Origin of the sequence: Janthinobacterium sp. (assembly GCF_009923995.1) — a bacterium.
Classification (GTDB): domain Bacteria; phylum Pseudomonadota; class Gammaproteobacteria; order Burkholderiales; family Burkholderiaceae_D; genus Janthinobacterium.
In genome coordinates, this window is record NZ_RFSK01000012.1 from 1 (window position 1) to 55800 (window position 55800).

Annotated in this window: 56 protein-coding genes (1 of these 56 only partly in view); 25 read left to right on the plus strand and 31 right to left on the minus strand. The window is 64.4% G+C overall.

The features are described from left to right. Positions 1-18: 18 nt before the first annotated feature. From EBS11_RS08500 to EBS11_RS08540, 9 genes are all read right to left on the minus strand, one after another. Entirely contained in the window at positions 19-600 is a 582-nt protein-coding gene (locus tag EBS11_RS08500; protein ID WP_290602017.1) for a hypoxanthine-guanine phosphoribosyltransferase, read from the minus strand. Between the two features lie 63 nt (positions 601-663). Further along, entirely contained in the window at positions 664-1920 is a 1257-nt protein-coding gene (locus EBS11_RS08505; RefSeq protein ID WP_290602019.1) for an AMP-binding protein, read from the minus strand. Position 1921: 1 nt separating this feature from the next. Beyond that, positions 1922-2275, minus strand: coding sequence for an MmcQ/YjbR family DNA-binding protein (locus EBS11_RS08510; protein ID WP_290602020.1), 354 nt, complete (start codon positions 2273-2275; stop codon positions 1922-1924). Between the two features lie 15 nt (positions 2276-2290). Continuing rightward, positions 2291-3136, minus strand: a complete 846-nt coding sequence (locus EBS11_RS08515) for an ABC transporter ATP-binding protein (RefSeq protein ID WP_290602021.1) — start codon at positions 3134-3136, stop codon at positions 2291-2293. A gap of 71 nt (positions 3137-3207) precedes the next feature. Beyond that, the gene (locus tag EBS11_RS08520) at positions 3208-4527 is read right to left on the minus strand and encodes an ABC transporter substrate-binding protein (protein ID WP_290602022.1); all 1320 of its coding nucleotides are present in this window, start codon (positions 4525-4527) and stop codon (positions 3208-3210) included. Positions 4528-4591: 64 nt separating this feature from the next. Next, positions 4592-5650 (minus strand): branched-chain amino acid ABC transporter permease, encoded by a 1059-nt coding sequence (locus tag EBS11_RS08525; RefSeq protein WP_102292772.1) that lies wholly within the window; start codon positions 5648-5650, stop codon positions 4592-4594. 69 nt (positions 5651-5719) lie between these two features. After that, complete coding sequence (locus EBS11_RS08530; protein ID WP_290602148.1) at positions 5720-6616, minus strand: branched-chain amino acid ABC transporter permease; 897 nt, start codon at positions 6614-6616, stop codon at positions 5720-5722. A gap of 20 nt (positions 6617-6636) precedes the next feature. After that, positions 6637-7452, minus strand: a complete 816-nt coding sequence (locus EBS11_RS08535) for an ABC transporter ATP-binding protein (protein ID WP_290602024.1) — start codon at positions 7450-7452, stop codon at positions 6637-6639. A 14-nt stretch (positions 7453-7466) separates the two neighbouring features. Beyond that, the gene (locus tag EBS11_RS08540; RefSeq protein ID WP_290602026.1) at positions 7467-9398 is read right to left on the minus strand and encodes an AMP-binding protein; all 1932 of its coding nucleotides are present in this window, start codon (positions 9396-9398) and stop codon (positions 7467-7469) included. A gap of 180 nt (positions 9399-9578) precedes the next feature. On the opposite strand from EBS11_RS08540, the gene EBS11_RS08545 reads away from it, so the two are divergent. The 6 genes from EBS11_RS08545 (at position 9579) to EBS11_RS08570 (ending at position 14622) form a co-directional block, all read left to right on the plus strand. Then, entirely contained in the window at positions 9579-10277 is a 699-nt protein-coding gene (locus EBS11_RS08545; protein WP_290602027.1) for a Crp/Fnr family transcriptional regulator, read from the plus strand. Between the two features lie 83 nt (positions 10278-10360). Beyond that, the gene (locus EBS11_RS08550) at positions 10361-12172 is read left to right on the plus strand and encodes an aminopeptidase P family protein (RefSeq protein WP_290602029.1); all 1812 of its coding nucleotides are present in this window, start codon (positions 10361-10363) and stop codon (positions 12170-12172) included. After that, the gene (locus EBS11_RS08555) at positions 12172-12426 is read left to right on the plus strand and encodes a hypothetical protein (protein ID WP_290602030.1); all 255 of its coding nucleotides are present in this window, start codon (positions 12172-12174) and stop codon (positions 12424-12426) included. The genes EBS11_RS08550 and EBS11_RS08555 overlap by 1 nt, the downstream gene beginning before the upstream one ends. After that, positions 12427-13167: an MgtC/SapB family protein gene (locus EBS11_RS08560; RefSeq protein WP_290602032.1), complete on the plus strand. Its 741-nt coding sequence runs from the start codon at positions 12427-12429 to the stop codon at positions 13165-13167. Positions 13168-13182: 15 nt separating this feature from the next. Next, a complete protein-coding gene (locus tag EBS11_RS08565; RefSeq protein WP_290602034.1) occupies positions 13183-13770 on the plus strand; it encodes a DUF924 family protein in 588 nt (195 codons plus the stop codon). A 9-nt stretch (positions 13771-13779) separates the two neighbouring features. Then, positions 13780-14622, plus strand: coding sequence for a Rossmann-like and DUF2520 domain-containing protein (locus EBS11_RS08570; RefSeq protein ID WP_290602035.1), 843 nt, complete (start codon positions 13780-13782; stop codon positions 14620-14622). 6 nt (positions 14623-14628) lie between these two features. Here the strand turns inward: EBS11_RS08570 and EBS11_RS08575 are convergent, their stop codons facing one another. Next, positions 14629-16083 (minus strand): sensor domain-containing diguanylate cyclase, encoded by a 1455-nt coding sequence (locus tag EBS11_RS08575; protein ID WP_290602037.1) that lies wholly within the window; start codon positions 16081-16083, stop codon positions 14629-14631. Positions 16084-16381: 298 nt separating this feature from the next. Between EBS11_RS08575 and EBS11_RS08580 the strand changes: the two genes are divergently transcribed. Continuing rightward, positions 16382-16744 (plus strand): hypothetical protein, encoded by a 363-nt coding sequence (locus tag EBS11_RS08580; protein WP_290602038.1) that lies wholly within the window; start codon positions 16382-16384, stop codon positions 16742-16744. Between the two features lie 141 nt (positions 16745-16885). On the opposite strand, the gene EBS11_RS08585 is transcribed toward EBS11_RS08580, so the two are convergent. Then, positions 16886-17467 carry a molybdopterin-dependent oxidoreductase gene (locus tag EBS11_RS08585; RefSeq protein ID WP_290602039.1) on the minus strand — a complete coding sequence of 194 codons (582 nt, stop codon included), beginning with the start codon at positions 17465-17467 and terminating at the stop codon, positions 16886-16888. Positions 17468-17692: 225 nt separating this feature from the next. Between EBS11_RS08585 and EBS11_RS08590 the strand changes: the two genes are divergently transcribed. After that, a complete protein-coding gene (locus EBS11_RS08590) occupies positions 17693-18274 on the plus strand; it encodes a porin family protein (RefSeq protein ID WP_290602040.1) in 582 nt (193 codons plus the stop codon). 185 nt (positions 18275-18459) lie between these two features. On the opposite strand, the gene ettA is transcribed toward EBS11_RS08590, so the two are convergent. Then, positions 18460-20127: an energy-dependent translational throttle protein EttA gene (gene ettA, locus EBS11_RS08595; RefSeq protein WP_076564859.1), complete on the minus strand. Its 1668-nt coding sequence runs from the start codon at positions 20125-20127 to the stop codon at positions 18460-18462. A 94-nt stretch (positions 20128-20221) separates the two neighbouring features. After that, positions 20222-21106, minus strand: coding sequence for an EamA family transporter RarD (gene rarD, locus EBS11_RS08600; RefSeq protein WP_290602043.1), 885 nt, complete (start codon positions 21104-21106; stop codon positions 20222-20224). A 237-nt stretch (positions 21107-21343) separates the two neighbouring features. Here rarD and EBS11_RS08605 point away from each other — a divergent pair, with 237 nt between their 5' ends. Together EBS11_RS08605 and EBS11_RS08610 are read left to right on the plus strand one after the other, a co-directional pair. Then, positions 21344-23221, plus strand: coding sequence for a potassium transporter Kup (locus EBS11_RS08605; RefSeq protein WP_290602045.1), 1878 nt, complete (start codon positions 21344-21346; stop codon positions 23219-23221). A gap of 169 nt (positions 23222-23390) precedes the next feature. Then, a complete protein-coding gene (locus EBS11_RS08610; protein WP_290602047.1) occupies positions 23391-23852 on the plus strand; it encodes an FKBP-type peptidyl-prolyl cis-trans isomerase in 462 nt (153 codons plus the stop codon). A gap of 74 nt (positions 23853-23926) precedes the next feature. Here EBS11_RS08610 and EBS11_RS08615 read toward each other — a convergent pair whose 3' ends face one another. Genes EBS11_RS08615 through EBS11_RS08625 form a run of 3 tightly spaced genes read right to left on the minus strand, consistent with a single transcriptional unit; the run spans position 23927 to position 26014 of the window. Beyond that, positions 23927-24598 carry a diphthine--ammonia ligase gene (locus tag EBS11_RS08615; protein ID WP_290602048.1) on the minus strand — a complete coding sequence of 224 codons (672 nt, stop codon included), beginning with the start codon at positions 24596-24598 and terminating at the stop codon, positions 23927-23929. Continuing rightward, the gene (locus tag EBS11_RS08620; protein ID WP_290602049.1) at positions 24595-25065 is read right to left on the minus strand and encodes a GNAT family N-acetyltransferase; all 471 of its coding nucleotides are present in this window, start codon (positions 25063-25065) and stop codon (positions 24595-24597) included. The genes EBS11_RS08615 and EBS11_RS08620 overlap by 4 nt, the downstream gene beginning before the upstream one ends. Positions 25066-25105: 40 nt before the next feature. Next, positions 25106-26014, minus strand: coding sequence for a LysR family transcriptional regulator (locus EBS11_RS08625; RefSeq protein ID WP_290602051.1), 909 nt, complete (start codon positions 26012-26014; stop codon positions 25106-25108). Positions 26015-26121: 107 nt separating this feature from the next. Between EBS11_RS08625 and EBS11_RS08630 the strand changes: the two genes are divergently transcribed. Further along, complete coding sequence (locus tag EBS11_RS08630; protein WP_290602053.1) at positions 26122-26955, plus strand: type 1 glutamine amidotransferase domain-containing protein; 834 nt, start codon at positions 26122-26124, stop codon at positions 26953-26955. Between the two features lie 70 nt (positions 26956-27025). Here the strand turns inward: EBS11_RS08630 and EBS11_RS08635 are convergent, their stop codons facing one another. Next, positions 27026-27451, minus strand: coding sequence for an organic hydroperoxide resistance protein (locus EBS11_RS08635; RefSeq protein WP_290602055.1), 426 nt, complete (start codon positions 27449-27451; stop codon positions 27026-27028). Positions 27452-27735: 284 nt separating this feature from the next. Here EBS11_RS08635 and EBS11_RS08640 point away from each other — a divergent pair, with 284 nt between their 5' ends. Next, a complete protein-coding gene (locus EBS11_RS08640) occupies positions 27736-28995 on the plus strand; it encodes a histidine kinase (RefSeq protein ID WP_290602057.1) in 1260 nt (419 codons plus the stop codon). Then, positions 28988-29770, plus strand: a complete 783-nt coding sequence (locus tag EBS11_RS08645) for a LytTR family DNA-binding domain-containing protein (RefSeq protein ID WP_290602058.1) — start codon at positions 28988-28990, stop codon at positions 29768-29770. The genes EBS11_RS08640 and EBS11_RS08645 overlap by 8 nt, the downstream gene beginning before the upstream one ends. Positions 29771-29852: 82 nt before the next feature. On the opposite strand, the gene EBS11_RS08650 is transcribed toward EBS11_RS08645, so the two are convergent. The 7 genes from EBS11_RS08650 to EBS11_RS08680 all read right to left on the minus strand — a co-directional run bounded on the left by EBS11_RS08650 (position 29853) and on the right by EBS11_RS08680 (position 37467). Continuing rightward, complete coding sequence (locus tag EBS11_RS08650) at positions 29853-30896, minus strand: histone deacetylase family protein (protein WP_290602059.1); 1044 nt, start codon at positions 30894-30896, stop codon at positions 29853-29855. A gap of 25 nt (positions 30897-30921) precedes the next feature. Next, complete coding sequence (gene gshA, locus EBS11_RS08655; protein ID WP_290602061.1) at positions 30922-32523, minus strand: glutamate--cysteine ligase; 1602 nt, start codon at positions 32521-32523, stop codon at positions 30922-30924. Positions 32524-32738: 215 nt separating this feature from the next. Next, positions 32739-33569, minus strand: a complete 831-nt coding sequence (gene prmC / locus EBS11_RS08660; RefSeq protein WP_290602062.1) for a peptide chain release factor N(5)-glutamine methyltransferase — start codon at positions 33567-33569, stop codon at positions 32739-32741. A gap of 11 nt (positions 33570-33580) precedes the next feature. Further along, on the minus strand, positions 33581-34051 hold the full coding sequence (locus EBS11_RS08665) for a disulfide bond formation protein B (protein ID WP_290602063.1): 471 nt from the start codon (positions 34049-34051) through the stop codon (positions 33581-33583). A gap of 187 nt (positions 34052-34238) precedes the next feature. Then, positions 34239-35315, minus strand: coding sequence for a peptide chain release factor 1 (gene prfA / locus EBS11_RS08670; RefSeq protein ID WP_290602065.1), 1077 nt, complete (start codon positions 35313-35315; stop codon positions 34239-34241). Positions 35316-35410: 95 nt separating this feature from the next. Further along, positions 35411-36685 (minus strand): glutamyl-tRNA reductase, encoded by a 1275-nt coding sequence (gene hemA / locus EBS11_RS08675; RefSeq protein WP_290602067.1) that lies wholly within the window; start codon positions 36683-36685, stop codon positions 35411-35413. A 92-nt stretch (positions 36686-36777) separates the two neighbouring features. Continuing rightward, complete coding sequence (locus EBS11_RS08680; RefSeq protein ID WP_290602069.1) at positions 36778-37467, minus strand: response regulator transcription factor; 690 nt, start codon at positions 37465-37467, stop codon at positions 36778-36780. A gap of 168 nt (positions 37468-37635) precedes the next feature. On the opposite strand from EBS11_RS08680, the gene EBS11_RS08685 reads away from it, so the two are divergent. Continuing rightward, positions 37636-38139, plus strand: coding sequence for a hypothetical protein (locus EBS11_RS08685; RefSeq protein ID WP_290602070.1), 504 nt, complete (start codon positions 37636-37638; stop codon positions 38137-38139). Positions 38140-38183: 44 nt separating this feature from the next. Here the strand turns inward: EBS11_RS08685 and minE are convergent, their stop codons facing one another. From minE to minC, 3 genes are read right to left on the minus strand one after another with little or no spacing between them, the layout of a single operon-like run. Next, complete coding sequence (gene minE / locus EBS11_RS08690) at positions 38184-38435, minus strand: cell division topological specificity factor MinE (protein ID WP_034752886.1); 252 nt, start codon at positions 38433-38435, stop codon at positions 38184-38186. Position 38436: 1 nt separating this feature from the next. Next, positions 38437-39252 (minus strand): septum site-determining protein MinD, encoded by an 816-nt coding sequence (minD, locus tag EBS11_RS08695; RefSeq protein ID WP_071325832.1) that lies wholly within the window; start codon positions 39250-39252, stop codon positions 38437-38439. Positions 39253-39289: 37 nt separating this feature from the next. Beyond that, positions 39290-40027 carry a septum site-determining protein MinC gene (minC, locus tag EBS11_RS08700; protein ID WP_290602072.1) on the minus strand — a complete coding sequence of 246 codons (738 nt, stop codon included), beginning with the start codon at positions 40025-40027 and terminating at the stop codon, positions 39290-39292. 381 nt (positions 40028-40408) lie between these two features. On the opposite strand from minC, the gene EBS11_RS08705 reads away from it, so the two are divergent. After that, the gene (locus EBS11_RS08705; RefSeq protein ID WP_290602073.1) at positions 40409-40795 is read left to right on the plus strand and encodes a hypothetical protein; all 387 of its coding nucleotides are present in this window, start codon (positions 40409-40411) and stop codon (positions 40793-40795) included. Between the two features lie 116 nt (positions 40796-40911). On the opposite strand, the gene metE is transcribed toward EBS11_RS08705, so the two are convergent. Then, entirely contained in the window at positions 40912-43224 is a 2313-nt protein-coding gene (metE, locus tag EBS11_RS08710) for a 5-methyltetrahydropteroyltriglutamate--homocysteine S-methyltransferase (RefSeq protein ID WP_290602075.1), read from the minus strand. Positions 43225-43342: 118 nt separating this feature from the next. Here metE and EBS11_RS08715 point away from each other — a divergent pair, with 118 nt between their 5' ends. From EBS11_RS08715 to EBS11_RS08735, 5 genes are all read left to right on the plus strand, one after another. Then, positions 43343-44251: a LysR family transcriptional regulator gene (locus tag EBS11_RS08715; RefSeq protein WP_290602076.1), complete on the plus strand. Its 909-nt coding sequence runs from the start codon at positions 43343-43345 to the stop codon at positions 44249-44251. A 128-nt stretch (positions 44252-44379) separates the two neighbouring features. Beyond that, positions 44380-44865 carry a phasin family protein gene (locus EBS11_RS08720; RefSeq protein ID WP_290602077.1) on the plus strand — a complete coding sequence of 162 codons (486 nt, stop codon included), beginning with the start codon at positions 44380-44382 and terminating at the stop codon, positions 44863-44865. Positions 44866-45078: 213 nt separating this feature from the next. Further along, positions 45079-46257, plus strand: a complete 1179-nt coding sequence (locus tag EBS11_RS08725; RefSeq protein ID WP_131374678.1) for an acetyl-CoA C-acetyltransferase — start codon at positions 45079-45081, stop codon at positions 46255-46257. A gap of 211 nt (positions 46258-46468) precedes the next feature. Further along, the gene (gene phbB / locus EBS11_RS08730) at positions 46469-47209 is read left to right on the plus strand and encodes an acetoacetyl-CoA reductase (protein ID WP_071325827.1); all 741 of its coding nucleotides are present in this window, start codon (positions 46469-46471) and stop codon (positions 47207-47209) included. A 116-nt stretch (positions 47210-47325) separates the two neighbouring features. Then, positions 47326-48753 carry a hypothetical protein gene (locus EBS11_RS08735; protein ID WP_290602078.1) on the plus strand — a complete coding sequence of 476 codons (1428 nt, stop codon included), beginning with the start codon at positions 47326-47328 and terminating at the stop codon, positions 48751-48753. On the opposite strand, the gene EBS11_RS08740 is transcribed toward EBS11_RS08735, so the two are convergent. Continuing rightward, entirely contained in the window at positions 48690-49310 is a 621-nt protein-coding gene (locus tag EBS11_RS08740) for a LysE family translocator (protein ID WP_290602080.1), read from the minus strand. The two genes, EBS11_RS08735 and EBS11_RS08740, sit on opposite strands and share 64 nt — an antisense overlap. Positions 49311-49473: 163 nt before the next feature. Between EBS11_RS08740 and EBS11_RS08745 the strand changes: the two genes are divergently transcribed. From EBS11_RS08745 to EBS11_RS08760, 4 genes are all read left to right on the plus strand, one after another. Further along, complete coding sequence (locus EBS11_RS08745) at positions 49474-49956, plus strand: Lrp/AsnC family transcriptional regulator (RefSeq protein WP_034752896.1); 483 nt, start codon at positions 49474-49476, stop codon at positions 49954-49956. An 88-nt stretch (positions 49957-50044) separates the two neighbouring features. Continuing rightward, positions 50045-51001, plus strand: coding sequence for a prolyl aminopeptidase (pip, locus tag EBS11_RS08750; protein ID WP_290602081.1), 957 nt, complete (start codon positions 50045-50047; stop codon positions 50999-51001). Positions 51002-51113: 112 nt separating this feature from the next. Beyond that, entirely contained in the window at positions 51114-51554 is a 441-nt protein-coding gene (locus EBS11_RS08755) for a DUF2721 domain-containing protein (protein WP_290602082.1), read from the plus strand. Between the two features lie 43 nt (positions 51555-51597). Then, complete coding sequence (locus tag EBS11_RS08760) at positions 51598-52053, plus strand: hypothetical protein (RefSeq protein WP_290602083.1); 456 nt, start codon at positions 51598-51600, stop codon at positions 52051-52053. Between the two features lie 14 nt (positions 52054-52067). Here the strand turns inward: EBS11_RS08760 and EBS11_RS08765 are convergent, their stop codons facing one another. Further along, positions 52068-52667, minus strand: coding sequence for an SRPBCC family protein (locus EBS11_RS08765; RefSeq protein ID WP_290602085.1), 600 nt, complete (start codon positions 52665-52667; stop codon positions 52068-52070). A 164-nt stretch (positions 52668-52831) separates the two neighbouring features. On the opposite strand from EBS11_RS08765, the gene EBS11_RS08770 reads away from it, so the two are divergent. Then, complete coding sequence (locus tag EBS11_RS08770) at positions 52832-54877, plus strand: NADPH-dependent 2,4-dienoyl-CoA reductase (RefSeq protein ID WP_290602086.1); 2046 nt, start codon at positions 52832-52834, stop codon at positions 54875-54877. An 80-nt stretch (positions 54878-54957) separates the two neighbouring features. On the opposite strand, the gene ybaL is transcribed toward EBS11_RS08770, so the two are convergent. Beyond that, positions 54958-55800: the end of a YbaL family putative K(+) efflux transporter gene (ybaL, locus tag EBS11_RS08775; RefSeq protein WP_290602088.1), read on the minus strand. Its footprint extends 867 nt past the window's final position; only the last 843 of its 1710 coding nucleotides appear in the window; its start codon lies beyond the right edge, outside the window; it ends in the stop codon at positions 54958-54960.

The following is a 55800-nucleotide window of genomic DNA, read 5'->3' on the forward strand; positions in this document are numbered from 1 at the left end:
GCCATCTTGCAAGATGGCTTATTCCTGCTTCAAATCCTCGGGCTTGATGGCCCACAGGCCCGGCAGGTTGCGCCAGTAGCCATACGCGTCCATGCCGAAGCCGACGACGAAGCGGTTCGGGATGACCAAACCGACGATATCGGCTTGTACAGGTTTCTTCTTGCCGATGGCCTTGTCCGCAAACACGGCCAGGATCACTTCGGAGGCGCCCATGTCCAGCAGGCGCTGCTTGACGTGCGCCAGGGTTTCGCCTTCGTCCAAGATATCGTCGAGCACGATCACGGTGCGGCCCGATACATTCGAGCGGGGGATGACTTTCCACACCACTTCGCCGCCCTTGTCGTCGTCGCCATAGCGGCTGACGTGGATGTAGTCGAATTCGAGCGGGAAGCTCAGTTGCGGCAGCAGGTTGCCCGTAAAGACGACGGCGCCGCCCATCACGCCCAGCACCAGAGGGAACTCTTTCGAGTCGTCGGCGTTGAAGCGCGTGTTGAGCACATCGGCCATGCGCGTGATCGACGCCTGCACGGTATCTTGGTCGAACAGCAGTTCCGCGTTCTTGATCAGGTCACGGGCACGGTTGTGATGAAATTCTTGCATGGACTCTTGCATGGCGATGAATGGGGCTGATGATGAATGCGGGTATTATCCCGCAAATCGGCCTTATTTGTAATCGCGCATGTCGTCGATGATTTTCCCATCCTGCGCCAGGCTGCCCACGGCCACCAGTACGACGTCTCCCCGCAGCTTGGTCAGTTCGCGTATCGACCCGATGATGGCCTCCGTGCCGCTGGCGTCATGGGGATCGTCGACTTCGCAATGCAAAGTCATCTCGTCGTTGGCCATGCGCCCGGACACCACCAGCCGTGCCTTCCTGATCTGCGGATGGCGGCGCGCGATCTCATGTACCTGCGACGGGTGCACGAACATGGCGCGCACCTTGGTGGTCTGGTCGGCGCGCCCCATCCAGCCCTTAATGCGCGTATTCGTGCGCCCGCATGGCGAATCCGGCGCATCCGTCAGCACGGCCGACAAGTCTCCCGTGGCAAAGCGGATCAGCGGATAGTCGGCATTGAAGACGGTGACGACGACCTCGCCCACTTCGCCCGGTGCGACGGGCGTGCCGCTGCCCGGATGGACGATTTCCAGCAGCACGTTCTCGTCGATGACCATGCCCGGATTGAGCTTGCCATTACTCGCCGTTTCATAGGCGATGCTGCCGATGTCGGCTGAGGCATAGGTCTGGAACACGTGCGGCACGCCGTTCGCTGCAAACCAGCTGCGCAGGGACTCGGGCAAGGCTTCTGCGCCCATCACGGCCTTGGTGACGCTGCTGATGTCGGCGCCCATCTCGCGCGCCTTTTCGATGATCAGTTTCAGGAATGACGGCGTGCCGATATACGTGTCCGGCTTCAGATCCATCATCGCCTGCACCTGCATTTCCGTCTGGCCGATGCCGGCCGGGATGACGGTGCAGCCGATGCGTGCGGCACCGCCTTCGACCATGAAGGCGGCCGGCGTGAAGTGGTACGAAAAGCAGTTTTGCAGCAGGCCGCCGGCGCGCACGCCGGCTGCGTACATGGGCCGCGCGAAGCGCCACCAGTCGGGCCCCCGGCCTTCCGGGTCGAAGATGGGACCGGGCGAAACAAACACGCGCGACAGGGCGTTCTTCGGCGTCGTGTTCAAACCGCCGAACGGCAGGACATCGTGCTGCAATTGCTTGAGGTCGGACTTGCGCGTCACGGGCAGTTGCGCCAGCGCCGTGCGGCTGGTGATGCTGGCCGCATCGATGCCATCGAGGATGCGGGCCCAGCCCGGCGCCTGTTGCGCGCGCGCGATCAGCTGCGGCAGGGCGGCCATCAATTCGCGTTCGCGTGCGTCGGGCGCGCGCGTTTCCAGACTGTCGAGCGTATCGGTCATGTTACGGATTCTCCAATGTCAATTGCAGTTTTTTCGTCAGCCCAGCAACAATCAGGCGATATGAACGGTGCAGCAGAGCGGCCATTTCAGCGTCGTCGAGGGCGTCGGGACTGGCGACCAGCACCCACCCAGCCCGCGCTAGGTAGGGCGCCGGGCGAAAGCCGGGGCGGTCCGTCAGTTCCAGGAAGCGTTCCGCATCGACCTTGAAGCTGATGCCGCGCGTGCTGCCGGCTTCCGCGCCGCACAGGGCGAACATCTTGCCGCCGACAGAAAACGCCAGCACGTTCGTCCATTTGATGTCTTCTGTCGCGCCGGGAAAGCCGCGGCAGACTGCTTTCGCCCGCTCCAGGTCCATGTCTTGCCTCCCGCGTCAGGCCAGCCAGCGTTTGCGGCGGCGGTAGAACTTCATGTCGCGGAAGCTCTTGCGCCCGGCGCTGGACACGCCCAGGTAAAACTCCTTGACGTCTTCATTGCTGGCCAGTTCCTGGGCTTGCCCTTCCATCACGACACGCCCGTTTTCCAGGATGTAGCCGAAGTCGGCGTAGCGCAGGGCCACGTTGGTATTCTGTTCGGCCAGCAGGAACGACACGTTTTCCTTGTGGTTCAGGTCCTTGACGATGCCGAAGATCTCGTCGACGATCTGCGGCGCGATGCCCATCGACGGCTCGTCCAGTAAAATCATCGACGGCTTGGCCATCAGCGCGCGGCCGATGGCGCACATCTGCTGCTCGCCGCCCGAGGTATAGCCGGCCTGGCTGCTGCGCCGCGTTTTCAGGCGCGGAAAATAGTGGTACACCTTGTCCAGCGCCTCTTTCAATTCGCCACGCGACAGGCTGCGCGTGTAGGCGCCCGTCAGCAGGTTTTCCTCGATCGTCAGGTGGCCGAAGCAGTGGCGTCCCTCCATCACCTGTGACAGGCCCCGCTTCACCAGTTCATTCGGCGTCAATTGGTCCACGCGCTCGCCCTTGAACTGGACTTCGCCCTTGGTGACGTCGCCCCGCTCGCCGCGCAGCAGGGTCGAGATGGTTTTCAGGGTGGTCGACTTGCCGGCGCCGTTCGCGCCCAAGAGCGCCACGATCTTGCCTTGCGGCACTTGCAGCGACACGCCTTTCAGGACCAGGATCACGTGGTCGTAGATGACTTCGATATTGTTCACCGACAGGTAGGGTGGCGGTGCGTCCGCCTGGGGCGGCGATTGCGTGGCAGTGTGGGTCATGGCTGCTTCTTTAAAATGTTCAACACGGGACCGGCGCGTCGGCGCCGATCCGGTTCTTCCCGCCTACGGCATTACTTCATGCATGCCGGCGTGATCTTCTTCTCTTCCGCGTACTTGTTCGACGATTCCTCGACGAGCTTGCGCACCAGGGCCTTGTCGCCGACGATCCACTTCGGCGTGATGGCGGTCCACTTCTTGCCATCCCACTGCTGCACCTTCACGGCGCCCGAACCTTCATGGTCGTCGCAACTGGTTTTCACGGTGGGGAACATGCCCAGCGCGCCCACGGCCTTCTGGCGCGCATCGTCGACGTTCAGGTTTTCCAGGCCCCAGCGCATCTGCTCGCCCGTGATCGGTTTGCCCTTGCCGAATTTTTCCTGCGCCGTGCGGATTGCTTCCACCCACAGGATGCCGGCCGTCACGCCACGCATGTGGTAGACGGAACCGATGCGCGACTGGTCGGCCAGGTTGCCCTTGCCGGATGCGTAGAGCTTCTTGCGGATGTCGTCCAGCACGGGGTAGTTACCCGGCGTATTGAACGTCATCGCCGTGTAGCCCTTGGCCGCGTCGCCCGATGGAATCGTGTCTTCCTCGGAGCCGGCCCACCAGACGCCCAGCATTTTGTCGCGCGGGAAGCCGTTGCGCTGCGCCGTCTTGATGGCCACGGAATTCATCACGCCCCAGCCCCACAGGATCACGTGATCCGGCTTGGCCTGGCGGATCTGCAGCCATTGCGACTGCTGTTCGCTGCCTGGCGGCGCGACGGGAATTTTCACCAGTTCGAAACCGTACTGTTTCGACAGCGCTTCGAGCACGGGCAACGGCTCCTTGCCGAAGGCCGAATCGTGGTACAGGTGGACGATTTTTTTCCCTTTCAGCTTGTCCATGCCGCCATCCTTGTCGCCCAGGTACTTGATCATGGCGGCGGCCTGGCTCCAGTAGCTGGAGATCAGCGGATAGACATACGGGAAGACCTTGCCGTTGGCGGCGTCCGAGCGGCCGTAACCGATCATCGTCATGGGGATCTTGTCCTGTGCCACGCGGTCCAGGATGCCGTAGGCGACGCCCGTGGACAGGGTTTCCACCAGGGTGGCGCCGCCCTGCTTGGTTTTCAGGCGTTCGTAGCACTCCACGCCGCGCGACGGGTTGTACTCCGTTTCGCACTCTTCCCAGCTGATCTTCACGCCATTCACGCCGCCGGCCTGGTTGACCAGGTTGAAGTAGTCGATGATGCCGCCGTAGAAGCCGGAACCGCCGGCCGCGTAGGGACCCACGCGGTAGGACGGCAGGGCGATGTACTGTTCCTTGTCCTGTGCCTGCGCGCTGCCGGCCATGGTGAGTGCGGCACTGGCGATGGCGGCGGCCAGCATGAGCGATTGGATGTGTTTCATTGTGTCTCCTCTTGTTTTATTTGGTTTTCAACAGAACCGACATCTGACTGCAAGGTACAAATTCTTAATGCGGGAAAGGCCACAAACGCAGTTTTTCTTTCGCGATCTGCCACAGCCTGGCCAGGCCGTGCGGCTCGACGATCAGGAAGAAGATGATCAGCGCACCGAACACCATCAATTCCAGGTTCGAGGCCACGCTGGTGGGCAGCGCCAGGCCATGCGCGATGGTGTTCAGGAAGACGGGCAGCAGCACGATGAAGGCCGCGCCCAGGAAGGAGCCGAGGATCGAACCGACGCCGCCGATGATGATCATGAACAGGATGCGGAAGGACAGGTCCAGGTTGTACGCTTCCGGCTCCACCGTGCCCAGGTAGGCATACGCATACAGCGCGCCGGCCACGCCGCAGTAGAACGAGCTGACGGCAAACGCCAGCAGCTTGGTGCGCATCAGGCGGAAACCGATCACTTCGGCCGCCATGTCCATGTCGCGCACGGCCATCCACGAGCGGCCCACGTTCGAGCGGATCATGTTCTTGGCCAGCAGCGCCATGCCGGCCACGATGGCCAGCACCAGCAGGTATTTGCTTTGCGGCGTGTCGAACTGGTAGCCGAGGATGCTCATCTTCTGCACCGTGATCACGCCCGAGGAACTGTAGTTGGTCAGGTACGGGATCTTGGTCAGGCACCAGACGACGAAGAACTGCGTCGCCAGCGTCGACGCGGCCAGGTAGAAGCCGCGGATGCGCAGGGAAGGCAGGCCGAAGGCGATGCCCACCATGGCCGCGCACAGGCCGCCGAGGATGAATGACACGAGCAGCGGCAAGCCGGGCAGGCGCGCCATGAAGTTATACGAGGCAAAGGCGCCAACGGCCATGAAGGCGGCCGTGCCCAGCGACAGCTGGCCCGCGTAGCCCGTCAGGATGTTCAGGCCCAGCGCCGCCAGGGCGAAGATCAGGAAGGGGATCAGAATCGCCGAGAGCATGTACGGCGAGGCGAAATACGGCAGGATGAACACGGCGGCGATCAATGTCGCCGTCAATGCCAGGCGGTCTTGCCGGATCGGGAAGATCTGGTTGTCCGCCTGGTAGCTGGTCTTGAATTGTCCTGCTTCACGATAAATCATGGGGTGTCCTTTGCGGTGGAGCGATTGCGTTGTGCGCGGTATGCATGTTGCGACGACGGCGGTGCGGCGTCAGATGCGCCGGATGATGCGTTCGCCGAACAGGCCTTCCGGGCGCACCAGCAGGAACAGCAGGGCCAGCACGTACGGGAACCAGCCTTCGATGCCGCCGCCCACCATGGGACCCAGATAGACTTCGGCCAGCTTTTCCGACGCGCCGATGATCAAGCCGCCGACGATGGCGCCCGGCACGGAGGTAAAGCCGCCGAGGATCAACACGGGCAGCGCTTTCAAGGCGATGAAGGTCAGCGCGAACTGCACGCCGTTGCGCGCGCCCCACAGCAGGCCCGCCACCATGGCCACCAGCCCTGCCACGCCCCACACGACGGCCCAGATGCGCTGCAGCGGAATGCCCACGGCCAGCGCCGCCTGGTGGTCGTCGGCGACGGCGCGCAGGGCGCGGCCCACCTTGGTTTTCGAGAACAGCAGGGCCAGGCAAATCACCAGCAGGGCGCAGATGCCGGCCGCCACCACGTCGAACTGCGAGACGATGATGTTGAAATGGTCCATCAGGAAGGGCATCGGCACGTCTTCGATGGGCAGGTCCAGTTTGTGCACCTGCGAGCCCCACATCAGCTGGGCCAGGCCTTCGATGAAAAAGGTCAGGCCGATGGTGGCCATGAAGAGGGTGATCTCGGGTTGGTTGACGAGGGGCCGCAAGACCACCCGTTCGATCGCCATGCCCAGAACGATCATGGTGACCATCGTCAGCGGAATGGCCAGCCACAGCGACAGGCCGAACTTGTCCATGAAACCGACGCAGGTGAGGGCGGCGAAGAAGACCATCGCGCCCTGCGCGAAATTGAAGACGCCCGAAGCCTTGTAGATCAATACAAAGCCGATGGCCACCAGCGCGTACATGACGCCCGACAGCAGGCCGCCGATCAGCACTTCAAAGAAGAAATTGATATTCATACGGGTCCCGGGGATTAATGGCTCGTGCCAAGGTAGGCGTTGATGACATCCTGGTTGCTGCGCACCTCGTCGGGCGTGCCGTCGCCGATCTTCCTGCCGTAGTCGAGCACCACCACGCGGTCGGAGATATCCATCACCACGCCCATGTCGTGCTCGATCAGCACGATGGTCGTGCCCAGCTGGTCGTTGACGTCGAGGATGAAGCGGCACATGTCCTGTTTTTCTTCCACGTTCATGCCGGCCATCGGTTCGTCCAGCAGCAGGATCTCCGGCTCGGCCGCCAGCGCGCGGCCCAGTTCCACGCGTTTTTGCAGGCCATAGGGCAGGCGTCCCACGGGCGTTTTGCGGATGGCCTGGATTTCCAGGAAGTCGATGATTTCTTCGGCCTTCTTGCGGTGCTCGATTTCCTCGCGCCGCGCCGGGCCCCAGTACAGGGCCTGCAGCAGGAAATTCGATTTCATTTTGAGGTTCCGCCCCGTCATGATGTTGTCGAGCACCGTCATGCCCTTGAACAGGGCGATGTTCTGGAAGGTGCGCGCGATGCCGGACTTGGCGGCCGCGTAGCAATCCATGCCGCGCCGGTGTTCGCCCCGGTAGATGATTTCGCCCTGCTGCGGGCGGTACACGCCGTTGATCACGTTGAGCATCGAGCTTTTGCCGGCGCCGTTCGGGCCGATGATGGCGCGGATCTCATGTTGTTTGACGTCAAAGGAGATGTCGGTCAGCGCCTTCACGCCGCCGAACGACAGCGAGATGTTCTTCAGGTCGAGGATCACGGGGCCGGTCTTGCGGGCCGTGCCGAAATGGGCGTCGGGTTCGTTCATTTGCATCGTGCTGTGCTCCATCATGCGGCCAGGCCCAGGGCCGGATACGTTTTGCTGTCCCAGATCTGCAGGTCGGCGCTGGTCGACCCTATACGGCCATCCTCGAACTTCACCTGGGTCTCGATGTATTGCGTTGCCTTGCCCTCATACAGGGCGGAAATGAGTACCGCATATTTTTCGGCGATGAATTTGCGCCGTACCTTGCGCGTGCGCGTCAGTTCATCGTCATCGGGATCGAGTTCCTTGTGCAGTACCAGGAAGCGGTGCACCTGCGTGCGGTCCATCAGCGGGTCGGCCGCCAGTTCCGCGTTCATTTGCTCGATGCAGTCGCGGATCAGGCCATACGTTTCGGCGCGGGCGGCCAGGTCGGTGTAGCCGGAGTAGGCGATGCCGCGCCGTTCGGACCAGTTGCCCACGGCTTCGATGTCGATGTTGATGAAGGCGCACACCTGGTCGCGCGCATGGCCGAAGGCCACCACTTCCTTGATGAAGGGGAAGAACTTGAGCTTGTTTTCGATGTAGTTGGGCGCGAAGATGGCGCCGCAATTCATCTTGCCCACGTCGGCCGCGCGGTCGATGATTTTCAAATGGCCTTCGCCATCGAATACCCCGGCGTCGCCCGTATGGAAATAGCCGTCGCTGTCGATCACTTCGGCGGTGGCATCGGGGCGCTTGAAGTAGCCGCTCATGGTGGCCGGCGACTTCACCAGCACTTCGCCGTTGTGCGCCAGTTTGACTTCCACGCCCGGCGCGGGCAAGCCCACGCTGTCGAACTTGATATTGCCGTCCGGTTGCAGGCAGACGTAGGCGCAGGTTTCGGTAGAGCCGTACAGCTGCTTGAGGTTGACGCCGATGGAACGGTAGAAGCGGAACAGGTCCGGGCCGATGGCGGCACCGGCCGTGTAGGCGACGCGCACGCGCGTCAGCCCCAGCACGTTTTTCAAGGGACCGTAGACGAGGACTTCACCGAGCTTGTAGCTGAGGCGATCGGCCAGCGGCACGGGCTTGCCATCCAAGATCTGCGCGCCGCAGCGCTTGGCCACGTCCATGAAATGGCTGAACATGCGGCGCTTGATGCTGCTCGCGTCTTCCATGCGTATCATCACGCTGGTGAGCATGTTCTCGAACACGCGCGGCGGCGCAAAATAGCAGGTGGGGCCGATTTCGCGCATGTCGATCATCACCGTGTCGCCCGATTCGGGACAGTTGACGGTGAAGCCGGCCACCATGGCCTGCGCCAGCGAAAACAGGCAGTCGCCTACCCACGCCATGGGCAGGTAGGAGAGGATGTCTTCATCGTCGGTGAGCTTGTCGAAGGCGACGCAGCCTTCGCCGGCGGCCAGCAGCGCCGCGTGGCTCTGGCACACGCCCTTCGGTTTGCCCGTGGTGCCCGAGGTGTACAGGATGACGGCCGAATCGCTGCCCAGGCCAGCCTCCACGGACGCCTCAAAAAAGCCGGGGTGTTCGCGGTCGTAGCTGCGGCCCAGTGCCTGCAGGGTGGCGAAGGACAGCAGTTCCGGCTGGCGGTAGTGGCGCATACCCCGCTCGTCGTCATAGGCGATGTGGGCCACGTGCGGGTACAGCGCTTTCAGTTCGAGCAGCTTGTCGACCTGCTCCTGGTCTTCGACGATGGCGTACTGGATCTGCGCATCCTGCAGCACGTAGGCCATGTCGGCGGCCGGCGCGTCCTGGTAGAGCGGCACGGGCACGCCGCCCAGGCTTTGCGCGGCCAGCATGGCCCAGTACAGGCGGGGACGGTTATCGCCGATGATGGCTAGGTTCATGCCGCGCTGAAAGCCGATGGCGGCCAGGCCGCAGGCCAGCGCGCGCACCTCCTCGTTGACTTCGGCCCAGGTCCAGGTCTGCCAGATGCCCAGGTATTTTTCGCGAAAGGCGGGCTTGTCGGATCGTACCGTCCCGTGTTGCAATAAGCGCCGCGGAAAAGTCGGCATTGCTGCTGTGGTATGTGTCTGCACCAGTGTCTCCCTGTTGCTTGTCTCAGGCCCCACCTCGTTGGATGGCGCTCTGTGTTTTTTATGTGTAAGGCGTTTGTGCAATGATAGTAGCTTGCGTTAGTTTGCCGAGTTGTCTTTTCGGGGACATTTACCCACTTTTCGATGGTGCATCGCACAATGACCAACCCTGATATCAGTCTCAAGGATGCCGTGCGCGCGGCCCACTGGGCGCAGCTGCTCGACCCCGTTCAACTGGCGCGGGTCGAGGCGGATGTGTTTGAAACCTTCGTGCCGAAAGGCGGCTTTGTCTGCCGCAAGGGCGAGCCGGTGGACAACTGGATCGGCGTCATCAGCGGCATGGTGAAAATGAATAATTTTTCCGCCTCGGGCAAGGCCATGACCTTCATCGGCGTGCCGCCCGGCAGCTGGTTCGGCGAAGGTTCATTGCTGAAGAATGAAATCCGCAAATACGACACCATGGCCCTGCGCGACACGCGCGTGGCGCGCCTGCCCGGCGCGACCTTCCACTGGCTGCTGGAAACGAGCCTGCCATTTACGCGCTTCCTGCTGATGCAGCTCAACGAGCGTCTGGGCCAGTTCATCGGCATGGTGGAAAACGAGCGCCTGCTGGACTTGAACACGCGCGTGGCGCGCTGCCTGGCGTCGATGTTCAACTCGCACCTGTACCCGGGCGTGGACACGCTGGTGCAGCTGTCGCAGGAAGAAATCGGCCTGCTGTCCGGCTCTTCGCGCCAGCGCGCCAACCAGGCCTTGCAGGTGCTGGAAAAAAAGGGCTTGCTGCGCCTCGATTACGGCGGCATCCGCGTGCTGGACCTCGATGGCTTGCGCCGCTATGAAGCCGATGATGGCGAATGAGGCCGCGCCGCCGGAACGCCCTGCAAGCGCCGGGCTAATCGCGGTATCATAGGCGCTTCCCAGCACCGCACCTTTTCGCCGCCATGCAGACATCCGTTCAGAGTACCCCCGCCTCCCGTTTGACCGAGCTGCGCGCCGCCATGCGCGCGCAGCGGATCGATGCGCTGATCGTGCCTTCGGCCGACCCGCACCTGTCCGAATACCTGCCGGCGCGCTGGCAGGGCCGCGAGTGGCTGTCGGGCTTTACGGGTTCCGTCGGCACCCTGGTCGTCACGCAGGATTTTGCCGGCGTGTGGACCGATGGCCGCTACTGGGAGCAGGCGGAAGACGAACTGGCCGGCAGCGGCATCGTGCTGAAGAAAATCCCGTCCGGCGCCAGCGTGCTGTATATCGACTGGCTGGGCGAGACCATGCAGCCGGGGCAGACGGTGGCCGTCGACGGCGCCGTGCTGGGCCTGGCCAATGCGCGCCTGCTGCAGCAGGCGCTGGGCGCGCAAGTGACCTTGCGCACGGATACCGACGTGCTGCACGCCGTGTGGCCGGACCGTCCGGCCATGCCGGCCGCACCCGTGTACGAGCACGCGGCCGCGTATCCGGCCCTGTCGCGCACGCAGAAACTGGCGGCCCTGCGCGCCAGCATGGCGGGTCACGGCGCCAGCCACCACGTGATTTCCACGCTCGACGACATCGCATATCTGTTCAACCTGCGTGGCGCCGACGTGCATTACAACCCCGTTTTCCTCGCGCATGCGCTGGTGGGGCCAGAGCGCACTACCTTATTCGTCGCCGACGGCAAAGTGCCTGCGGCCCTGCGCGCCACCCTGGAAGAACAGGGCGTGGACGTGGCCGCGTATGACCGCGCGGCCGCCGCGCTGGCCGCCTTGCCGGCCGGCGCCACCCTGCTGCTCGACCCGCGTCGCATCACCTATGGCACGCGCCAGGCCGTGGTTGACGGCGTGCGCGTGGTGGAAGCCATCAATCCCACCACGTTTGCCAAGTCGCGCAAGACGGACAGCGAAGCGGCCCACGTGCGCGCCGCCATGGAGCAGGATGGCGCCGCCCTGTGCGAATTTTTCAGCTGGCTCGATGCCACCCTGGCCGACCCGCAGCGGGCACCGCTGACGGAAATCGGCGTCGACGAGCACCTGACGGCCGCCCGCGCGCGCCGCAGCGGCTTTGTCAGTCCCAGTTTCGGCACCATCGCCGGCTTCAATGCGCATGGCGCCATCATGCATTACCACGCCCATGCAGGCAGCGAGGCGACCATCGAGGGCGACGGCCTGCTGCTGATCGATTCCGGCGGCCAGTACCTGGGCGGCACCACGGACATCACGCGCGTGGTCCCCGTCGGCAGCATCACGGCGGAACACCGGCGCGACTTCACCCTCGTCCTGCGCAGCATGATCGCCCTGTCGCGCGCGCAGTTCCCGCGCGGCGTGAAGTCGCCCATGCTGGACTCGATCGCCCGCGCGCCCCTGTGGGCAGAGGGCATCGACTTTGGCCATGGCACGGGCCACGGCGTGGGCTTCTTCCTCAACGTCCACGAAGGTCCGCAGTCGATTTCGCAGTCCGCCATGCCGGAGCCGCAGACGGCCATGGAGCCGGGCATGATCACTTCCGTCGAGCCGGGCATCTACCGTCCGGGCCAGTGGGGCATCCGCATTGAGAACCTGGTGCTGAATGTATCGGCCGAAACGACGCCATTCGGAGAATTTCTGCGCTTCGAGACCTTGACCCTGTGCCCGATCGACACGCGCTGCGTGGAGCGCAGCCTGCTGCGCGACGACGAGGCGGCCTGGCTGAACGACTATCACGCCACTGTGCGCGCGCGCCTGGCGCCGCTGCTCTCCGGCGACGCGCTGGCGTGGCTGGAACAGCGCACGGGAGCCATCTGATGCGCTCGACCCGCGCTACCTCCGCCATCGAGCGCCTCAAGGAACGCACCGGCAACCGCCTGTACACGATGGCGCGCACGGGCGATGAACTGTTCTTCCTCACGGAAGGTCCCGGTTTGCCGCCTCTGTGCCCGCCGCTGGAGCTGGACGCCTTTGTCGCGTTCGTGAGCGGCCTGGGGCCGCAAAAGGCGCGCCGCGTCAGCAAGCTCGATGTGGCGTTTGAAAAGCAGCTGACGAAAAAGCCCCAGGACTAAATGCCGACCATCGACTTCCTGCGCGCCTACTGGTCGCCGTCCGAGCTGGCGACGAATGGCGTGATCCTGCTGAACCTGCTGGGCGCGCTGCTGCTGGGGCTCTTGGTGGGTTACGAGCGCTCGTACCATGGGCGCGCGGCCGGCATGCGTACCTACAGCCTTGTCTGCATGGCCTCGGCCGCCCTGACGGTGCTGGGCGGTTATCCCGAATTCTGGTACGGCGGCCACGGCGCCGTCGTCGGCGGCGACCCTACGCGCATCGTGCAGGGCATCGTCACCGGGGTCGGCTTCCTCGGCGCCGGCGTCATCATGCGCGAGGGGTTCAACATCAGCGGCTTGACGACGGCCGCCTCGATCTGGGCCTCTTCCGTGATCGGCATCATGGTGGGCATCGGCTTCTATCTGTCGGCCATGGGCCTGGCCTTCCTGTGCGCGATGGCGATGATTTTTCTGTCAAAATTGGAAAACTGGCTGCCATCGCGCCACGCCGTGGCCATCACCATGCGTTTCAAGCGCGACTTCATCCCCCGTGAAGATGCGCTGCGGCGCATGGCGGCCAAGCGCGGCTACGATATCGCCAGCGGTTCGCTGACCATCGGCAGCACGGACGGCATGCAGGAATGGCGCTTCGTCGCCATCGCACACGGCAAGAACACGGGCGCCAGCCTGTCGGCCATGTCGGCCGAACTGGCCGCCTTCGACGGCATCGCCGGCTTCCAGCTGTCGCATGCCCGCAATTAACCGGACGTCAACAGAATGAACATGGATGCACAGGCCCAAGACGTACTCGATTTCTGGTTTCTGCCGCCGGATCATCCCGGCCATGGCCAGGCGCGCGCGGAGTGGTTCCGCAAGGACGACGCTTTCGACGCGCAGATACGCGAGCGCTTCGGCGCGCTGATCGATGCCGCCATCGCTGGCGGCTTGCGCGCATGGGAGGCGACGCCGCCTGGCGCGCTGGCGCGCATCATCGTGCTCGATCAATTCACGCGCAATGTGTATCGCGGCACGCCGCGCGCGTTTGCCGGCGACAGCCAGGCGCTGGCGCTGGCCGTGTCCATGACGGAGCAAGGTCTTGACCGGCAACTGCCGCCGATGCTGCGCGCTTTCGTGTACCTGCCGTTCGAGCACGCGGAAGACCTGGCCATGCAGGCGCGCGCCGTCGAGCTGTTCCAGCTGCTGTCGCAGGCGCAGCCCGGTTTCGAGAGCATGCTCGACTACGCGCAGCGCCACCAGGAAGTGATCGCTCGCTTCGGCCGCTTCCCCCACCGTAACGCCATCCTGGGCCGCGCTTCCTCGCCACAAGAGGTGGAATTCCTGCGCCAGCCGGGTTCGAGTTTCTAGCGCACCGCCATGCATCTGACCTTGAATATCATCGGCGCCGGCCACGTGGGCCGCGTACTGGGACGCCTGTTCGCGCAGCTGGACGGCACGAACGGTGGCCGCATCCTGGTGCAGGACGTGCTGACGCGCTCGATGGCGTCGGCGCGCTCGGCCGTGGACTTCATCGGCGCCGGCACCCCCGTCGACAGCTATGCGGCCTTGCGCCATGCCGACGTCACCATGCTGGCCGTCTCCGATGACCAGATCGGCCCGGCCTGCGCGGCGCTGGTGGCCGAAGGACGCCAGGCGGGCGCCATCGTCTTCCACTGCAGCGGCGCGCTGGCGTCGAACGTGCTGCTGGCGGCCACGCAGGCGGGCGCCTCGGTGGCCAGTGCGCATCCGATCCGCAGCTTTGCCGACCCGGCCCAGGTGGCGGCCACGTTCGACGGCACCTTTTGCGGCATCGAAGGTGATCCGCTGGCGCTGGCCTTCCTGACACCAGCCTTGATCGCCATCGGCGCGCGCCCCGTGCCCATCGACCCGGCCGCCAAGACCCTGTATCACGCGGCGGCCGTGTTCGCCAGCAATTACCTGGTGACGGTGCTCGATGCGGCCCTGCGCGCCTACCAGGCGGCGGGCATTCCCGAGCCCGTGGCGCGCCAGTTGGCCCAGCCGCTGGTGACGGAAGCGGCGGCGAACGTGTTTCGCCTGGGCGCCGCGCCGGCCTTGAGTGGTCCCATCGCGCGCGGCGATGATGCTACCGTGCAACGCCAGTTGCAGGCGGTGCAGCAGTGGGATGCCGCCACGGGTGAACTCTACCGTGCCCTGGTGGCGCCCACGCAGGAGCTGGCCCGCCGCAAGCGCGGGCAATAAGCCCGCTCAGCCGGCATACACGCCGTTGCGGCCGCCTTGTTTCGCCTGGTACAGGGCGCTGTCGGCGCGGGAAAAGAACGCCGATTCGCTTTCGTCGGGCCGGTATTCGGCCACGCCCAGGCTGATCGTCACGGGCAGCTGCGGCTCGGGCAAGCCGAAATCGTGGCGTTCGACGGCATTGCGCAGGTTGTCCGCCACTTCCACGGCCTGCGCCAGGCTGCAGTTGTTCAGCAGCACGAGGTATTCCTCGCCGCCCCAGCGCGTGACGACGTCGCTCTCGCGCACGGTGGCGCGCGCCACGTCGGCCACGCCGCAAATGACCTTGTCGCCCCACAGATGGCCGTGGGTATCGTTCACGCGCTTGAAGAAATCGATGTCGAAGAGGATGGCCGACATGGGCTGCGCATTGCGTTTGGACAATAACATGGCGCGCTGGAACAGCAGTTCCAGCGATTGGCGGTTCAACAGGCCCGTCAGCGCATCCGTCGAGGCGATGCGCTCGATGCGGCGCTGGTAGCGGTTCACCGTCAGCAGGGTCAGCAGCAGCACCAGCAGGGTGACGCCGAAGCTGATGGCCAGGTTCAGGATGAACACGCCCTGCAGCGACTTGACCTCGTCGCTGACGTTCTGTTCGACGACGAGGTACCAGCCCAGCTCGGGAATGAAACGCGAGTTGACGAGGATTTGCGCGCGCCCCAGCTGGTAGGACAGATGCGTCGGCTCGCTTCGGTGGTTGACGATCTGGTCGGCGATGGCATTGACGCCAGGCAACTGATGGATGTTGCCGTGACCGTTGCGCATGGTCTTGCCCGATAGCACCAGGGTACCGGCGGCATCGACAAAATAAATGTTGCGGTGGAAACGCGCCTGGTAGCGGTCGATGATGCGGCTCATGGTGTCCAGGGTCAGGCCGATGCCCGTGGCGCCGATGAACTGGCCGTCGTAGTCGACCACGCGGTGGTTGATGAAAATGGTCATGCTGTCGCGGTTGGCCATGTCCACGTCGACATTCGTTTCGTAGTCGCTGTTTTCCATGGCGCGCACGCGGTAGTACCAGATGTCGCGCGTCGCCTCCGGGCTGACGGACTTCAGCGTGCCTTCCGCGTAATAATATTTGCCGCTCTTGTCCGAGACGAGAAAGCTGGTGATGGCGCCATATTTCTTCTTCACTTCGGCCAGGTAGCGCACGATCTGCGCCGGGTTGCTTTCGCCGGCGAGTATCCAGTCGCGCACGAAGGTGTCGTGCGCCATCAGCGAGGAGATGAAGACGGGACGCAGCATGTCCTTCTGGATCTCGGAATAGATGTTGTCGCCCGTCAGGGGCAAGGTCTGGTCGGCGATGCCGTGCTCGATGGCCTTGCGCGACGCCAGGTAGCTGGCCAGGCTGGTGGCCATGAAGCCCGCCCCGAGGATCAGGGTCAGGAGTATTAGCAGGCGGTACTTGATCGACAGAAGACGCATGGGGAAGAGGGTTGGCGGGCCAGGGGCGCGCGGATCCTGGCCCAGGCCGCCAAGCCGGGGACAATCTCTGCGCAAGCCAAAAGTATGCAGCAGGGTTGATATTGATGCAATGATAACTAGCTTTCCTGGCAATTTATGCTGGCGGACGCGACAAGATAACCACGACTTACCAAATAACAGCGCCGATTTGTCGACAAAGATGCAAATTAGCAATAAGATTTGACGAGGGGAATCATGGCGCATCCCCCTGTCTTGCTGCCCGTTTCCGGCGCAGGACGCCACGCGCAAGGAGTGTTGCATGTTATTTTTAAAGAGTACGTCCGTCAGCAAGGCGCCCGGCATCTATGAAGTCGATATCGCCGCCAAGCCACCCGGCAAGACCTTCGGCGTGTTCCTCGCCACCGACCCCGACCACCCGCCGCATGCCTTGCTGGGCCAGCTGAAGGCGCTCGGCTACGAGAACACCTACAGCTCGCCGTATCTGCACAAGGACCAGGGCAAGGTGCTGGACCTGCATTTCCAGAAAGACGGCACGGATATCTTCAAGGGCTGGAAGACGGACGAATGCACGCACAACCTGGCGGCCATCACGGCCCTGTTCCAGGAGCACGGCATTGCCATCGCCCCGCGCGTCATGTCGATGGCCGAAGCCTACGCCTGAGCGCCGATCACAACCTGCTGCGCGTCGGCATAGGCGGCCGGCGATGCTCGCCGCCTCGGCGGCCCCGTCAAAGCACGGTTGTGCTTCTCAGCCACCTCTCCCTTGCGCACGCTACGGTGGTATTTGGCGTTTCAAGCAGCGTCAAGCCGTTTCCACGCCGATGTGGTACAGCGCCCATGGGCAGCTGGCGAACCGTTCGGCCAGGGGCAGGGCCACGGCGGCGGCCATGCGGTCCGCATCGTAGATCGCCCATAGCGGCCCCAGGCCACCGAGCGCCATCGGCTGGCCGTCGAGGTGGGTGGCGACAATGACATGTTGCGCGCGCGCCTGTGCCACGGTCAGCGCCGCCGCATAGCCGTCCACGGCGCGCAGCAGCAGGCGCGTCGCCCCATCCTCCGGCGCGCCGGCCGCCTTCAGCACGTCTTCCAGCAACGGCCCGCGCAGCGCATGCGCCTTGCCGTCATATTCCAGGGTGGGCCGGATGGTGCGCGCCGGCAAGGCCGTCAGTGCCGCGAAGTCGAACGCCCGCGCCCGCTCAAAGCTGACCTTTTGCTTGTGCATCATCTGGTCGCGCACGGCATCGAATGGACCACGGTTGGGCTTGGCGATGCTGCCCGTGACGGTCAGCAGGGCCGGCCCGCGCAGGGCCGCCGGCGCCGCGCGGGCGATGGCCGGCAGCGTGGCCGCCGTCGCGGCAGCGGCAAGAAACTGGCGTTTGTGCATGCACTTCTCCTCGTCGGCTGACTAGCCTTAATTCTCTTAAGTCTATCTTAAGTTCGCTCAACAGGGCGCATCTTGTTGTTATTGTCAGTTTGGAATGTCGGCTTACATCTTGTCACAGTTCTTACGGAATGGAGAAAGACGTAGCTTTTTGTGGCTGTTATTGTGTAGTCATCGCACTTCGCTGAACTGCGAATCACGGCACTTCAACTAATTGAAAGAGAGAACATGATGAAAAAGAAAATCCTGTTTGCAATGATCGCTTCCGTTACCGCATTGACCGGCATGAGCGCCGCGCACGCTGAAGGCGCCTACGTGGGTGCCGGCATCACCGGCAACCGCTACAATTTTGATGTTCCTGGCGCCACCAGCGCCGATAACCACAGCGGCTACAAGGCTGGCGGCAAGGTGTTCGCCGGCTATGACTTCGACAAGACCTGGGCAGTCGAGGGCGGCTACGCCGATTTCGGCAGCAAGGATTACAGCTATGTCACCGGGGCCGGCAACGGTTCCGTGAAAAGCGATTCGCACGGCTACTATCTGGCCGGCAAGGCCACGATGCCCGTGACCGACAAGGTGGGTGTGTTCGGCAAGCTGGGCGTGGCCCGCGTCGACAATAGCCTGAGCGGCACTGGCCTGTCGACCGGCGTGACGGGCGAGAACAAGACGGGCGTGTACGCCTCCCTCGGCGCCCAGTACGCGATCAACGAGAAAGTCTCGCTGACGGCGGAAGTGGAACACTTCGGCAAGAGCGCCGACCAGGGCCACAAGGCGACCGGCATCGCGCTGGGCGCGCGCTACAACTTCTAAAAACCTACTGCCCGGCATGCTTTGCGGCCTCCGATGCTCACTATGCTATGGCACAGCTCCGCTTCTCAGGCAAATGGGGGCGCCGAGCCGCGTTGCCGCTCGCTACGGTTTTAAAAACCGGAAGTATGCTGAAAAAAAAGGCAGTCACCGCGAGGTGACTGCCTTTTTGCATTGCCGGACCTATATTACGTGGTCAGCGGCTTGTAGCGGATACGTTTTGGTTTCGCGCCTTCTTCGCCCAGGCGTTTCTTCTTGTCGGCTTCGTATTCCTGATAGTTGCCGTCAAAGAAGGTCACTTGCGAGTTGCCTTCGAAAGCGAGGATGTGCGTGGCGATACGGTCGAGGAACCAGCGGTCATGGGAAATGACCATGACGCTGCCGGCAAATTCCAGCAGGGCGTCTTCCAGCGCGCGCAGGGTTTCCACGTCCAGATCGTTCGACGGTTCATCGAGCAGCAGGACGTTGCCGCCCATCAGCAGGGTTTTCGCCAGGTGCAGGCGGCCGCGTTCACCGCCGGACAGGTTGCCCACCTGCTTCTGCTGGTCCGAACCCTTGAAGTTGAAGCGGCCCAGGTAGGCGCGCGACGGCATTTCAAAGCGGCCCACCGTCAGCATGTCGGCACCGCCGGACACGTCTTCAAAGACGGTCTTGTTGTCGGCCAGCGAATCGCGGTTCTGGTCGACGATGGACACGCGCGCCGTCTGGCCGATGGCCACTTCGCCGCTGTCCGGGGTTTCCTTGCCCGTGATCATCTTGAACAGGGTCGATTTACCGGCGCCGTTGGGGCCGATGATGCCGACGATGGCGCCGGGCGGCACGGTAAAGCTCAGGTTATCGATCAGCAAACGGTCGCCGAACGCCTTCGACACGTTCTTGAACTCGATGACTTCATTGCCCAGGCGCTCGGCCACGGGAATGAAGATCTCCTGCGTCTCGTTGCGCTTCTGGTATTCGTGCTCGGACAGCTCGTTGAAGCGGGCCAGGCGGGCCTTCGACTTGGCCTGGCGCGCCTTCGGGTTCTGGCGCGACCACTCCAGTTCCTTCTGCAGGGCCTTCTGGCGCGCCGATTCCGTCGCTTCTTCCTGCTTCAGGCGGGCTTGCTTCTGGTCCAGCCAGGTCGAGTAGTTGCCCTTCCATGGAATGCCGTGACCACGGTCCAGTTCCAGGATCCACTCTGCCGCGTTGTCGAGGAAGTAGCGGTCATGGGTGATGGCCACGACGGTGCCGGGGAAGCGCAGCAGGAATTGTTCCAGCCAGTCCACCGATTCCGCATCCAGATGGTTGGTCGGCTCGTCGAGCAGCAGCATGTCCGGTTTCGACAGCAGCAGCTTGCACAGGGCCACGCGGCGCTTTTCACCGCCGGACAGCACGCCGATCTTGGCGTCCCATGGCGGCAGGCGCAGCGCGTCGGCGGCCATTTCCAGCTGCAAATTCAGATTGCCGCCGTCGGAAGTCGAGATGATCGCTTCCAGGCGCGCCTGTTCCGTGGCCAGGGCGTCGAAATCGGCGTCTTCCTCGGCATACGCGGCATACACGGCTTCCAGCTTGGCTTGCGCTTCAAATACTTCGCCCAGGCCCGATTCCACTTCCTGGCGCACGGTCTTTTCCGGGTCCAGCTGCGGTTCCTGCGGCAGATAGCCGATGTTCAGGCCCGGCATCGGCACGGCTTCGCCCTGGATGTCGGTGTCGATGCCGGCCATGATCTTCAGCAGGGTCGATTTGCCGGAGCCGTTCAGGCCCAGCACGCCGATCTTCGCGCCTGGGAAGAAGGACAGGGAAATATCTTTCAGAATCTGGCGCTTGGGCGGGACGATTTTGCCCACGCGATTCATGGTGTAGACGTAATTTGCCATTAGAAATCTCGGGTGATATACAAAGACGGACAGGATACGGTAAACGCCCGCTTCCGGCCAGCGCTGCGCGCTGCCGGGCCGGGCAAAGAGGCGATTACGCCGCCAGGCGGGCGCGGCGGCCGTTCCACAGCCCTTCGGCCGCATACAGGGCCAGCGCCGTCCAGATGACGAGGAAGCCCAGCATGCGCTCGGGCGTGAACGATTCGTGGAAGACCCACACGCCGATCAGCAGCTGGCCCGTGGGGGCGATGTATTGCAGCAGGCCCAGCACGGCCAGCGGCAGGCGCCGCGCGCCGGCGGCGAACAGCAGCAGGGGAATGGCCGTGATGGGACCGGACGCCAGCAGCAGGGCGCGCGTGGCGGTGGAGTCCGTATTGACGAAACCGCTCTGGCCCTGCCAGCCCAGCCACAGCATGTAGGCCAGCGCCAGGGGGAACAGGATCAGGGTTTCAAACGACAGGCCTTCCAGCGCGCCCAGCGCGGCCGTCTTGCGCAGCAGGCCATAGCCGCCGAAGGTGGCCGCCAGCAGCAGGGCGATCCAGGGCACCTGCCCCGCCTGCCAGGTGAGCCAGGCCACGCCGCAGGCGGCCAGGGCGATGGCCAGCCACTGCAGGCGGCGCAGGCGCTCGTGCAGCAGCAAAAAGCCCAGCATGACGTTGATCAGGGGCGTGATGAAGTAGCCGAGGCTGGCGTCGACCACGTGGCCATTGTTGACGGCCCAGATATAGATGAACCAGTTGGCGGAGAGCAGAAATGCGCTGGCAACGAAGCTGGCCACCACTTTCGGCTGGCTCCTCAGGCTGCCCAGCCAGCTCCACTGGCGGCGCACGGTGAGCACGATACCCAGGAACAACAGCGACCAGACCATGCGGTGGGCCAGGATTTCCTGCGGTGCAATCTCGCCGATGGCATGGAAATACAGGGGAAACAGGCCCCAGCACAGGAAGGCGAGGGAGGCGTACAACATGCCTGGATTCATGATGGCGTTCGCTCCGGAGTAGACAGTCTGTCATTATCGCTGAAAACACACGGGGCTGCCCGGCGCCGCTGGCGAGGCGTAGAATGGCAACAAATCAACGGCCGCACGCGCGCGCAAGCGGGCGCCGCGGCATAAAACAACGACCTTGGGGCAGCCCGGAACCATGCAAAAATACTCTTGCTATTTGCTAATACCTATCATATTGTGCGATGCAACAAAACAAAAACGGGTGCAATCTTGACGTCGGAACACAAAAAAAGCAGCCTGGTCGGCTTGACACTGGCTGCTGTGGGCATCGTCTATGGCGATATCGGCACCAGTCCCCTGTACACCCTGAAAACGGTCTTCGACCCGACCCACGGCCTGTCCGTCACGCATAACAACCTGCTGGGCATCGTCTCGCTGATCTTCTGGGGCCTGACCCTGATCGTTTCCCTCAAGTATGTGACCCTGGTGCTGCGCGCCGACAACCGCGGCGAGGGCGGCATCATGGCCCTGATGGCGCTGGTGCTGTCGTCCGTCAGCAAGTCGTCGCGCTGGCACGTGCCGCTGATGGTGATCGGCGTCTTCGGCGCCACCCTGTTCTATGGCGACAGCGTGATCACGCCGGCCATTTCCGTGCTGTCGGCCATCGAGGGCCTGGAAGTGGCCACGCCCGCCTTCAGCCCCTACGTCGTGTGGCTGACGATCGCCGTGCTGGTGGGGCTGTATTCCGTGCAGTCGCACGGCACGGCCGGCATCGGCCGCTTCTTCGCCCCCATCATGCTGATCTGGTTTGTCGCGCTGGCCTGCATGGGCGTGGTCAACATCATCAAGTCGCCGGCCATCCTGGCCGCCGTCAATCCCCTGCACGCGGTGGCTTTCCTGCTGGAAAATGGCCGCATCGCCTTCCTGTCGCTGGGCGCCGTGGTGCTGGCGCTGACGGGCGCCGAGGCGTTGTACGCCGACATGGGCCACTTCGGCAAGAAGCCCATCCGCATGGCCTGGTTCCTGATCGCCTTTCCCGCGCTGGCCTTGAATTACCTGGGCCAGGGCGGCCTGCTGCTGGCGCATCCGGAAGCCATTTCCAATCCGTTCTACCAGCAGCTGGGCGCCTGGAGCGTGTATCCGCTGGTGATCCTGTCGACGATGGCCACCGTGATCGCCTCGCAGGCGACCATTTCCGGCACCTTCTCGATGACCAAGCAAGCCATCGCGCTGGGCTTCCTGCCGCGCATGCGCGTGCGCCACACGTCGGAAAGCGAAATCGGCCAGATCTACATTCCCGCCGTCAACTGGCTGCAGCTGGCCGTCGTGCTGATGGCCGTCGTCGGCTTCGGTTCCTCGGAAAAGCTGGCCGCCGCCTACGGCATCGCCGTCACGGCCACCATGCTGGCCACCACCATCCTCACCTTCTTCGTCATCCGCTACCGCTGGAAGATGAATTTGCTGCTGTGCTGGGCCGCCACGGGCTTCTTCCTGATCATCGACGTCAACCTGTTCTCGGCCAGCGCCCTGAAACTGTTCCACGGCGGCTGGTTCCCGCTGCTGCTGGGCGCCATCCTGTTCATCGTCATGCTGACCTGGAAACGGGGCCGCCAGCTGGTGTTCCAGAACCTGGAAAAGCATGCGATCCCGCTCGACGACTTCCTCTCGTCGCTGTTCATCGCGCCGCCGATGCGCGTGCCCGGCACGGCCATCTTCCTGCGCGGCGAAACGGATGGCGTGCCGCATGCGCTGCTGCATAACTTGCTGCACAACAAGGTGTTGCATGAAAGAGTCATTTTCCTCACCGTCTACATGCATGAAGAACCATGGGTGGCGCCGTCCGAGCGCGTGCGCGTGGTGGACCTGGGCCACCAGTGCTATCAGGTCAATGTGCACTACGGCTTCAAGGACGAACCCGACATTCCGGATGCGCTGGCGCAATGCGCGCAGCAGGGACTGGACTTCGAGATGATGGAAACGTCGTTCTTCATCGCCCGCCAGACCATCATTTCGACGCCGGGCGCCGGCATGATGCCGTGGCGCGAACACCTGTTCGTCACCATGTCGCGCAATGCGCGCACGGCGGCCGACTATTATCAGATCCCCAGCAACCGGGTCATCGAACTGGGCACGCAGGTGGAAATCTGAGCGGCGGGGCGCGGCGAAATGGTTGTTTTGTCAATGTTGTATTGATACACCATTTACCGCCGTGCTTACGTCTGCTTACAAATGGGCTGCGCGACTCCTGTTAAACTCCAGCCCGTACCGGTCCGCACCGTACGGGCCCCAGTCACACTCCAATATTTAAAGGGAAACCATGAAATCGGTATTTCAATTGATCGCCACGCTCGCCTGCGCCGTGGCACTGACCGCCTGCGGCGCCGCCGCAAACACCGAGAAGCCGGTCGTGCTCGATCCGAATACGCAGGTGAAGGAACTGACCATTACCGATACCGTAGTCGGTACCGGCGTGGCAGCGGCGGCGGGAGATACCCTGACGGTGACGTACACGGGCTGGCTGTATGACGCGAGCAAGCCGGGCAACAAGGGCACGCAGTTCGATGCGACCGCGGCGAACGTCGGCTTCACTTTCCCGCTGGGCATCGGCCGCGTCATCCTGGGCTGGGACCGCGGCCTGGTCGGCATGCAGGTTGGCGGCACGCGCACGCTGGCCATTCCCTATGACCTCGGCTATGGCACGGCGGGCAGCCTGCCGAAGATTCCCGGCTACGCCGGCTTGCTGTTCGAGGTCAAGCTGATCGGCGTGACGAAAAAGTAAGCGCGCAAGGCGGCTGACGAAAGGGCGATTCCACGGAATCGCCCTTTTTGCTTTGGGGCGACCGGGTTGCCCCTTCAGGCCGGCGCCAGTTCCTGGAAGTAATACGTCGCGCCGCCCAGGTCGGCCGGCGCGTCATATTGCAGTACCTGCGTGCGGCGCAGCGCCACGGGCGTGCTGAAGGCGGGGCCATCGTAGACGAAGGTGTGGAACTCGCCATTTTCGCCGCAGGCGTCGACGCCGGGCGGCAGGTCGGCGAGGAAGGCGGCGTCGAACTCGCGCCCGCAGAATTCACGCGGCAGGTGCCGGCCATTGATGCACACGACGATGGCCTTGAAGCCGGCGGCGAGAAATTCGTCCACCAGCGCGCGCCGCTCCCCGCCCCACAGGGGCAAATGGGCCGTCAGGCCGGCGATGCCGCAGACTTTTTCTTCCCAGTCGCGGTGCGGCTGCAGGTCGATGTCGCCAAAGATGGCGTGGCCTATGCCCTCGGCCTTCGCGGCGCGCAAGGTGGCGATGAATTGCTCCTCGTAGCTGGCCCAGCTGGCGTGATAGCGCTGCAGGCGCGCACCCAGGCTGGCGGCCTGCGCTTCGAGCAAGGCCGGCGGCACGCCGTGCGAGCGCGACTTGCGGCCGTCTTCATCCATGGCCGTGACCAGCAGCGGCACGGCCATGCCGGCGTTGCGCGCGCGCCACAGGGCCAGGCAGGAATCCTTGCCGCCGCTCCAGGAAATCAGGGCCGTCGTCATGCGGGTGTCTCCACCGCGCGCAGCATGTCGACGTGCTGTATGCCGTCTTCATCGTAGGGCGCACTGACGGTGACGAAGCCGAAGGACTGGTAGAAGCGCTCCAGATACTGCTGCGCGCCGATGCGGATGGCGTGGCCCGGGTGCTGGCGTTCCGCGCGGGCGATGCCTTCAAGCAGCAACTGCTTGCCGGCGCCCGTGCTGCGCGCCTCGGGCGCCGTCACCACGCGGCCCAGCGACATTTCCACATACTTGGCGCCCGGCGCCAGCACGCGCAAGTAGGCCGCCAGCCGACGCTGGCCGCCGGCCGTTTGCCAGCCCAGCAAGTGCATGGCGTGCTGGTCGTGTCCGTCCAGGTCGGGATACAGGCATTGCTGCTCCAGCACGAAGACGCGCTGGCGCAAGGCCAGCACCTGGTACAAGTCGTGGGGACCGAGTTCGTCGAACGTGTTCCATTGCCAGCTGATCATGGGGCATCCTTGATTGAGAGTGGCCGTGATTTTACCGGCTTCACGCCGCCGGCGTGGGATAGCGCCGCGCATACCACTGCTTCAGGTGCTCGATGCAGCGCGTCACGCGGGGCGCCACCAGCTGGCGCGACGGGTAGATGGCAAACAGCGCCAGGCTGGGGCGCCCGACGTCGGGGAACAGCTCGACCAGGGCGCCGCTGGCCAGTTCTTCGCGGCAGACGAAGGTGGGCAGGATGCCGATGCCCAGTCCCCGCAGGATCAGGCTGCGCATGAACAGCGTGTTGTTGGTGCGTACCCAGTTCGGCACTTCGATGTCGCTGTACGGCCCCGCATGGCGCAGCGGCCAGCGGCTGCCGAACAGGGCGTGGCTGTAGATGAAGCAGCGCTGGCGCGTCAGGTCCATGGGATCCTGCAGGGGGCCGTGGCGCTCCAGGTAGGCGGGCGCGCAGCAGATGTGCAGGCGGTAGTCGTGGATATGCCGTGCCACGTAGCTCGAATCCGTGAGCGCCGTCGTCACGCGGAAACCCAGGTCGTAGTTGGCGGCCGCCAGGTCCACATATTCATCCTTCAGGTCGACGTCCAGGCGCAGCGCGGGCCAGTCGGCCATGAAGTCGGCCAGGCCCTCGGCCAGCTCGCCCACGCCCAGAGACAAGGGCGCGTTGATGCGCAGGCGGCCCGTCACGTGGGCCGTGGAATGGGCCACCATGTCCTCGGCCTGCGCCAGCTCGTCGAGCAGCTTGCGGCAGTGCTCGAGGTAGGCGGCGCCCGTTTCCGTCAGGGCCAGCTGGCGCGTGGTGCGTGTCATCAGGCGCCCGCCCAGCTCCTGCTCCAGCTGGCCGACGCGCCGGCTCACGTAGGACGCCGACAGGTCCAGTTCATCGGCCGCGCGGCGAAAGCTGCCCAGCTCGGCCACACGGCGAAACAGCTGCATCGCCTGCAATTTATCCATCGCGTTCCCATTCGGTCGTATTCGGCATTAGTCAGCTGCATTATTCATCATTTTTCTGTATTTTGATTCGGAATATGCTGGTGTCCTCTCCACAGAAAGGCCACACCATGAAAAAATTACTTCTCAGCAGCCTGCTGCTGGCCGCCTTTTCCACCGCCCAGGCGGCCGACGTCCTTGTCGTGCTGTCCGACGCCAAGCACCTCGACCTGCGCGACGGCAAGGTCTTCCCGACAGGGTTTTATCTGAATGAACTGATGCAGCCCGTGAAGCAGCTGCTCGACGCGGGCCACACGGTGACGTTTGCCACGCCGCAGGGCCAGGCGCCGACCCTGGATGCCAGCTCGGATACGGACGCCTATTTTGGCGGCGACGCGGCCGCGCACGCGTTGCACAAGGCCTTGCTGGAGCGGCTGGCGCTGACGGTGCCGGGCCGCTCGCCCGTGATCAGCCTGAAACGGGTGGAACAGATCGGCTATGGCCACTACGCGGCCGTGCTGGTGCCGGGCGGCCACGCGCCCATGCAGGATCTGTTGAAGGATGCCAGCCTGGGCGCGCTGCTGCGCCAGTTCCACGCGGACGGCAAGCCGACGGCGCTGCTGTGCCACGGTCCCATCGCCCTGTTGTCGGCGCTGCCGCAGGCGGGGGCATTTGCGGCCGCGCTGGAAGCGGGCAGCACGCCGGCGGCGCCGGCGGACTGGATTTACAGCGGCTACCGCATGACGGTGATCAGCAACGAGGAAGAGCAGGCGGCGCAGGGCGCGCTGAAGGGCGGGATGATGAAGTTCTATCCTCAGTCGGGCTTGCAGGCGGCGGGTGCGCAGTATGTGCAGAACGAGGCGCCGTGGACGAGCAACGTGGTGGTCGACCGCGAACTGATCACGGGACAGAATCCCGCCTCGGCGCCGGCCCTGGCGCAACAGCTGCTGCGGGCGCTGCGTTAAAAAAATCCCCGGCGGCGCCAGGGGCGTGGCCGGGGATTCCAACGCGCGCGGTGCCGCGTCGTCTATGCCATTACACGATCGTCAGGGTGACGTCGATGTTGCCGCGCGTGGCGTTGGAGTACGGGCAGACGATGTGGGCGGCGGCGACCAGCGCTTCGGCGGCGGCGCGCTCCATGCCTGGCAGCGAGATCTTCAGTTCCACTTCGATGCCGAAGCCCGTCTCGATGGCGCCGATGCCGACATTGCCTTCGATGGACAGGTCCGCCGGCAGGGTGATCTTGTCGCGGCCTGCGACGAATTTCATGGCGCCGATGAAGCAGGCCGAGTAGCCGGCGGCGAACAGTTGTTCCGGATTGGTGCCCACGGCGCCGTTGCCGCCCAGTTCTTTCGGCGTGGTCAGTTTCACGTCCAGCACATTGTCGGACGAGACGGCACGGCCTTCGCGGCCTCCGGTGGCGGTAGCTTGAGCGCGGTACAGGACTTGTTTGATCGACATGATGGTTTTCCTCGGTGAGTTAAATAGTTAACGACTAAATAGTGTGCTACTTTTTTCATGGGCACATCGCCCCAGGAGCCCGTCTGAAGAAGCGAATCCGGCGTCCATGTGTTCAATATATATCGTGCGCTATTTAATTGCAAGCGATTTTATTTGAGGGTGGCGCCTGTTGATGCGTTATTTTCTTGTCTTTGTCGCCAGGATTGCCCTTCCGTCGCATAATGGCCCCCGCTGCCGGGGCCCATGGTTATGCTGGGTCCCACTTCACACCCAGGGAAAAAATCATGACCAGCTTCTTTTTTATTCTCCGCCTCACCTTGGCCACGATGATCACCTACATCATCGCCACCGCCATCCTGGTCGAGAACTTCCTGCGCCATGTCTTCGGACATACCGAAGGCTTTTTTGTCATCGTCGGCGCGCTGCTGGCCTGTGCCGTCATCACGAATGCGTTTTCGCACGTGCGCCGCGTGCGGCTGATCGCCGGCGCCGTCAATGCCGGCACCCTGTCGAGCCGCCAGCGGCGCCAGATCGAGATACCGTTCGAGGCGGGCGAAGCGTTCGACATGATCGACGCGGCCATCCGCGAACTGCCGGGCAGCGAAGTGGTCGAAAGCGCGCGCGACAGCCTGCAGGTGCAGGCCCGCGTGCGCCGCGCGGCGCCCTACACGGACACGGGCTTGCCGCGCATGCGCGTGCTGGGCTTCCTGGAGCCGCGGCCGAACCAGATCCTCGCCACCGTCACGCCGAATGGCGAGGCGGGCAGCGTGACCCTGATCTGCGAGCCGGCGCGCAATGCCTGGACGGACTGGTTCCTCGTCGACCATGGCAGCAACCTGGAAAATGCGGAAGCGGTGACGCGGGCGCTGACCCGCCGGGTGGCGCAGCGGCGCCGCGGCGAGCAGGCCGAGGCGCGCCAGACGGTGACGGAAAAGGAACTCACGGTGGCCAAGCTGAGCCTGCTGCATGCGCAGGTGGAGCCGCACTTCCTGTACAACACCCTGGCCAGCGCGCAGCTGCTCACGCGCAGCGACCCCGTGCGCGCCGACGAAATGCTGGGCAACCTGATCCTCTACCTGCGCCACTCGCTACCGCGCACGGAGCAGGCCATGTCGACCCTGGGCACGGAACTGGAGCGGGCGCGCGCCTACCTCGATATCCTGAAAATCCGCATGGGCGCGCGCCTGAACCTGCAGATCGAGGTGCCGCAATACCTGCGCCAGGTGGAACTGCCGCCCATGATGCTGCAAACCCTCGTGGAAAACGCCATCAAGCATGGCCTGGAGCCGAAGAGCGGCGGCGGCACCATCTGGATCATGGCGCGCAGCGGCAACGGCACCGTGATCGTCACGGTGGCCGACGACGGCAAGGGCTTCAGCGACGATGGCGCCGGCACGGGCATCGGCCTGCGCAATGTGCGCGAACGCCTGCGCCTGACCTACGGCAATGCCGCCGCGTTTGCCATCGTCGCCAACTTTCCCGATGGCGTGACGGCCACCATCACGGTGCCGGACAGCACGGCGCAGGGAGCATCGTATGGATAAGCCCGAAATGACCTGCGTCATCGCCGAAGACGAAACCCTGCTGCGCGATGCGCTGGTGGCGATGCTGGGCGAACTGTGGCCCCGCTTGCGCATCGTCGCCGCCTGCGATGACGGCGGCACGGCCCTGGAAGCCATCGCTACCCTGCGGCCCGACGTGGCCTTCCTCGATATCCGCATGCCGGGCCTGACGGGCCTGGAAGTGGCGGCCGGCGCCCTGGCCGCCAGCCCCGGCACGCAGGTGGTCTTCGTCACGGCCTACGACCAGTATGCGATCGATGCCTTCGACAAGGGCGCCGTCGATTACCTGTTGAAACCCATCGCCCGCGAGCGCCTGCACGCGACCCTGCAGCGCGTGCAGGCGCGGGCCGGCAAGGGGCTGGCGCAGGATGACGCCCTGGCCGGCCTGCTGCAACGCCTGACGAACGCCCTGCCGGCGGCGGCCAAGTCGCCGCCGCTGGTGTGGCTGACGGCCAGCAGCGGCAAGGATACGCGGCTGATCATGGTGGACGACATCGCCTATTTTCAGTCCGATACCAAGTACACGGCCGTCATGACGGCGGAAGGCGAGGCGCTGCTGCGCAAGCCGATCCGCGAACTGCTCGACGTGCTCGATCCCGCCATCTTCAAGCAGATCCACCGCTCGACCATCGTCAACATGAAGGCGGTGGCCTCGGTCACGCGCGACGAAGTGGGGCGCGGCACCCTGCGCCTGAAGACGCGCCCGGAAACCCTGGCCGTGAGCCAGCCGTTCATGGCGCTGTTCCGGAATATGTAGGGCTGCAAAAGCCGGGGTCAGACCCTCAACACCACTAACGCCAGGCTCACCGTCAACGTGGACGGGGGGTCTGACCCCAGAATTACTCCGCCGTTTCAAAACCCTCAAGCACATTGACGACATTGATGCCGATTTCTTTGACCGCATAGCCCCCTTCGAGGATGAAGGCGGTGGGCAGGTCCAGATGGGCCAGGCGTTCGCCCACGCGCAGGTAGTCGCCGCTTTGCAGGGCGAAGTGCGACAGCGGGTCGCCGACGAAGGTATCGACGCCCAGCGAAACGACCAGCGCGTCGGGCGCGTACATATTGATGCGCAGGCAGGCCGTCTCCAGCGCGGCAAACCAGCTGGCCGTGCTGCTGCCGGCCGGCAGCGGCAGGTTGACGTTGTAGCCAAGTCCCGCGCCGCTGCCCGTCTCGTCCGCGTGGCCCAGGTAGAACGGGTATTCCTTGCGCGGGTCGGCGTGGATGGAGGCGAACAGCACGTCGTCGCGTCCGTAAAAGATGCTCTGCGTGCCGTTGCCGTGGTGGTAGTCGATATCGAGGATGGCCACCTTGCGCGCGCCGTCGTCGAGCAGGTGCTGCGCGGCCAGGGCCGCGTTGTTCAGGTAGCAGTAGCCGCCAAAAAAATCGCTGCCCGCGTGGTGGCCCGGTGGCCGCGTCAGGGCGAACGTGGCCCGCTCGCCCAGGCGCAGCGCGTGGGCCGCGTTGACGGCGCAGTCGGCGCCCGTCTTGGCCGCCGTCCACGTGCCGGCCGTCAGCGGCGTGCCATTGTCCATCGAGTACAGGCCCAGCTTGGCCGTGAAGTCGTCCGGTTCGATGTCGTGGCGCAGGGTGCGCACGGGCCACACGGACGGCAGGGCATCCTTGCCCGCGTTGTCGGGATCGAGCGCCAGCCAGTCGTGCCAGGCGTGGCGCAGGAAGTGCAGGTAGCGGGGCGTGTGGATGCGTTCGAGCGACGTCAGCGGCACGCCGTGCGGCGTGACGATGCGGCCCAGGTTGCGCCGTCCCAGTTCGGCCACCACCATGTCGGCCCGTTCCGGCGTCTCGAAGCAGGGCACCATGGCGCCGCGGAACCATTCGAAGCGGCCCCGGTGCTGGCCGTGCAATTCATTGTAGAAGGTCAGCATGGGGGCGCTTTGCGCAAGGTCAGGATCAGGTGTGCGAACACAGGGTGCTGGCGCGGTAGGCGGCGACGAAATCGTCGAAGCTGCCGGCGGGCGCCGCTTCCATGGCGCGCTGTTCGGCCAGCGAGCTGGCGGCCAGCGCGTCGAAATACGCGCTCTGCTCGGGCGTGGGCGGATGCGCGCGGAAGTAGGCGGCGTGGCGCTCGCTCTGGCGCAGGCCGAAGGCGGCAAACGAGCCGCCGTTGGCGCGCAGCTCGGCCAGCACCTTGGCCGATGGCGTCGCGTCCGGGTCGGCCAGTTTCACGGCTTGCGCCGCCAGGCTGTCCGCATGCTGCGTGCCGCCCTGGCGCGCGTCGAGCAGGGCCGCCACGGGCGCGATGCGCGCCAGCAGTTCTTCGCCCCACGCTTGCAGGGTGATGTCCTGGCCGTCGCGGCGCAGGGTCAGGCCCGGCGTGCGGCCTTCCTTCACCGTGCGGGCGAAATTGTTGGTGTAGCAGGCGCTCTGCTCGGCCGAGATGGGACCGCTGTCGTCGAGCGCGCAGAACAGCAAAAAGGCGTCGAGGAAGCGGCCCGTCTCCAGGCTGATGCCCACCGGCTCGAACGGGTCGACGTCCATGCAGCGCACTTCGATGTATTGCACGCCGCGCAGGCACAGGGCCTGGATGGGGCGCTCGCCCGTGCGGATCACGCGCTTCGGACGGATGGTCGAATAGTATTCATTTTCGATCTGCAGCACGTTGGTGGACAGCTGGATCCACTCGCCATCCTTTTTTGTGCCCAGCGCTTCATACGGCGGGTATGGATCGTTGACGGCGTGCGTGAGGGCGTTGACGTAGTCGTCCAGGCTGTTCTCGTGCGGACGCAGGCCGGACTGGGCATCGTTCTGATAGCCCAGGTCGCTCATGCGCAGGCTGGTGGCGTAGGGCAGGAACAGGGTGTCCTCGGACAGGATGTCGAGCTTGTGCGCGCGGCCGCGCAGGAAGCCGCTGGACAAGGCCGGCGAGGCGCCGAACAGGTACATCAGGAGCCAGCTGTAGCGGCGGAAATTGCGGATCGTCGCCAGGTAGCTTTCCGACTGCACGTCTTTCGGGGTGGCCGTGGCGTGCGCGGGGCTGGCGCTGGTGTCCGGCTGGCTGGCCAGCACTTGCCACAGCTGCTCGTCGAGCGAATAGTTGTAGTGGATGCCGGCGATGCATTGCATGGCTTTGCCATAGCGCAAGGCCAGGCCGCGCCGGTAGACGTGCTTGAGCATGCCCATGTTCGACGTGCCGTAGTTGGCGATGGCGATGTCCGCTTCCGGCGGCAGCTGGCACGGCATCGACTGGCTCCACAGCAGTTCGTCGCCGAGGCGGCTGTAGGCGTGGCGGTGCACGGTGTCGAGCTTGTCCAGGGTGGTGGCGATGTCGGCCTCGGCCGGCGTGATGAATTCGAGCAGCGCTTCGGCGTAGTCGGTGGTGATCTCGGGGTGCGTCAGCGCCGAGCCCAGGGCGGCGGGGTGGGGCGTGGAAGCCAGATGGCCGGCGGCGTCGACGCGCAGGGTTTCACGCTCGATGCCGCGCAAGCCGCCCAGCAGCGCGCGGTTGGCATCTTCGGTCAGCAATGCCAGGCGGCGAGTCAACAGGTTGGGCAATTTGAGCTTCCTTTCTTGTGCAGCAGATAAATAATTTGTGCTGAGATTAACCGAATTTTGGCAAATGCGTCGGCGCCGGCCCAAAAAACGCCGCGTCGCCAGCGTCCGCCCCGGGGAACGGGGGCGGCGCTTCGGTCAGGAATTCGCTTGATATTTTAACAAACTGAGGGGGATCTGGCGCGTCGCTGGATCAAGCGCCGCGCACAGGAAGCGGGTCAGCCCAGGCGGGCGCCGCTGACCCGTTCGATGCCGGCCAGGTCGCGCCAGCTTTGCACCTTGGCGTAGCCGGCCTCGGCCAGCAAGGCGCGCACGCAGGCCGCTTGGTCGTAGCCGTGTTCCATCAGCAGCCAGGCGCCGGCCGCCAGGTGGCGCGCGGCGCCGGCGACGATGGTGCGCAGGGCCGACAGGCCATCCGCGTGGTCCGTCAGCGCGCCGGCCGGCTCGAAGCGCAGGTCGCCTTCGGCCAGGTGGCGGTCGCCGCTGGCGATGTAGGGGGGATTCGAGACGATCAGGTCGAACTTTTCCGTGCCCAGCGCCTCGAACCAGTCGCTGGCCATGAAGGTGATGTTGACGCCGTTGGCGCTGGCATTGCGGCGCGCCACGGCCAGGGCCGCGCTGCTCACGTCCAGGGCCGTGACGACGGCGTCGGGCCGCGTGTGCGCCAGGGCGACGGCGATGGCGCCGCTGCCCGTGCCCATGTCGAGCACGCGGCCGCCGGGCGGCAGGCGCTCGAGCGCCAGTTCCACCAGCACTTCCGTGTCGGGGCGGGGAATCAGCACGGCGTCGTTCACTTCGAAGGGCAGGCCGAAGAATTCGCGCTGGCCGACGATGTAGGCGATCGGTTCGCCCTGCAGGCGGCGCGCCAGCAAGCCTGACAGGCGCTCCGCTTCGCTGCCAGTGAGGACTCGCTCCGATTGCGTGATGAGGCCCACGCGCGACAGCCCCAGCGCGTGGCCCAGCAGGATGCGGTTGTCGAGCGGGTCGAGCAGCGGACGGATTTGCAGGGCGCCGACAGTGCTGCCGGCGGGAATCAAGGTTTCTGGCATGGTGCTTTCAATTATTTCTTACGGCGCAGCAAGGTCCACAGCAGGCCGATGGCAAAAATGGCGAACCAGGCGAATGCCCATTGCGGGATCGACAGGCCGAAGAACGGCTCGCCGGCGTTTTCGCAGGCGCCATACGATTCAAACATGAAGGGCATGAGCTCGGCCGTGAAGACCTTGTTCAGCGCCGTTTCCACGGGGTCGATGCCGCACGAGAAGCCGGGATGGGCCAGCACGTACAGGTGCTTGGCGCCCACGCCCAGGCCGCCCAGGGCGGCCAGCAGGCCGACACCGGCGCCGATGGTTGGCTTGTTCGCCGCCGCGCCCGCCAGGCAGGCGATGGCGATGGCGAGGAACAGGTAGCGCTGGATCACGCACAGCGGGCACGGCGCCATGTTCATGGCATGCTGCAAATACATGGCCACGCCCAGCATCAGGAAACACAGGACGGCGATCAACAGGAGGACGGTGCGTGAATTTTTCATGGGCGACACGGTGAGGTGGATGGAATCGAGCTACGCATTCTCGCACAAGGCCGGATTTTTGTTGCTTAGCCGCTACTTAAACCCTTGATCTGGCTGGGCGCTTTAAAAACTGTTCAGGGCAAGGCGCAGCGCCGCAGGCAGTACGAGAAGGTACGGCCAGGCGCTGCAACGCCGCCATGGACGCTTTTTAATCGCCCAGCGCTGCTAAGAGCTCCGCCTGGTGCTCTGCCGCCAAGGCATTCGTCAGTTCCGTCAAATCCCCGTCCATGATGAAGTCCAGCTTATATAACGTCAGGTTGATGCGGTGGTCCGTCAGGCGGCCCTGCGGGAAGTTATACGTGCGGATGCGCTCGCTGCGGTCGCCCGAGCCGATCAGGCTCTTGCGCGTGGCCGCTTCCTTCGACTGCTGTTCGCGCAGCTGCACGTCCTTGATGCGGGCGGCCAGCACCTTCATGGCTTGCGCCTTGTTCTTGTGCTGGCTGCGGTCATCCTGGCATTCCACCACGATGCCGGTCGGCAAGTGGGTGATGCGCACGGCCGAATCCGTCTTGTTGATGTGCTGTCCGCCCGCGCCCGAGGCGCGGTAGGTGTCGATGCGCAGGTCGGCCGGGTTGATGTTGACGTCTTCCACTTCGTCCGCTTCCGGCATCACGGCCACCGTGCAGGCCGACGTGTGGATGCGGCCCTGGGTTTCCGTGGCCGGCACGCGCTGCACGCGGTGGCCGCCCGACTCGAATTTCAGCTTCGAATACGCGCCATTGCCGACGATGCGCACGATCACTTCGCGGTAGCCGCCCAGGTCGGAGTCGGACGCGGACACCAGTTCCACCTGCCAGCGGTTGCGCTCGGCAAAGCGCGTGTACATGCGCAACAGGTCGCCGGCGAACAGGGCGGACTCGTCGCCGCCCGTGCCGGCGCGGATTTCCAGGAAGATATTGCGCTCGTCGTTGACGTCCTTCGGCAGCAGCATGGTCTGCAGCTCGCGTTCCAGCTGCGCCATCGTGGCTTTCGCCGCCTCGATTTCTTCCTGGGCGAACTCCTTCATGTCCGGGTCGGCCAGCATCTCTTGCGCTGTCGCAATATCATTGCCCGCTTCCTGGTAGGAACGGTACAGGGCCACGAGCGGGCCCAGTTCGGCATGCTCGCGCGTCATCTTGCGGTAGCTGTCCATGTTCGATGTGGCGTCCGGGTGCATCAGCAGTTCGTCGAGTTCGACCAGGCGGTTCGCCAGTTGATCGAGTTTGGCCAGCATGGATGGTTTCATAGCGATTCGTGGTAGAGAGTGTAGGGAGAGTGCGGGTCAGGCCCGCCCGGCAGGCGGGCAGGGGCGGCCGCGCGCGGGCGGCCAGCGGGGCAGCGCTAACGGCGGGGGCGGAACAGTTTCGGCAGCAGGGTGGCCAGCTGCTTGCGCTCGTCGCCTTGCGCGTGGTGCAGCGCCTGCTGCGGGCCGTGCAGGAACTTGGCCGTCAAGCCTTTCGACAGCGCTTCGAGGACGGCATCGATGTCGGCGCCCTTGGCCAGCATCTTGCGCGCCCGTTCCACTTCCATCAGGCGCAGGGCTTCGCTGCTTTCATGCAAATTCTGGATGACGGGCACCATGGCGCGGTCGTCGACCCAGCTCATGAACGATTGCACGCGCGTCTCGATGATGGATTCGGCTTGCGCCACGGCCGCCTGCCGGCTTTCCAGGCCCGTTTGCACGACCTTGCCCAGGTCGTCGACCGTGTACAGGAAGACGTCGTTCAAACGACCCACTTCCGCTTCGATGTCGCGCGGCACGGCCAGGTCGACCATGAACATGGGCTTGTGGCGGCGCGCCTTGATGGCGCGCTCGACCAGGCCCAGGCCCAGCAGCGGCAGGGATGACGCCGTGCACGAGATGACGATGTCGAAGCGGTGCAGCTGTTCCGGCAGCTCGGCCAGGCGGATGGCCTTGCCGTTGAAGCGGTGCGCCAGCTCCTCGCCGCGCTCCATGGTGCGGTTGGCAATCGTGATGCTTTTCGGATTTTGTGCGGCAAAGTGCGTGGCGCACAGCTCGATCATTTCGCCGGCGCCGATGAACAGCACGTTCTGTTCGGCGATCTTGTCGAAGATGCGCTGCGACAGGCGCACGGCGGCGGCCGCCATGGAGACGCTGTGGGCGCCGATTTCCGTGCTGCTGCGCACTTCCTTGGCGACGGAAAAGCTGCGCTGGAACAACTGGTGCAGATACGTGCCCAGGCCGCCCGCCTCGTCGGCCGTGCGGATGGCATCCTTGATCTGTCCCAGGATCTGCGTTTCGCCCAGCACCATCGAATCGAGCCCGGAGGCGACGCGGAAGGTGTGGCGCACGGCATTGTGCTGCGGCAGCATATAGAGATGGGGGCGCAGCTCGCTGTAGTTCAGCTGGTGGTAGTCGGCGAGGAAATGCGCGCCCGCGTCGAGCGGATTGGGCACGTGGCTGGCCGCATACAATTCCGTGCGGTTGCAGGTCGACAGGATGGCCGCTTCGTCGTTGTCGCGCAGGTCGATGCGCTGGAACCAGGTGCGCGCCGCCATCACCGCCTGGCCCAGATGCTCAGGCGCAAACGCCAGCTGTTCGCGGAGCGACACTGGTGCGGTGGTGTGATTGAGGCCGACGGCGAGCAGTTGCATTTCAGGGCTGTTGGGAATTCTTATGCCGACATTATAGCGCTTTGTGCCCGCTCTTTGAGCAGCTCGCCTGTTTTCCTCCTGGCGCGCGGGCGTCACCCCCCCAGTTTTTCCAGGCGATAACCATAACTGTAGACGGGCACGAGGCGGTAGCCGTGTTCCGGTTTCAGCTGCAACTTGTTGCGCACGCGCGAGACGTGGGTATCCATGGTGCGCGACGGCAGGGCCGTATCGCGCTGCCACACGGCTTCATGGATGTAGGCGCGCGACAGGGGCCGGCCCAGGTTGCGGAAGAACAGCAGCGCCAGGGCGAATTCCTTGTGCGTCACGTCCAGCACTTCGCCATCGCGCAGCAGGCGGCCGGGGCGGGTTTCAAATGTGTAATGGCCGAATTGCAACTGTTCGGCGCCGTTCTGGCTGGGATAGGCCACGCGCAGCAGCGCCTGGGTGCGCAGGGTCAGTTCGCTGCGCCGCAGGGGCTTGATCATGTAGTCGTCGGCGCCGGCCGTCATGCCCGCCACCACGTCATCCTCGCCGGAGCTGTTGGTCATAAACAACACGGGCGCCTTGGGCGCCAGTTTTTCGCGTGCGCGGCGCAGCACTTCGGCGCCATCGAGGTCGCTGACATGCCAGTCGAGGATGAGCATGTCGCAACTGTCCTTGCGCAGCTGGCCCAGCATTTCCTTGCCACTCTGAAACTCGTGGCAAGCGTGGCCGGCGGCGGTGAGCACCTGGCAGATCAGTTCTGCCTGACTATGGTCGCTATCGAGTACGGCAATTCGCATAATGGGCTGAAGTGTGTAGCAACAAACAGACGGTCTGTTCTGCTTATCGTAATGTTAAGGAATGCTCAAGTGAAATATAACAGAGATTGCAACTGTGTCCAGCGAAATCGGCGGGCACCGTCTTTACGTTACACTTGTTCATCTACCCCTACCAGCGGAGAAATGGCAATGGCAGACAAGAGCAGCACCGATTGGACCCTGATACCGGGCAGCCGTGCCGAAATCGAGCAGGTGCGCGAGCGTTGCCGGCGCCTGGTGCAGCGGCGCGCCATGATGTCGGCCGGTGCCTCGGCCATCCCCATTCCCGGCATCGACCTGATGTCGGACGTGGGCCTGTTTTCCATGCTGATCAACGATATCAACCACGAATTCGGCCTCACGCCCGAGCAGATCGAGCGCCTCAATCCGCAGTTCAAGCTGATGGCCTACCGCGCGGCGGTGGGCATGGGCGGCATGCTGGTAGGAAAATTGGTGTCGCGCGAACTGATACTCCAGCTGCTCAAGCGCAGTGGCGTCAAGATTGCCACCAAGCAGGTGGCGCGCTTCGTGCCGTTTGCCGGCCAGGCGGTGGCGGCGGCGATCGGCTATGCCGTGTTCCGGCAGATCGGCAACCAGCACGTGAATGCCTGCGCCGCGGTGGCGCAGGAGTTGCTCACGGTGCGGCCGGATTAGCCTGGAGCGCCCGTCCCGGGCGTGGCCAGGAGGGGCGAAAGGCATCAGGCGTCAGGCAAGACCACGTTGACGTCGAGTACTTCCAGGTTGCCCTGGCGGTCCAGCGAAATCTTGATGTCGTCGGCGTTGACCTTGGTGTACTTGGAAATGACGGCGATCAGTTCCTTGTGCAGGGCGGGCAGGAAATCCGGACCATCGCGTCCGCTGCGTTCGCGGGCGATGATGATCTGCAGGCGTTCCTTGGCCGCGGTGGCCGTCTTCGGCTTGGGGGGGAACAGGAAAGAAAGCAAGGCCATATCACTTCGCCCCAAAAATGCGCTGGAGTAATCCAGGCTTTTCATAGTTGGTAAAGCGCAACTCGACATCTTCGCCGAGGAAACGCGAAACCACGTCTTCATAGGCTTGCGCCACGTCCGTGCCCTTGAAATGGATGGCCGGGTTGCCCTGGTTCGAGGCGGCCAGCACTTGCTCCGATTCGGGAATGATGCCCACCAGCGGGATGCGCAGGATTTCCTGCACGTCCTGGTAGGACAGCATTTCATCCGATTCCACGCGTTTCGGCGAGTAGCGGGTGATCAGGAGGTGTTCCTTGACGGGTTCGCCGCCCGTCTGCGCGCGGCGCGACTTGGCTTGCAGGATGCCGAGGATGCGGTCCGAATCGCGTACGGACGACACTTCCGGGTTGGTGACGATGATGGCTTCGTCGGCAAACGTCAGCGCCATCAGCGCGCCATGCTCGATGCCGGCCGGCGAATCGCAGATGATGAACTCGAAACCCATGTTGATCAGGTCGTTCAACACGCGTTCCACGCCTTCTTCCGACAGGGCATCCTTGTCGCGCGTCTGCGAGGCGGGCAGGATGAACAGGTTGTCGCAGTGCTTGTCCTTGATCAAGGCCTGGTTCAGGGTGGCCTCTTTATTGATCACATTGATCAGGTCGTAGACGACGCGGCGCTCGCAACCCATGATCAGGTCGAGGTTGCGCAGGCCCACGTCGAAGTCGAGCACGGCTGTCTTGTGGCCGCGCATGGCCAGGCCAGTGGAAAAACTGGCGCTAGAGGTCGTCTTGCCGACACCGCCCTTGCCGGACGTCACAACAATAATTCTTGCCACAAATAATCCTTTTCAGATATCTCTTGAATTGTGCAGCTTAAGAGCGGTTCACGGGAGTGACCGGATTGACAGAGTGTATATCGATTCTGTCTCCAGCCAAACGAATTTGCGCGGGTCCGCGCGCCATTTCTGGGGGGAAACCATCCTCGAACGTGCGGTACACGCCGGCGATCGAGACCAGTTCCGGTTCCATGGCCAGCGCGAAGATGCGTGCCTGGGCATTGCCCGAGGCGCCGGCCAGCGCGCGGCCGTACAGCGAGGAATACACGTGGATGCTGCCGTCGGCGATGATTTCGGCGCCATTGTTGACGACGGCCGTGATGATCAGGTCGCAGCCGCGCGCATAGATGCGCTGGCCGGCCCGCACGGGCGTGTCGACCACCATCACCTGCGCTTCGGCGCCGGACTGGGCGGCGGCCGTCGGGCCATCCTTGGGCGGCGCATCGTCGCGCGTCTTGCCGCTGTCCAGGCTCAGGCCTTGCGCCAGGATGGCCTCGTGCATCTCGGCCGGCGCATTGCGCACGGCCACGGCATTCAAACGGTATTTTTTCAGCAGGGCCACCAGCGCGGCCCAGTCGACGGGCGTGCTGCCGGACGGCAGGGCGGCCACGTCCAGCACGGCCAGGTCGTCCTCGAAAAAGTCCGCTACGCCTCCTGTCATGTCGTGCAAGGCGGCATCGAGTGCCTGCGTATCGGCGCTATGCAGGATGGCGGAGACAGCGACGACGGTGGAAATCTTGATTTCAATAGGCTTCTGCGACGGGCTTTTGGACATAAACATTTAATCAAGGTGAAACTGCGGCAGGCCAGATGTTCCGTACGGCAACAATGGGAGCAGTAAATTTCTTGCATTCTACTGCAAAAAAATCGGCATCAGGGGCCTGGCGCGTGCTATTCCGCAGGGCAACACCTACTTCATGTCAAAAAAACCGGGCGGCGCCCCGAAAGCAGCCGAGAATGCGCCCTGACGGCGCTGTTCCTGGATCAAGCGGCGCGCATCTGCTGCGCCGTCTCCGCCCTGGATTGCTTGTGATAACATTAACAATGAAGCAACTGCACCTTATCTGCTGGGTGAAAGTCCCCGCAAGAAATCATCGCCTGAAATGGAAGGTTCAGCTTCCGCAGGCACAACAATAAAAATGCATGGCTTTGCACGATGAAAAAGAATAGGTTCGGGTTTTTATTTGTTTTTATTTGCATCTCCCTACTTTTACTCCAGGAGAAATATAGAGCGCCATCGACGAAGCATTTCTATCTTGCGCTCAAAATACAGGGGACATCACTGCACAAGTATATTGTTGACTGTGGAGGCGCAAGTGGCGGGGTGATTGCGGAAACGTGCCTGCTCAGTGGCGAACCGGATGTCGGCGAAATCGATGCGGCATTAAAGAATACCCAATGGCGGGATTTTTCTGACAACAGGGATGCCCTGTCTTATTACCGCGGGTGGTGCAAGGAGCATGCCCGCATATATCTCGGTCGAGGAAAGAAAGGCTGGCAAATCACCTACTTGTTTGACATGGCTTTTCAATGTCCTGACTGAAGTTGCTATATGAACAGTCTGTGCATGGGAGAAAACGGGGGCGGCTGCGGCAGTGCAGGCGCCCCCGTTTTTTCCATGGCGCTATTGGCGCAGCTGAGAGGGCGGTACTGCAGCGCTTAGCCGGCGCGCATCTGCTTTGCCGCCGCCACCATATTGCGCAAGGCCGCTTCCGTTTCCGCCCAGCCCCGCGTCTTCAGGCCGCAGTCCGGGTTGACCCATAAATGGGCGGGCGGGATGACGGCGCTGGCCTTTTGCAGCAGGCGCACCATGTCGACGGTCGTGGGTATGCGCGGCGAGTGGATGTCGTACACGCCGGGGCCGATCTCGTTCGGGTACTGGAAGTCGCCAAAGCCCGCCAGCAGCTCCATGTCCGAGCGGCTCGTCTCGATGGTGATCACGTCCGCATCCATGGCGGCGATCTGCGGCAGGATGTCGTTGAACTGCGCATAGCACATGTGCGTGTGGATCTGCGTCGTGTCGCTGACCACCGAGGCGGCGATGCGGAAGGCGCGCGTGGCCCAGTCCAGGTAGGCGTCCCACTGGCCGCGGCGCAGGGGCAAGCCTTCGCGGATGGCTGGCTCGTCGATCTGGATGATGCCGATACCGGCCGTTTCCAGGTCTTCCACCTCGTCGCGGATGGCCAGGGCCAGCTGCAGCGCCGTCCTGGCGCGGGGCTGGTCGTCGCGCACGAACGACCATTGCAGGATGGTGACGGGGCCCGTCAGCATGCCTTTCATGGGTTTGCGCGTCAGGCTTTGCGCGTGCACCGTCCAGGCGACCGTCATGGCGGCCGGGCGCTGCACGTCGCCGTAGATGATGGGCGGCTTGACGCAGCGCGAACCGTACGATTGCACCCAGCCCAGGCGGGTAAACACGAAGCCATCGAGCTGTTCGCCGAAGTATTCCACCATGTCGTTGCGCTCCGCCTCGCCATGCACGAGCACGTCCAGGCCCAGCGCTTCCTGGCGGCCCACGGCGTGGGCGATCTCGGCGCGCATCTGCCGTGCGTAGTCGGCGGTGCTGAGTTCACCCCGCTTGTGGCTGGCGCGGGCGGCGCGGATGGCCGCCGTTTGCGGGAAGGAGCCGATGGTGGTCGTGGGGAAATCGGGCAGTTGCAGGCGGGCGCGCTGCACGGCCTGGCGCTGGGGGAAGCTGGAATCGCGGCGGTCGGCGGTGGGCGACAGCGCCTGCAGGCGCTGCGCCACGGGCGCGCGATGCACGCGGGCGCTGGCGCGGCGGCCGGCGATGGCCAGGCGCGAAATAGCCAGGGCCGTCGTGTCGGGCTGGCCGGCGAGCGCACCCTTCAGCAGGGAAAGCTCTTCCAGCTTTTCCGTGGCAAACGCCAGCCAGCTCCGGATTTCCCCGTCGAGCGCCGTTTCCCCTTCCAGGCTGAACGGCACGTGCAACAGGGAGCACGACGGCGCCAGCCACAGGTGGCCGTTGCGCCTGGCCGCCAGCGGCTGCAGCACGGCCAGGGCCGCGTCGAGGTCGGTGCGCCAGACATTGCGCCCGTCGACGATGCCGATCGACAAGACTTTATGCGCAGGCAGCCAGTCCGTGACGCTGACCAGCTCGTGCGGCGCGCGGATGCCGTCCACGTGCAGGCCGGCCACGGGCAGGCGGCAAGCGAGGCTGAGGTTTTCTTCCAGCGGCGAGAAATACGTGGCCAGCAGGATATTCACGCCCACCTGGTTCAGCTGCCAGTAGGTGCTTTCAAAGGCGCTGCGCCACGCGTGGGGCAAGTCCAGGCCCAGGATGGGCTCGTCGACCTGCACCCAGGCCACGCCCTGCCGTTTCAGGCGGTCGAGCAGGGCGCCATACACGGGCAGCAATTGTTCCAGCAGGGCCAGGCGGTCGAAACCAGGCGTCTTTTCCTTGCCCAGCCACAGGAAGGTGAGGGGACCGATGAGGGCCGCCTTGACCCGGTGGCCCAGCGCCTGCGCCTCGGCCACTTCGTCGAACAGGCGCTCGCAAGCCAGCGAAAAGCGCGTCAGCGGCGACCATTCGGGCACCAGGTAATGGTAATTCGTGTCAAACCACTTGGTCATTTCCAGCGCGTGGTCGCTGGCGTCCTGCGCGGGGTGGCCGTGGCTGCAGCCGGCGTGGGCTGTGTGCGTGTCTGCGCCGCGCGCCATGGTGAAGTAGCGCGACAGCGGCGATTGCTGCGCATCAAAGTGGAAACGGGCCGGTTCGCAGCCCAGCAGCTGGATATGGCTGGCCACCTGGTCGTAAAAGGCGAAGTCGCCCACGGTGACGTAGTCGAGGCCGGCGTCGCGCTGCTGCGCCCAGTGGCGCGCGCGCAATTGCTGCCCCGCCGCTTCCAGGTCCGCCTCGGACAGGTCGCCGCGCCAGTGGCTTTCCAGCGCCGATTTCAGTTCGCGCGCGGCGCCGATGCGGGGAAAACCAAGAATATGCGTGTGGATGGTCATGATGTCATCGAGATTTAATGTGGATGCGCTAGAGTGTGCGGCAATCTGGTCTATAATCAAAACGAAACATTTTGCCGAATAACATGAAAATAATTCACGTCCATCTCCTCCTGCCCCGATGCTAGAAATCCGCCACCTGCGCACCCTGAGTGCCTTGCGTTCGTCCGGCAGCCTGGTGCGCGCCGCGCAGCTGCTCAACCTGACCCAGTCGGCGCTGTCGCACCAGATCCGCCTGCTGGAAGAGCGCTATCACGCGCCCTTGTTCGAGCGTAAGTCCATGCCCATCGCCTTCACGGCCACGGGCAGCCGCCTGCTGGAGCTGGCCGACAAGCTGCTGCCCGAGATCGAGCTGGCCGAGCGCGACGTGGCGCGCCTGTCGCAGGGCGACAAGGGGCAGTTGCGCGTGGCGCTGGAATGCCATACCTGTTTCGACTGGCTCATGCCCGTCATGGATGCGTTCCGCCAGCGCTGGCCGGAAGTGGAGATCGATCTGGTGTCCGGCTTTCACAGCGAGCCGGCGGACTTGCTGCGCTCGGGCGAGGCGGATCTCGTGATCGGCTCGCCGTACGGCCCCGATTTCACCGTGTTTCCCCTGTTCCGCTTTGAAATGCTGGTGGTGATGGCGCAGAAGCACCGGCTGCAGGCGCAGCGGCGGCTGGCGGCGGCCGACTTCACGGGCGAGACGCTGATCACCTATCCCGTGCCGGAAGAGCGCATTGACCTGATCCGCGAAGTGCTGCGCCCCGCCGGCATCGAATTCGAGCGCCGCACGGCGGAACTGACGGTGGCCGTGCTGCAGCTGGTGGCGAGCCGGCGCGGCATCGCCGCCTTGCCGAACTGGGCCATCAAGAATTACGTGGATTACGATTATGTGGTGGCGCGCCCCGTGGGCGAGCACGGCTTGTGGAGCGACCTGTATGTGTCCGTGCCCGACCATCTGCAGGACAAGGCGTATGTGCGCGATTTCGTCAGCGTGATACGGGAACAGTGCGCCGCCACGCTCGATGGTATCAAGTTGCTGTCCTGAGCCACGCGAGTCGGCAACAAACCAACAGAAAAGCTTGAGATATATCAAGGTTTAGCAAGGAACCGCCGCTTACAGTGGAGTACTGTGCGGCGCAACATGGCACCGCCTTCAAATTGGGGAGGAACGAAATGTTTTCATTTTCCGAGCAATGGGCACTGGCCGGCAAGGCCGTGGTGGAAGCGCAATGGATCAGCGCGCAAGCGTATGCGCAGGCGGCGTTCGACAGCGGCGCCAGCGTGCTCGACTTGCAGCTCGACGCGGCCCGCACGGCGCTGGCTGCCGCTACGGTAGCGGGCAATCAGCTGCTGTCGGCGAAAGACCCGCAAGCCCTGCTGCAATTGTCGCGCACGCAGTCGCAGCTGGCCATGGAGCGCATCGGTGCGTATGGCCGCCAGGCAAAGGATGTTGCCCAAGAAACCCAGGAGAAATTTGCCACCGTGACAAAGGGTGAGTTTGCTGCATCGCGTCAAAAAATGGATGAGCTGTTGCAGGTGGTAAAGCAAACCCCCGTACCCCTGATTATTCCCTTCAATAATTTTCTAAAAACCCCTTTCGGCGCTGCCGATGAAGGGTATGATAAAAATAAACACACGCGTCCGGCAAGCCGGACGTAAGCGCGTCGCGGCCCGGGCTGCGGCTATCCGCCGCGCCAGGCCGCCCGCCGCCACCGCAGGGCAGGCAGACATCGTTGCCGCCTGCGGTGCGGCGCTGGAACTGTGGCACCTGCCACGCTAGAATGAAACACAGCCCGCTGTGTCTTCGCGAATTCATTGGATTGTTTTAGCACCTTGACCTTGGCCCTCGTGGCCTGCATATCGGAGAAATAAATGGATGATGTCGTAATCGTGGCCGCCGGCCGTACCGCAGTCGGCAAATTCGGTGGCAGTCTGGCCAAGATTCCTGCGTCCGAACTGGGCGCACATGTAATCAAGGGCTTGCTGGCGCAAACCGGCATCGACCCGAACCTGATCGGCGAAGCCATCCTGGGCCAGGTGCTGACGGCCGCCGTCGGCCAGAACGCCGCGCGCCAGGCCGTCATCAAGGCCGGCTTGCCGAGCAGCATACCCGCGTTCACCATCAATAAAGTCTGCGGCAGCGGCCTGAAGGCCACGCACCTGGCGGCGCAGGCGATCAAGTGCGGCGACGCCAACATCATCATCGCCGGCGGCCAGGAAAACATGAGCGCCTCGCCGCACGCGATGAACGGTTCGCGCGACGGTTTCCGCATGGGCGACTTCAAGATGATTGACACCATGATCGTCGACGGCCTGTGGGACGTGTACAACCAGTACCACATGGGCATCACGGCGGAAAACGTCGCCAAGAAATACGAAGTGACGCGCGCCGAGCAGGATGAGTTCGCCCTGCAGTCGCAGCTGAAGGCGGAAGCGGCGCACAAGGCGGGCAAGTTCAAGGATGAAATCCTGCCGCTGGAAATCACCAGCAAGAAAGGCACCGTCGTCTTCGACAGCGATGAATACATCAAGCCCGGTTCGACCCTGGAATCGCTGGCCGGCCTGCGCCCCGCGTTCGCCAAGGACGGCACCGTCACGGCGGGCAACGCCTCCGGCCTGAACGACGGCGCCGCCGCCGTCATCATGATGTCCGCCTCGCAAGCGAAGGAACTGGGCCTCAAGCCGCTGGCACGCATCAAGGCCTACGCCTCGTCGGGCCTGGACCCGGCCGTCATGGGCATGGGTCCCGTCTCGGCCTCGCGCCTGTGCCTGAAAAAGGCCGGCTGGACGCATGAAGAACTGGACTTGATGGAAATCAACGAAGCGTTTGCCGCGCAAGCGATTGCCGTCAACAAGGAAATGGGCTGGGATACCAGCAAGATCAACGTGAACGGCGGCGCGATTGCCATCGGCCACCCGATCGGCGCCTCGGGCGCGCGCATCCTGGTCACCCTGATCCACGAAATGATACGCCGCGACGCCAAGAAAGGCCTGGCCGCACTGTGCATCGGCGGCGGCATGGGCGTGGCCCTGGCCATCGAACGCGACTAGGTAGCTGGCACCGCACCCAAGCTACTGCGCGGCGCGCTTTGCGGCCTGCGATGCTCACCGTGCTCCAGCACGGTTGCGCTTCTTGGCCACAAATCATCGTCGCTCGCTACGCTTGAGTGCGATGCGGTACGCCGCTGTCACGCGGCGGTTGTGGATTGCTTTCATTAGATTATTAACTTTTTAGCAACAGAACGACACTGAGGGGATGAAAATGGCAAGAGTTGCATTGGTAACTGGTGGCATGGGTGGTCTGGGCGAAGCGGTGTGTTTCAAGCTGGCGGCGCTCGGCTATCGCGTGGTGACCACATATTCCCCGGGCAATCCGAAGGTCGCGGAATGGCTGGCGACGACGAAGGACATGGGCTACGACTTCAAGGCGTATCCGTGCGACGTGGCCGATTACGATTCGGCAGCGGCCTGCGTGGCGGCCGTGGAAAAGGACATCGGTCCCGTGGACGTGCTGGTGAATAACGCCGGCATCACGCGCGACATGACGTTCAAGAAGATGGACAAGCCGAACTGGGACGCCGTGATGGGCACCAACCTCGATTCCGTCTTCAACATGACCAAGCCCGTCTGCGACGGCATGGTGGAACGGGGCTGGGGCCGCATCATCAACATCTCGTCCGTGAATGGCCAGAAGGGCGCCTTCGGCCAGACCAACTATTCGGCCGCGAAGGCGGGCATGCACGGCTTCACCAAGTCGCTGGCGCTGGAAGTGGCGCGCAAGAACGTCACCGTCAACACCATCTCGCCCGGCTACATCGGCACCAAGATGGTCATGGCGATTCCGCAGGAAGTGCTCGACAGCAAAATCATCCCGCAAATTCCGATGGCGCGCCTGGGCAAGCCGGAAGAAGTGGCCGGCCTCGTGGCCTACCTGGCTTCCGATGAAGCCGCGTTCGTCACGGGCGCCAACATCTCCATCAACGGCGGCCAGCACATGTCGTAAGCGTTGTTGAGGTAAAACAAAAAGACAGCTGCGGCTGTCTTTTTTTATGCCGCCAAGCAAAACGGGAAAAGCGCGTGCCATGCCGTAGAATCGGCGCTTTCCCCTTCCTTTCTGCCATGCCTCCTGTTCCCGCCCTGCGCCGCGCCAGCCTGGCCGCCGTGCTTTTCCTGGCCGCCGCCGCGGCACAGGCCAGTGTCGCGTTTCACGTCACGGTCGATACCGACAGGGTCATCAAGCCGGGCGCGAGCAGCAGCCTGCCCGCCACGGCCAGCACCGGCAGCGACGTCGTGCTGGGGCCGCACGGCATCCGCGTGCGCGAAGGCCGGCGCCTGTCCGTGCTCGACATTGCCGCGCGCCGGCGCTACGTCATCGACACGGCGGCGGCGACCTATGACGCCTATTCCCTGTTCGACACGGTCGGCTTCCGCGCTGCCGAGCTGCGGCAGCGGCAAGGCATCGCCGGCGCCCTGCAGGCCGGCGGCGTGGCGCTGCAGGCGACGCCGCCCGTGTACGAGGAACAGGCATTATCCGTGGCGGCCGGCCGGCGGCGCGGCCCGCTGCAGCCGAGCGTGCTCGATGGCGCCGTGCTGTGGTCGCTGGACAAGCAGCCCCTGCTGCGCCTCGGCATCGCCGGCACGCCCGTCAGCGACGACGACGCGCGGGCCTTTGCCCAGTTCCTGCGCTACACCTGGGGCGGCCATCCGCTGGTGCTGGCCATGCTGGCCGGCGGCAAGCAGATTCCAGCCGACTTCACCCTGCATTATCAGGATGTGGCCGGCAGTGTCACGCGCCGCTTCCGCGTGAGCCAGGTGCGCACCGATGCGCCTGACGACTTTTCCCTCGCCGCCTATCGGCCGCGCCCCGTGGCGGCCGGCGCCCCCGAACTGGAGCGCGTGCTGGCGCAGGCGGCCCGTCTGGCGCCGCTCGATGCGCAGCTGCACCTGGCGCTGCGGGCGGAAGCGGAGCGGCTTTTTGCCGCGCAGCAACCGTTCCAGGCCTTCTTGCTGATGCTGGAAGATAACCTGTCCACGGGGGCGCTGGTGGACCAGCTGTCGCGCGAACAGCGGCTGGCGCTGGAAACGTGCGAACCCGCGCACCAGCTGCTGCGCGCGCTGTCGGCCAAGGACCAGGACGCCATCGGGGCGGGGCTGGCGAGCGTGCAAGCGCTGCGCGCCCAGGCGGACGGGCAGCAGCCCGTGCTGCAAGTGTTCGAGGCCAACCTGCGCGGCAAGCTGGGACAGTGGCCCGCAGCGACGGCCCTGTACCTGCAGGTGCTGCAGGCCCGGCCCCGCCTGACGGGAGCGTACAAGGATCTGGGCGACGCCCTGTATGCGCAATTCGACATGCCCAACGCCTGGCGCAGCTGGGACGCGGGCCGGGCGCTGGTGCCCGCGCACCGCCTGTTTGCCGGCGTGAACCGGCTGGAACAGGGCTTGCTGCGCGACTATCCGGCCTTCTTCGACGGCGGCGAGGCCGCTGCTCAGCCCAGCACCAGCCGTCCGGCCAGCAGCACGAAGACGGTGGGCAGCACGAACTTGCCGTAAGGCGAGGGTTTGCCGCGCAGGCGGCGCGCCAGGCGGGCCGCGGCGATGGCGTACACGGCATCGAACAGCAGGCCCACCAGCACGAGGACGGCGCCCAAGCGCAGGTATTGCAGGCCGACGCTGTCGCTGCCGGCAACGAATTGCGGCAGGAACATGCTGCAAAACAGCAGGGCCTTGGGATTGAGCAAGTTGGTCAGGAATCCCCGCACCAGGCTGGCACGGGCGCTGTGGGCCGTGGCCGGCGCCGCCGCTTCCGGCGCCGTCTTGTGCGACAGGGCCGACTGCAGCAGGCGCAGGGCCAGGTACAGCAGGTAGGCGGCGCCCGCCCATTTCACCCATTGCAGGGCTTGCGGATGCGTCACCATCAGCGCGGCCAGGCCCGCGCCCGACAGCGCCACGTGCACGGCGCGCGCACCGGCGATGCCCAGCGCCGTCACCAGCGCTGTCCCTACGCCGCGCGCGGCGCCCGTGGCCAGCACCAGCGCCATGTCGGGGCCCGGCAATAAAAACGCGCCGGCCAGTGCCAGCAGGTACATCAGGAAGGTAGAATCAGACATGGCGCGGCTCGGTAACGGCTAAGAGTAAGGGCGGGAGCAACGGCGTGTGCCGCATGCTCGCCGGGCCCCATTATGTTCTTGCTGAGATGAAATGTGCTTGCTTTTCCTGCCTCCCATGCCCTAGTATTCGGGTAGATTCCACTCCTATAAAAACAAAAATTAGATGAAAATTTCAGAAGTTAGCCTCGACGCCACCGATTTGCAGATTCTGCGGCTGTTGCAGGATGAAGGACGGCTGTCCAACGCGCGCCTGGCCGAGCGCTTGAAGCTCAGTGAAACCCCCGTCTGGCGCCGTCTGCGCCGCCTGGAAGAGGAGGGCTTCATCACCGGCTACCAGGCTTTGCTCAACCGCAAGAAGCTGGGCATCGGCCTCGTCGCCTTCGTGCGCGTCGTGTTTGCCAACCACGGCGGCGAGCAGCCGTCGCAGTTCGAGCAGGCCATCGCCACGATTCCCGAGATTTTGTCTTGCCACAATGTGGCGGGCGAAGCCGATTATTTCCTGCAAGTGGTGGCGCGCGACCTGGAAGCGTATGGCGAATTCGTCTCGACGGTCCTGCGGCGCCTGCCCGGCGTGGCGGAAATCCAGTCCAGCCTGTCGATGCGGGAAATCAAGTCGTCGAACCGCCTGCCCCTGCTGCTGGCCTGAGGCGCCGGGGGCGCACTATAATTGGGGCAGTTGCCAGGCAAGACCGCCTGGCGGACTGCCCGAACCCTGACCGCTCACGAGGACCGCCATGCCAGACTCCCTGTCGCCCCTGTTTCCCGCCCTGACGCCGAACCGGCACGGCATGCTGGCGGTCGACGATATCCACACCATCTATTGGGAAGAGTGCGGCAATCCGGACGGCATCCCCGTGCTGTTCCTGCATGGCGGCCCCGGCGCGGGCCTGTCGCCGCAGCACCGCCGCTTCTTCGACCCACTGCGCTACCGCGTGATCCTGTTCGACCAGCGCGGCGCCGGCAAGTCCACGCCGCTGGGCGAATGGCACAACAACACGACGCAGCTGCTGATCGCCGACATCGAACGCCTGCGGGCCCAGTTCGGCATCGACCAGTGGCTGGTGTTCGGCGGCTCGTGGGGCTCGACCTTGGCGCTGGCGTACGGCCAGGCGCACCCGGCAGCCTGTCTCGGTTTCGTGCTGCGCGGCATTTTCTTGTGCACGCAGGCGGAAATCGACTGGTTCATCGACGGCGTGCGCTGGTTTTATCCGGAACTGCACGAGGAATTCGCCGCCCTCATCCCGCCCGAGGAACGGGGCGACCTGCTGGCGGCCTACGCGAAACGCATCCTCAGCAGCGATCCCGCCGTGTACTGGCCGGCCGCGCGCGCCTGGAGCCGCTTCGAGGGCCGCCGCGTGTACCTGATGCCGCAGCCGGAAGATGCGCCGAACGACGCGCTGGACCTGGGCGTGGGCCGGCTCGAATCGCATTACATGGCGAACCTGGGTTTCTTCGAGGAAGACCAGCTGATCCGCAACATGGACCGCATCGCGCACTTGCCGGCCGTCATCGTGCAGGGGCGCTATGACGCCATCTGCCCGCCCCTGTCGGCGTATCGCCTGCAGCAGGCCTGGCCCGGCGCGCAGCTGGACATGATCCCGGACGCGGGCCATGGCGCGCTGGAGCACGGCATCGCCTCGGCGCTGGTGCGCGCCACCGAGCGTTTCGTGCCGGGACGCGGCTTCGCATGAACGGCCACCATGCCTGGCGGCAAAGTGGCCAGCCGGCATGCGCCACCTGCTACACTATGGCCTGTACTGGCGCCACGGTCGGGCGCCGGTGTGAACCCACGACTTTTTATCCATGAACATACAGATCGGCGACATCGGCCATATCATCCAGCTGGCGATCGCGCCGGTTTTCCTGTTGACCGGTATCGGCACCATGCTGGTGGTGCTGACCAACCGCCTGGGGCGCATCATCGACCGCACGCGCGTGCTGGAAGACCGGCTCGACATCGGTTACAACGATTTCTATATGGATGAGCTAGATACCCTGTATAAGCGCACCCATCTGATCAATTATTCGATTTCCCTCAGCACGGCCTGCGGTTTCTTCGTCTGCGTCATCATCGCCATGCTGTTTTTGGGCGATATTCTGAACCTGACTCTGGACAAGTACATCGCCGCCTTCTTCGTGCTGGCCGTGCTGTGCCTGATCGGCTGTTTTATTTATTTATTGCGCGAAATTTACCTGGCCGCCACGGCCCAGCGCATCCGGCGCCACATCCGCCCGCCCCGTTGAGCGGCCGCGCCGGTTTACCCTACTATTGAAGAACGAGTCACGTATGCACGATTACCAACGCCCTCCCACCCTGCACCGCTACGGCCAGCGCAGCGAACTCGAACTGGCGCTGAGCCTGGGCCAGTTCCGCCTGACGCCGGCGGGCAACTGCCTGACCCTCAGCTTTTCCCAGGTGTGGGACAAGAAACTGTTCGATTTGTTCGCCCCGGCCGACGCCTGTTTGATCATCCACAATACGGAAGAATTCGGCGAGCGCCTGCACCGCGCCGTGCAGCGCACCCTGCCCAGCTGGGCGGGCATCGACGGCGTCGTCGAATATGGCCAGCGCGCCGCCCTGGGCGCCGCCTTTACCAAGACGCGCGCCGAGGCCTTGGAACAGGAATGGCTGTTCGCCTGGCGTTCGATGCAGCCGCAGGCCAGCCTCAACCCCGTCACCGTGAAGCTGGGCAGCCTGGAGAACTTCGCCGAGATCCGCGACCGCGACACCTATCTGGCGTAACTATCTGGCGTAATTCAGCTGGATTTGTCCGTGTACTGGCTGTCGATGCGCGCCAGCACGGCCGCCATCATGCGCTCGATATCGCCGCGTATCATGGTCGTGCCCAGCATGCCGGGCACGTAAAAGCCCGGCATCAGCCGGCTGGAAAAGACGATGCGCGTGCCGCCCGTCTCGGGCACGGGATACAGGTTCCAGCGCGATTCGTAGTGCCGCATGTCGCCGGAAATGAGGGCGATGTCGATGGCCGTGGGCGGCGTTTCCAGCGCCCGCACCACCAGGTGGATGGCGTGGTTCATGAACAGGAAGCGCGCCATGCCCTGCTGTTCGATGATGACTTCGTTGCCGTTGCGCGACAGCACGCGGCAGGAACTGAGGTCGGGCACGAATTCGCTCATGCGCTCGTAGGTGGTGAGGGTCTTCCACACGGAGGCCGGCGGCGCCAGCACGCTGCCGCTGGCATCGACTTCATACATGCGCTGCCCGTCGACCTCGATGCGCTTGACGTCCACCTTCAGCTTGTCCAGGCGGGGCGCCTGCGCCTGCGCTTGTGCCGAGACGGCCACCGGGGTGGCGACGGCGCACAGCATCAGCAGGCAGAGAAAGAGTCGCGTCATGGCACCTAGCCTACGGGAAACTTGCGCCCGGCACAAGCTGCGCGCGCCAGCAGCCTCCGCGCGCAGGCCGATTTAGAACCCCCGGTCTAGAGAAAGTCGCTGCGGCGGCCCGCAATGCTTGTTACCGTACGGCTTGCATACCACCTTCTATCGGACCGATCACCATGACTGCCTATCCCCATCTGCTGGCCCCGCTCGACCTGGGCTTCACCACCTTGCGCAACCGCGTCATCATGGGGTCCATGCATACGGGGCTGGAAGACCGTTTTTATCATTATGGCAAGCTGGCCGCGTTTTACCGCGAGCGGGCGCGGGGCGGCGTGGGGCTGATCGTCACGGGCGGCATCTCGCCGAACCGCCAGGGCTGGCTGCTGCCGTTCGGCGGCACCCTCAATTTCCTCGGCGACGTGCCGAACCACCGCAAGGTGACGCGCGCCGTGCACGAGGAGGGCGGCAAGATCGTCATGCAGATCCTGCATGCGGGCCGCTACGGCTACCAGCCCTTCGTCGTCTCGGCGTCGGCCAAGAAATCGCCGATCTCGCCCTTCCGCCCCCGTCCCTTGAGCGAGCGGGGCATCGAACGCACCATCTGCGACTACGTGCGCTGCGCGCGCCTGGCGCGCAAGGCGGGCTATGACGGCATCGAAGTGATGGGCAGCGAAGGATACTTATTGAACCAGTTCCTGTGCGCGCGCACCAACCTGCGCCAGGACCGCTGGGGCGGCAGCATCGAGAACCGCATGCGCCTGCCCGTGGAGATCGTGCGCCGCATCCGCGCCGCCGTCGGCCCCGACTTCATCATCATGTACCGCCACTCCCTGCTCGACCTGGTCGAGGGCGGCAATACCTGGGACGACGTGGTGGCGGTGGCCAAGGCCCTGGAACAGGCGGGCGTGACGATCCTCAACACGGGCTACGGCTGGCATGAGGCGAGGGTGCCCACCATCGTCACCTCCGTGCCGCGCGCCGCCTTTGCCTCCGTGGCGGGCCGGCTGCGCCGCGAAGTCGCCATTCCCGTGGTGGCCTCGAACCGCATCAACATGCCGCAGGAAGCCAACGCCATCCTGGAGCGGGGCGACTGCGACCTGGTGTCGATGGCGCGCCCTTTCCTGGCCGACCCTGACTTCGTCGCCAAGGCGGCCGCGGGCCGCGCCGACGAGATCAATACCTGCATCGGCTGCAACCAGGCGTGCCTGGACCACACATTCGCCAACAAGCGGGCCAGCTGCCTCGTCAACCCGCGCGCCTGCCATGAAACGGAACTCGTCTACGCGAAAAAGGCCGTGCCGCGCCGCGTGGCCGTCGTCGGCGCGGGACCGGCCGGCCTGTCCGCCGCCACCGTGGCGGCCGAATGCGGGCACCAGGTGACCCTGTTCGACAGCAGCGACAGCGTGGGCGGCCAGTTCAAGGTGGCCATGCAGATACCGGGCAAGGAGGAATTCACGGAAACCATCCGTTATTTCGCCCGCCGCATCGCCTTGTCGAATATCAAGCTGCGCCTGGGCCAGCGCGTCACGCGCGAGCAATTGCTGGCCGGCGGCTTTGACGACGTCATCATCGCCACGGGCATCAAGGTGCGCCTGCCGGCCATTCCCGGCATCGACCACCCGACAGTGCTGTCCTACCTGGACGTGCTGCAGGAGAAGAAACCCGTGGGCGCGCGCGTGGCCATCATCGGCGCGGGCGGCATCGGTTTCGACGTGGGCGAGTATTTATTGCACGACCCGGCGCACCCGCTGCCCCAGCCCGTGGCCACGTGGGCGGGCGAGTGGGGCGTGGACCTGGACGCGGCCACGGGCGGCGGCCTGGTGCCGCCCGTGGCGTCGACGCCCGTGCGGCAGATTTTCCTGCTGCAGCGCAAGACGTCGAAAGTGGGGGCGGGCCTGGGCAAGACGTCGGGCTGGGTGCACCGGGCGGCGCTGGCGAGAAACGGCGTGGCCATGCTGGCCGGCGTGAGCTACGACAGGATCGACGACCAGGGCCTGCACATCACCGTGGGCGGCGAGCAGCGCCTGCTGGCGGTGGACAACGTCGTCATCTGCGCGGGTCAGGACAGTTTGACGGAACTCATGCCGGAAACGGACAAGGAGGGCAAGCCCCTGCAGGCGGGCGGTCCCCGTTTCCACAAGATCGGCGGCGCCGCGCTGGCGGCGGAGCTCGATGCCAAGCGGGCGATACGGGAAGGGGCGGAGCTGGCCGCCAGTTTATAACCCGGAAAAAAAACCGGGGTCGGACCCTCAGGATCCGACCCCGGCATTTGCATGGGCTAGCGGTTCGGCATCAAGGAACCTTAATGGCCATGCCCCTTTTTCGCCGCATCAAAACTCTGCAGCACGTGCTCGGCCATGCCATTCGCCAGTTCGTGCTCGCCGATAAACACCTTGCCGGCGTTTTCCGCGCGCAGCAATTCCGCCTCTTCCTCGCTGTGCGTGCGCACCACCGTCATGATGGTGGGGTTGAGCGCGCGCGCCGTCTCGATCATGGCGCGCACGTGGAAGGTATCGGGCGTGGCGATGACGAGCATGGTGGCATGCGTGATGTGCGCCTGGATCAGCACGGCCGGTTCGCCCGCATTGCCGGCCACGGCCGGGATGCCCTGCTTGCGCAGCTGGTCGACGATTTCGCGGTTTTCCTCGGCGACGACGAAGTGGATGCCCCGCTCCATCAGGGCGGCGGCGATGCGCCGGCCCACGCGGCCATAGCCGACGAGGACGATCTGGCCCGACAGCTTTTCCTGTGGCACCGTCATCGGCAGCTCGGCCAGCGGGTCGGTGGTGCGTTCGAACTTGCGCGCGAAATCGCTGTTGCCGATGACGCGCAGCAGCGGCTTGGCCATGCTGAACACGAGCGGGTTCAGGGCGATGGAGAGGATGGCGCCGGCCAGGATCAGGCTTTGCCCTTCCTGCGGCATCAGGCCCAGCGACAGGCCCAGGGCGGCCAGGATGAAGGAGAATTCACCGATCTGCGCCAGGCTGGCCGAGACGATGATGGCCGTCTTGGGCGGATAGCGCAGAGCCATCACCAGCAGGAAGGCGGCGATCGACTTGCCGAAGATGATGATGGCGCACACGGCCAGCACCTGCAGGGGTTTGTCGATGAGGATGTTCGGCTCGAACAGCATGCCGACGGAGAC

Coding starts and splice junctions, on each gene's coding strand:
- EBS11_RS08760 (WP_290602083.1), top strand. CDS start 51,598: ATGCACGATTACCAACGCCCTCCCACCCTGCACCGCTACGGCCAGCGC.
- EBS11_RS08610 (WP_290602047.1), top strand. CDS start 23,391: ATGAAATCGGTATTTCAATTGATCGCCACGCTCGCCTGCGCCGTGGCA.
- EBS11_RS08745 (WP_034752896.1), top strand. CDS start 49,474: ATGAAAATTTCAGAAGTTAGCCTCGACGCCACCGATTTGCAGATTCTG.
- ettA (WP_076564859.1), bottom strand. CDS start 20,127: ATGGCAAATTACGTCTACACCATGAATCGCGTGGGCAAAATCGTCCCG.
- EBS11_RS08505 (WP_290602019.1), bottom strand. CDS start 1,920: ATGACCGATACGCTCGACAGTCTGGAAACGCGCGCGCCCGACGCACGC.
- EBS11_RS08500 (WP_290602017.1), bottom strand. CDS start 600: ATGCAAGAATTTCATCACAACCGTGCCCGTGACCTGATCAAGAACGCG.
- EBS11_RS08630 (WP_290602053.1), top strand. CDS start 26,122: ATGAAAAAATTACTTCTCAGCAGCCTGCTGCTGGCCGCCTTTTCCACC.
- EBS11_RS08765 (WP_290602085.1), bottom strand. CDS start 52,667: ATGACGCGACTCTTTCTCTGCCTGCTGATGCTGTGCGCCGTCGCCACC.
- prmC (WP_290602062.1), bottom strand. CDS start 33,569: ATGCCAGAAACCTTGATTCCCGCCGGCAGCACTGTCGGCGCCCTGCAA.
- EBS11_RS08685 (WP_290602070.1), top strand. CDS start 37,636: ATGGCAGACAAGAGCAGCACCGATTGGACCCTGATACCGGGCAGCCGT.
- EBS11_RS08725 (WP_131374678.1), top strand. CDS start 45,079: ATGGATGATGTCGTAATCGTGGCCGCCGGCCGTACCGCAGTCGGCAAA.
- EBS11_RS08540 (WP_290602026.1), bottom strand. CDS start 9,398: ATGCCGACTTTTCCGCGGCGCTTATTGCAACACGGGACGGTACGATCC.
- EBS11_RS08510 (WP_290602020.1), bottom strand. CDS start 2,275: ATGGACCTGGAGCGGGCGAAAGCAGTCTGCCGCGGCTTTCCCGGCGCG.
- EBS11_RS08650 (WP_290602059.1), bottom strand. CDS start 30,896: ATGCTGACCTTCTACAATGAATTGCACGGCCAGCACCGGGGCCGCTTC.
- EBS11_RS08640 (WP_290602057.1), top strand. CDS start 27,736: ATGACCAGCTTCTTTTTTATTCTCCGCCTCACCTTGGCCACGATGATC.
- prfA (WP_290602065.1), bottom strand. CDS start 35,315: ATGAAACCATCCATGCTGGCCAAACTCGATCAACTGGCGAACCGCCTG.
- EBS11_RS08555 (WP_290602030.1), top strand. CDS start 12,172: ATGCGCTCGACCCGCGCTACCTCCGCCATCGAGCGCCTCAAGGAACGC.
- EBS11_RS08515 (WP_290602021.1), bottom strand. CDS start 3,136: ATGACCCACACTGCCACGCAATCGCCGCCCCAGGCGGACGCACCGCCA.
- EBS11_RS08665 (WP_290602063.1), bottom strand. CDS start 34,051: ATGAAAAATTCACGCACCGTCCTCCTGTTGATCGCCGTCCTGTGTTTC.
- EBS11_RS08715 (WP_290602076.1), top strand. CDS start 43,343: ATGCTAGAAATCCGCCACCTGCGCACCCTGAGTGCCTTGCGTTCGTCC.
- EBS11_RS08770 (WP_290602086.1), top strand. CDS start 52,832: ATGACTGCCTATCCCCATCTGCTGGCCCCGCTCGACCTGGGCTTCACC.
- EBS11_RS08560 (WP_290602032.1), top strand. CDS start 12,427: ATGCCGACCATCGACTTCCTGCGCGCCTACTGGTCGCCGTCCGAGCTG.
- EBS11_RS08520 (WP_290602022.1), bottom strand. CDS start 4,527: ATGAAACACATCCAATCGCTCATGCTGGCCGCCGCCATCGCCAGTGCC.
- pip (WP_290602081.1), top strand. CDS start 50,045: ATGCCAGACTCCCTGTCGCCCCTGTTTCCCGCCCTGACGCCGAACCGG.
- phbB (WP_071325827.1), top strand. CDS start 46,469: ATGGCAAGAGTTGCATTGGTAACTGGTGGCATGGGTGGTCTGGGCGAA.
- rarD (WP_290602043.1), bottom strand. CDS start 21,106: ATGAATCCAGGCATGTTGTACGCCTCCCTCGCCTTCCTGTGCTGGGGC.
- EBS11_RS08635 (WP_290602055.1), bottom strand. CDS start 27,451: ATGTCGATCAAACAAGTCCTGTACCGCGCTCAAGCTACCGCCACCGGA.
- EBS11_RS08575 (WP_290602037.1), bottom strand. CDS start 16,083: ATGCGTCTTCTGTCGATCAAGTACCGCCTGCTAATACTCCTGACCCTG.
- EBS11_RS08705 (WP_290602073.1), top strand. CDS start 40,409: ATGAAAAAGAATAGGTTCGGGTTTTTATTTGTTTTTATTTGCATCTCC.
- EBS11_RS08740 (WP_290602080.1), bottom strand. CDS start 49,310: ATGTCTGATTCTACCTTCCTGATGTACCTGCTGGCACTGGCCGGCGCG.
- EBS11_RS08580 (WP_290602038.1), top strand. CDS start 16,382: ATGTTATTTTTAAAGAGTACGTCCGTCAGCAAGGCGCCCGGCATCTAT.
- hemA (WP_290602067.1), bottom strand. CDS start 36,685: ATGCAACTGCTCGCCGTCGGCCTCAATCACACCACCGCACCAGTGTCG.
- EBS11_RS08625 (WP_290602051.1), bottom strand. CDS start 26,014: ATGGATAAATTGCAGGCGATGCAGCTGTTTCGCCGTGTGGCCGAGCTG.
- minE (WP_034752886.1), bottom strand. CDS start 38,435: ATGGCCTTGCTTTCTTTCCTGTTCCCCCCCAAGCCGAAGACGGCCACC.
- EBS11_RS08620 (WP_290602049.1), bottom strand. CDS start 25,065: ATGATCAGCTGGCAATGGAACACGTTCGACGAACTCGGTCCCCACGAC.
- EBS11_RS08755 (WP_290602082.1), top strand. CDS start 51,114: ATGAACATACAGATCGGCGACATCGGCCATATCATCCAGCTGGCGATC.
- EBS11_RS08565 (WP_290602034.1), top strand. CDS start 13,183: ATGAACATGGATGCACAGGCCCAAGACGTACTCGATTTCTGGTTTCTG.
- EBS11_RS08525 (WP_102292772.1), bottom strand. CDS start 5,650: ATGATTTATCGTGAAGCAGGACAATTCAAGACCAGCTACCAGGCGGAC.
- minC (WP_290602072.1), bottom strand. CDS start 40,027: ATGTCCAAAAGCCCGTCGCAGAAGCCTATTGAAATCAAGATTTCCACC.
- EBS11_RS08585 (WP_290602039.1), bottom strand. CDS start 17,467: ATGCACAAACGCCAGTTTCTTGCCGCTGCCGCGACGGCGGCCACGCTG.
- EBS11_RS08550 (WP_290602029.1), top strand. CDS start 10,361: ATGCAGACATCCGTTCAGAGTACCCCCGCCTCCCGTTTGACCGAGCTG.
- EBS11_RS08535 (WP_290602024.1), bottom strand. CDS start 7,452: ATGCAAATGAACGAACCCGACGCCCATTTCGGCACGGCCCGCAAGACC.
- EBS11_RS08615 (WP_290602048.1), bottom strand. CDS start 24,598: ATGACGACGGCCCTGATTTCCTGGAGCGGCGGCAAGGATTCCTGCCTG.
- EBS11_RS08735 (WP_290602078.1), top strand. CDS start 47,326: ATGCCTCCTGTTCCCGCCCTGCGCCGCGCCAGCCTGGCCGCCGTGCTT.
- metE (WP_290602075.1), bottom strand. CDS start 43,224: ATGACCATCCACACGCATATTCTTGGTTTTCCCCGCATCGGCGCCGCG.
- EBS11_RS08570 (WP_290602035.1), top strand. CDS start 13,780: ATGCATCTGACCTTGAATATCATCGGCGCCGGCCACGTGGGCCGCGTA.
- EBS11_RS08545 (WP_290602027.1), top strand. CDS start 9,579: ATGACCAACCCTGATATCAGTCTCAAGGATGCCGTGCGCGCGGCCCAC.
- EBS11_RS08680 (WP_290602069.1), bottom strand. CDS start 37,467: ATGCGAATTGCCGTACTCGATAGCGACCATAGTCAGGCAGAACTGATC.
- EBS11_RS08590 (WP_290602040.1), top strand. CDS start 17,693: ATGATGAAAAAGAAAATCCTGTTTGCAATGATCGCTTCCGTTACCGCA.
- EBS11_RS08645 (WP_290602058.1), top strand. CDS start 28,988: ATGGATAAGCCCGAAATGACCTGCGTCATCGCCGAAGACGAAACCCTG.
- EBS11_RS08720 (WP_290602077.1), top strand. CDS start 44,380: ATGTTTTCATTTTCCGAGCAATGGGCACTGGCCGGCAAGGCCGTGGTG.